Consider the following 57,134-nt stretch of genomic DNA (forward strand, 5'->3'; position numbering starts at 1 on the left):
CCCTCCCCCCACTCCAGATCCTCCCGTCGTCCCCGACCACGCTCATGGAGGCCCTGTGTCACTCGCCGATCCCGCCGCAGCCACCGGCACGCCGGCATTCGTCCCCGATCCCAGGCTCACCAACGAAGACCTCGCCCCCGCGGGCAAGCGCAACTGGAAGGTGTTCGACCTCTTCGCCATGTGGATGTCCGACGTCCACAACCTCGGCAACTACACGTTCGCGGCCGGGCTGCTGGTCCTCGGCATGAACGTGTGGCAGATCTTCACGTCCCTGCTCGTCGGCTTCGTGCTCATCTACATCGGCATGAACTGGATGGGGAAGATCGGGCAGGCCCACGGCGTGCCCTTCCCGGTCATCAGCCGCATCAGTTTCGGCGTCTGGGGCGCCAACATACCGGCGCTGATCAGGGCCGTCATCGCCATCATGTGGTACGGCATCCAGACCTATCTGGCCTCCGTCGCCGTCAACATCATGCTGCTCGCGGCCTGGCCGGGGCTGGAATCCTGGACGCACAACTCGTTCCTCGGCCTCGACGCGCTCGGCTGGCTGTCCTTCGTCTCGCTGTGGCTGGTCCAGGCGCTCATCATCAGCCAGGGCATGGAATCCGTACGGAAGTTCCAGGACTTCTGCGGTCCCGCGATCTGGCTCGTGATGATCGCGCTCGCCATCTGGATCCTCGCGAAGGCCGGCTGGACCATCTCGCTCACCTCGACCCCGAACCCGGTCTCCGTGGGTGAGCAGTGGCGGCAGTGGTTCGGCGCGATCGGCCTGATCCTCGCCACGTACGGCACGCTGATGCTCAACTTCTGCGACTTCTCGCGGTTCGCACCCAGCTACCGGACGGTCAAGCGCGGCAACTTCTGGGGTCTGCCGATCAACTCGACCGCCTTCGTGATCGTGTCGGTCATCGTCACGGCCGGTTCCATCGAGGTGTTCGGCAAGGCCATCACCGACCCCGCCCACCTCGTCGCCGAGATCGGCAACAAGTGGGTGCTCATCCTGGGCGCGCTGACCTTCGCCATCGCCACCATGGGCGTCAACATCGTCGCCAACTTCGTCTCACCCGCGTACGACCTGGCCAACGTCTGGCCGCAGAAGATCACCTTCAAGATCGGCGGCATGATCAGCACGGTCGCCGCGCTGGTCGTGACCCCGTGGAACCTCTTCTCCAACCCCACCGTCGTCAACTACTTCCTCGGCGGCCTCGGCGCCTTCCTCGGCCCGCTGTTCGGCGTGATCATGCTCGACTACTTCTGGGTCAAGCACGGCCGCATCGACGTGAACGAACTGTTCAACGCCCGGCCCGGGTCGCGCTACTACTACCGCAAGGGCGTCAACCCCAAGGCCCTGTGGGCGTTCCTGCCCGCGGCCGCGGTCTCGGCGGTCCTCGCGCTGGTGAAGACCTTCAGCGACGTGGCCCCGTACTCCTGGTTCATCGGTACGGCGCTGGCCGCCGGTCTGTACGCGCTGCTGTGCCGCTCCGAGCGCGCCGCCGCCGACACCGTCGTGTCCGAGTCGGTCACCACTCCGGCCGCTGCTCCGGCCGTCACTCCCCAGGAGGGCTGAGCGTGCGGATCGTCGTCACCAACTGCAATACGACGCAGGGGATGACCGAGGAGATCGTGCGAGGTGCCCGGGCCGCCGCAGGCCCGGGCACCACCGTGCTCGGACTCACCCCCGCCTGGGGGCCCGAGTCCGCGGAGGGCTGGCTCGACAGCTACCTGTCGGCCGCCGCCGTCCTCGACACCCTGCGCACGTACGAGGGCCCGTACGACGCCGTCGTCATGGCCGGCTTCGGGGAGCACGGGCGCGAGGGCGTACGGGAACTCGTGGACGTACCCGTCGTCGACATCACCGAGGCCGCCGCCCACCTCGCCTGCCTGCTCGGACGGCGGTACGGAGTCGTCACCACGCTGGAGCGCTCGGCCGGGCAGATCGAGGACAGCCTGTACACGGCGGGGGTCGCCCGGAACTGCGCCGTGGTCGTGGGTACCGGGCTCGGTGTGCTCGACCTCGGCGACCAGGAACGTACGGAAGCGGCCTTCGTCGCCGCGGCCGAACGGGCCAGGGACGCCGGCGCCGAGGTCCTGGTCCTCGGGTGCGCCGGGATGACCGGCCTGCAGCGGGCCGTGGGGGAGAAGCTGGGACTGCCTGTCGTCGACGGCGTGGGCGCCGCGGTGAAGCTCGCCGAGTCGCTCGTCTCCCTGGGCCTCACGACGAGCCGCGCGGGCGGTTACGCGAAGCCGCTGCCGAAGCGGCGGATCTGGACGCCGCCGTCGGAGTGATTCCCCGTGCCGCGGATGCGGCGGGCGTGGCGGTGTGCCGAGGGTGACCGCAGACTCCCTGTGAGAGCGGCCGGCGCCCGGTCCGGCGCCTCGCGGACGAGCCGCCGCCCATGCCGACGGCGGTGGGAACGGAGTCGGTCGTGGCCCCAGCTGTCGGAACCGGTACCTGTTTCCGCGACCGGGTCCGGGCCGGTCTCCGGGCGCCGGCCCGGACCTGTTCCCGTGTGCGGATGCGGCTTCGGATGCGGACGCGGGTTCGGGTTCGGGTTCGGACGGTCGCCGTCGGGCTCGTCGCGACGGGGGCGGCCGTGTGGACCGTCCTGTGGGGAGGCGGTGGGGTGTCAGGGGCGGACGCCGAAGCCGCCCTCTGGGTGAACCCCGAGTCCAGCGCCGCCCGGCAGGCAGTCGAGTGGCGTCGTACGGGACGGACCGCGGACGCCCTGCTGATGGAACGTATCTCCACCCGTCCCCAGGCCGAGTGGCTCGTCGGCTCGGAGCCCCGGGCCGTCGTGGAGGCCCGCACCACCGCCGCCGCACGGGAAGGGCGTACGGCGGTACTCGTCGCCTACTACATCCCGTACCGCGACTGCGGTTCCTACTCGGGCGGCGGAGCCTGGAGCGCGACGGGCTACCGGCGGTGGGTCGACGAGTTCGCGGCGGGGCTCGGGGAGCGGGGCGCCTACGTGATCGTCGAACCGGACGCGGTGGCGCACAGCGTGGACGGCTGCGGCCGGGTCGTCCCGGAGGAGCGGTACGCACTGCTCGCGTACGCCGTCGACCGGTTCAAGCGGCAGCCGAACACCCGTGTCTATCTCGACGCGGGCAACCCCGCCTGGCACCCGGACACGTCGAGGCTGATCGCGCCGCTGAAGCAGTCGGGCATCGCCCGCGCCGACGGCTTCGCGCTGAACGTCTCCAACTTCCGTACGGACGCCGACAGTTCGGCGTACGGCGACAAGCTGTCCGCGGCCCTCGGCGGCAAGCACTTCGTGATCGACAGCAGCCGCAACGGCAACGGACCCTGGACCGGTACGGATTCCTGGTGCAACCCGCCGGGCCGGGCGCTGGGCGTGGCACCCACCACGGTCACGGGCGCTCCGCTGATCGACGCCTATCTGTGGGTCAAGCGGCCCGGCGAGTCGGACGGCACCTGCGGGGGCGGCCCGGCGGCCGGCCAGTGGTGGCCGTCGTACGCGCTGGGCCTCGCGCGAAATGCCCGGGACTGAGCGGGCCGGGTCCTCAGCCGGTCCCGGGGTCCTCCTGGATGACGCGGTCGTCGAGGTGGGCGCCGAAGTGATCGGACTGGCGGGCCATGACGTCCCGCATCGAGGTGCCGCGGGGGACGCCGTAGACCGTGCCCGGGAAGTCCAGTTCCCTCTGTACTTCCCACAGTTCGTCGTGCTGGTCGGGTGAGAAGAGCCGCGCCTGCGGGGCACCGGCCGCGATCCAGCCGATGGGGACGACCGTGCCGGGCGCCAGCACCGAGTTCGCGTGCAGCACGCTGTTGATCCGCAGCTCCGAACCGGCGCCCACGACGGCTCCGGGGAAGACGGAGGCGCCGGTGGCCACGAAGACCTCGTCCTCGACGCGGGCGCCGTTCACGTGGGCGTGCGGGCCGATGAGCACGGCGTTCCCGATGATCGCGGGGTGCCGGTGGCGGCCCCGTACCAGGGCGTTCTCCATGATGACGACGTCCGCGCCGGTCCGTACCTCTCCGTCCTCCGCCGTGAGCACGGCCCCGTGCAGGACGCGGGCGCCCTCGCCGAGGGTGACGGCGCCGCAGAGGACGGCCGACGGGGCGACATAGGCGGAGGCCGGGACGACCGGGCGCTGCCCGCGGTGCTCGATCAACATGGGACGACCTTAGGCGCGTTCGCCATCGGAGCCCTGGGCCGGATTCGGACTCGGACTCGGATTCGGATTCGGACTCAGGCTCTGGCTCTGGTCGGGGGCGGCGCCCGGGACCACGGCTGTCGCGGTGATCTCCACGAGCTGGCCCGGATAGCCGAGACAGGCGACGCCGAGGAGGGTGGAGGCGTGCGGGCCGACGCTGAGCCGGGAGGCCTCCACGACCTCCCAGACCGCGGAGAGCACGGCGGGGTCGGCGCTCACCACGTACACGTCGGTGTACGCGACATGCTCGAACTCGCTGCCGACCGCGCGCAGCTGCTCACCCAGGTTCGCGATCACCTGCTCGGCCTGGCGTACGGGGTCGCCGGAGCCGACGAGTTCACCGTCCGCGTCGAGGGGCACGGACCCGGCGAGCAGCGCGAGGCGCGTGCCGGCCTCGACCACGGAGGCGTGGGCGTAGGTGGGTGGCGCGAAAAGACTGGGGACGGTGACGCGCTTCAGCACGGTGGACGCCTTTCGGGGCGGGGCAGGAGCAGGGGCGGGACAGCGGGCGGTGGGCAGGTGGACAGCTGGGCCGATGATGCGGTCTCGGCGCACGGCGCCGCATCCGAATATCTGCCCGGTCGCCGACCTATGATCCTTTGCGTCTTTGCACCTTCAAACGTGGCAGGAACGACCGGCAAGACCAAAGGAACCCCATGACTGTTCCCTCCCTTCCTCCCGGCTCCCACCGCGCCGGGTCACGCGTCACGCGGCGCGGGCTGATCGGCGCCGCGGGCGCGGTCGCGGCGGGCGCCGCGATCACTCCCGCCGTGCTGGCCGACACAGCTGCGGAAGCGGCTGCCGCGGACACCGCCGCTCCGGAACCCGGTACGACCTCCGAGTCGTTCCCCAGGACCCGCGCCGAGACGGCCACGGGTGAAGCACCCGTCGAGGCCGCCTTCCCCATCGGCTACGTGGGGGTGCGCTGGACCGGCCCCCGCGAGGCGACCGGCGGCGGCATCCGGCTGACCGACGCCGACGGAGGAAAGGGGGACTGGCAGGCCCTGAGCGACGACGGCTGTTCGGACAGCGACGGTGGCGCACTGCTCATCCCCGTGGACCGGGCGTCGGGTTACGAGCTGAAGGCCCCGGACGGCGCGACGGATCTGCGGTCGACGGCCCTCGACACCACCCGGGGCCCGGCGCGCAAGGTCGCCGTGCCCCGGGACCGCACCCGGCTGCGCGGCGTCGCCTACCTCTCGCGCGCGGCCTGGGGCGCGGACGAGAGGCTCCGCTTCAAGGCGGACGGCACGGAGAACTCGCCGCGGACGTACTACACGTTCCAGACCCTCACGGTGCACCACACCGCCACGGCCAACGGTGACGCGAACCCTGCCGCCACGGTGCGCGCGATGTACCACCTGCACGCGGTCACCAACGACTGGGGCGACATCGGCTACCACTTCCTCGTCGACGAGAAGGGCGAGATCTACGAAGGCCGTTACTCGGGCGAGGGCGGTACGCCCGCCCATGACGCGAACGGCAAACTCGTGACCGCCTTCCACACCGGCGGCTACAACGCGGGCAACCTCGGCATCGCCCTGATCGGCAACCTGGTGAAACAGGGCCCGACCGCCGCCGCCCGCGACGCCCTCACCGGCCTGGTCCGGTCCCTGGTCCGCTTCCACGGGGTCGACCCGCAGGCGAAGGTCACGTACACCAACCCGATCAGCGGCGCGAAGAAGGAGGTCGACGAGATCAGCGGCCACCGCGACTGGCTGGCGACGGAGTGCCCGGGGGCGGTGATGTACGGAGAGCTGGCGGCTTTGCGGAAGGCGGCGGCGGCCAGCTGAGTCCGGGGAGGGCGCGTCCCCGGCGGGCGCGCCCTGCCGGTACGGGGTTGCCGTCCGTGCCGCTCCCGCTACCGTGGGTCCCCGGACGCGCGACGAAGGGGGCCCCATGGACGCGGAGTTGGCGGCGCTGGCGGCTGCGGGGGCCACGGCTCTCGTGCAGCAGATGGTGACCGACGGGTGGGGGAACGTACGGGACCGGGTCGTCGCCCTCTGCTCGCGGGGGCGCGACGAGGAGGTGGTCCAGGGGGAGTTGGAGGAGTCGCGCGCGGATCTGGTCGCGGCGCGGGACGCCGACGACGAGGACGCGGCGGCCGACGTCCAGGCGTCCTGGCGCGTCAGACTGCGGCGGACCCTCCGCGACGATCCGGCGGCGGCGGCCGAACTGCGAGCGATCCTCGATGAGTTGAGCCCGCAGTCCACGACCCCCACGACACTCAATGTCCACAACACGTTCAGTGGCGGGGTGTCCCACGGTGTCGTGGTGCAGGGAGGCACGTTCGGCGGAGGGCAGACGATCGGGGAGTCCTGGCGCCGTACGTGACGCGGTTCGTCGAATAACCCTTCGATCAGGCCCCGTCCGCACTGCTACCGTCACCGACGTGGCGAAACTCAATCAGATCATCGCAGTGGAGAAGGGCGTCAAGTCCAAGTCGCATCAGGACCTGACGGCCGCGCATCACGGGCTGCAGAAGCCCGCCCTGCTGGCCGGCATCTCGCGTACGTACCAGCCCAAGGACGAAGAGGGCGAGCAGTTGCCGCCCGAGTCGACCCGCGTGCAGGTGCAGGCCGAGAACGTGCTGCGGGACACCGCGGCCACGCTGACCCGGCTGTTCGACGTGACCGCCACCAAGGACTGGGCCAACTGCACGGCCCGCGCGGACGTCAAGGTCGACGGACGGGTGCTCGTCGCCGACGTTCCGGTGTCGTACCTGCTCTTCCTCGAGAAGCAGCTCACCGATCTCAACACCTTCGTACGGAAGCTGCCCGTGCTCGACGCCTCCGAGTCGTGGGTCCAGGACCCGTCGACCGACGCGTGGAAGACCGAGCCGGTGCGGACCCTCCGTACGAAGAAGGTCCCGCGGAACCACGTCAAGGCCGAGGCCACCGACAAGCACCCCGCCCAGGTCGAGGTGTACTACGAGGACATCCCCGTCGGGTACTGGACGACCGTGAAGTTCTCCGGCGCCCTGCCCGCGCGGCGCGTCAACGAGCTGCTCGACCGGGTGGAGAAGCTGCAGCAGGCCGTCAAGTTCGCCCGGGAAGAGGCGAACGGCGCGGAGGTCACCGACGAGCGCGTCGGAGACGCCGTGTTCGGCTACCTGTTCGGGTAGCCTCAACAACTCCCCGGCCATCGCCTATGAAGGTCGACGGCCGGGGTGCGCGAGGAGCGCAAGCTGAACCTGAAGCTTGTCGTGACTGCGCGGTTTCAGTGGAGGTTCAAGTCCTCCCCGCGGCACTTACGCGCCGCGGTAGCCCAATCGGCAGAGGCAGACCGCGCTCAATCTCAGACTATTGCTCCAGACTCAGCATTCGCCGCCGATCGCCGGATCGACCGGACCCAGGCTCCGGGCGTCGAAATGCCGGTTCAAGTCCGGCCCGCACAGCTCGATGTGCGGTGGTCCAAAGGCAGGACGCGGCGACATGAAACTGACCTGGGTCCTCAAGCGTGCCGGCGTGCCGCATGGGTGGCATCACAGGGCTCGGGGGCCGGCTACGCCCCCGGGCCCGCTCCTCTTTCCGGGCCGGCGCACTCGCGCCCGTACTCGTGCTCGAACTCGTACTCGCGCTTGAGATTGCACTCGCGCCCGAGATTGCGTTCATAAAGAACCCGGCTTTCGCCGAAATCGTCACACCGTGGAAACGCTCATGTCCGGTTTCGCCGCCGAACGCGATCTACCGTGGAGAACCGGCCCTCCGCAGAGGGCCCGCTCCACCGCAGAGAACCGATCCACCGTAAAGAAGCAAGCAAGGACCGCACCCACCGCCCGGCCGACGTCGCCCGAAGGCATGCCACCCGCAACCGCCCTCGTCCCGACAGGAGCCCCGTGCCCGTGCCGCGACCGTTGCTCAACGTCCTCCCCGTCGTCTTCCCGCCCTGGCTCACGCACGCGCTGCGCGCGCAGCGGGGGCCCGTGCCGTGGAACGCCGTGCTGCGTGGGGTGCTGGCCGCCGGGCCCCTGCTCGTCGTGGCCGTTCTCGTGGGGCGGGAGCCCCTCGGTGTCATGGCCGCCCTCGGAGCCATGTTCGCCGGGATCAACGACCGGCCGGGGAGCCGGCGCACCGCCGTGCCCCGGATCGGCGTACCCGGGCTGGCCGGAGCGGCCGGGATCGCCGTCGGCACGTACGCCGGTGAGGGACTCGGCGCCGCCCCGCTGACCCTGACGCTCACCGCGCTCGGGCTGCTCGCCGGGGCCGTCAGCGCGGTGGGGCCCGTGGCGTCCGGGGCCGGGACCCAGCTGCTCGTCGCCGCGGCCATCGGCGCAGGGATGCCGCTGCCCGAACCCGGCTGGCAGCGGGCCCTGTTCTTCCTCGCCGGTACCGGCTGGCTGATCGTGCTGCGGCTCGCGCTGCCCACGCCCGGGGCGCTGGCCAACGACTTCCGCTTCGACGGGGAGCGCGCCGGGGTCGCCGGTGTGTACGACGCGATCGCCGAACTGCTCGCGGCCGTGGGCGGGGAGCAGGCGGGTGGCCGGCGGGCCGCGCTGACCGCCGCGCTCGACCACGCCCAGGACGCGCTGGCGGGGCCACGGCTGCGGCGGTACGCCAGTTCCGCGGCCGAGCGGCGGCTGCGGGCGCAGTACGCCGCCGCGTTGCCGCTCGCCGAGGCCGCGACCGCGCTGGCCTGGGCCGGAGAGGCGCTGCCCGCCCGCACGGCCCAGGGGCCGCGGCGGCTCGCCGTCGCCGTGCGGACCGGCGAGCCCTGCGGGCCGCTGCCCGCGCCCGCCCGGACCGTCCCCGGGCTGCGGGCCCTCGACGACGCCCTGCTGCACGCCGCCGAGACCTTCGACCGCGGCGGCCCGCGCCCCCGGAGGACGAGCGGGAGTCATCCCCTCGGGCTCGGCGCCGAGCGGACCGCCCACAAGGGCCTGCATCTGCGGCCCCTGCGCGCCGGGGTGCTCCTGCGGGCCGTCACCGGGACCGGAGGGCGGGAGTACGGCCTCCGCGTGGCCCTCTGCTACGGCGCCGCCGTCGCCGTCGCGCAGGCACTGCACCACGTCCACTGGTACTGGCTGCCCGCGACCGCCGTGTTCCTCGTGAAGCCGGATCTCGGTCCGCTCGTCTCGCGCGTACTGAACCGGGCGGCCGGTACCGTCCTGGGCGCCCTCGTCTTCGCGGGCTTCGCGGCCGTGCTGCCCCGGCCGGAGGGGCTGGTCGCGCTCGTGGCGGTCAGTGGGGCCCTCATCCCCGTCGCCACCCGGCACTTCGCCGCGCAGACGGCCGTCGTCACCGTCCTCGTGCTCGCCCTCGTCATGGTCGGCGGCGAGCCGGAGGCCTCCTGGAGCCGCATCGGCGAGACGCTGCTGGCCTGCGCGATCGTGCTCGTCGTCGGGCATCTCCCGGCGCCGGGGCAGCGCGGCGGGAACGTACGGGCCCGGCTGGCGTCCGCCACCGACGCGGCGCACGCCTACCTCACGCATGTCCTGAGCGGCGTCGACGGTGTCGCCGACGGGGGCGCCGACCGCGGAGGTGCCGACCGTGGCGGTGCCGACGACCGGGCCACCCGCTGGGCGTTGCGCCGCGAGGCCTACCGGACGCTGGCGGAGGCCCGCGCGGCGATCGACCGTTCCGCCGCCGAGCTTCCGACCCTGGCCCGGCACACGGCGGGCACCGACGAGGTCGCGGCCACGCTCGAACGTCTCGTGGACACCACCACCGCGTGCGCAGTGCATCTCGACGACACGGGACGGCTCACCCCGCGGCACACCGAGCGGCTCGCCGCCCTTCTCGACGAACTCGTGGATCGGCGGGAGTACGCGGGGCTTGCTGCGGCCGTCCCCGCGGGGTTGCGCAGCGCCTGAGCCGGCACCTGAGCCTGGGGACGTTGTCTGCGGGTGCGTCGTGGCTGGGCGCGCAGTTCCCCGCGCCCCTTTGGGGCGCCGCTCAGGGTGCTGTCCGTGCCCACACCGGTGCGTGGTCCGAGCCGCCGGCGTCCCGGCGGTCGCCCGGATCGTCGTCGACCGACGGCAGCGGTGTCTCCTGGAGCGGCACCCCCGTCCCCGCCCCGGTCACCCGGTCGAGGAGCCGATGGCTGACCAGGATGTGGTCGATCAGTTCGGGGCGCCCGGCGTGGATACGGGAGAAACGCTGCTTCTCCGGGATGAGCGGAGCGATGTTCCAGAGCCGGACCGCGTCACCCCGGTCGGGCCGGTCGAACCCGGGGGTGCCGATCTCGGAGCCGGGCGGGCCCTGCAGGATCTGTGTCGTCGCGGCGGTGACCTCGTCGTTGAGGTCGCCGAGCACGGCCACGTCCCGCTCCTTGCCCCTGCCGTCCAGGAGACGGTCGGCGACGGCACGCAGCGTCGTCGCCTCGGCGGCCCTCCGGTACAGGGCGTACGCGCCGTAGCGGGCCCGTTCGCCCTCGTTCCGTGGCTGGAACCGCCCGCCCGGGTACGTCAGCAGCTTCGACTTCAGATGGCAGACCGCCACCGACAGGGTCACGTCCGTGCCCGGAACCACCACCTCCACCGCCAGGAACCCGCGGCCCGTCCGGGGCACCGGTTCGCCGTCGTCGTCGCCCTGGACGGGCCGCAGCGGCGCGGGGAACTCATTGGTGTCGATGACCGTCCGCGCCGCCGGCCGGCTGAGGAAGCCGACGCGGATGCCCCGGCCGTCCGGATGCGCCGAGAGCACGATGTGCCAGTCGCCGTCCAGCATCCCGGCCAGGTCCTCCAGCGCGGCCGGGTCGCCGACCTCCTGCACCCCGAGCAGCGTGGGATCGAGTTCCCTGACGACCCCGGCCAGCCTGGTGAGCTTCGCCTCGTACGCGGCCTCGGTACGCGGGCCGAACGCCCCGCCGGGCCGGTACAGGTTCTCCAGGTTCCAGGTGCCGAGGAGCATGCCGGGCTCCTTCCCGGACGGGCCTCCCCAAGGGCGCCGCCCGTCGAATGGTGAGGCCGAGGGACGGTCCTCGGGCTCAGAGTGCGCGCGAAACCGGCCCCGGGACAGGGCGGGGACAGGATGCGCGGTTCACGTCACCCGGCGGCACGATCCCGCCGTACCGTGGCGTGATGACCTCGCCCGAGCCCACGCCCGACGCGAAGACCGGCCCACCGGATTCCCCGGCCGCCCGCGCACCCGGGGCCGCCGATCTCGTCATCACCGGATGCACCGCCCTCGTCCACGACGAACGCGAACAGATCGGCTTCGTCGAGGACGCCACCATCGTCGTACGCGGCGGCCGTATCGAGACGATCACCGGCGACCCGGCCGACCTCCTCCCAGCCGGCCCCGCCGGCGCCGAGCACCTCGACGCCCGTGGCCAGGTCGCGATGCCCGGCCTGGTCAACTGCCATACGCACACCCCGATGGTGACCCTGCGCGGCATCGCGGAGGACCTGCCCATCGACGAGTGGTTCAACGACATCGTCTGGCCCATCGAGTCCAACCTCCAGGAGCGGGACATCGAGTTGGGGGCGCGGCTGGCCTGCGCCGAGATGATCCGCGGCGGGGTCACCTGCTTCGCGGACCACTACTTCTCGATGGACACCGTCGCCGCCGTGACCGCCGAGAGCGGGCTGCGCGCCAACCTCGGGCAGGCCTTCTTCTCCTCCCAGGGCGCCGAGGGCCGTGAGCGGTCGCTCGACTTCGCCCTGAGGCACCGCGACACCGCCGACGGCCGGATCACCACCTCGCTCGCCCCGCACGCGCCCTACACCGTGGACGACGCCGACCTCGCCGCGACCGCCCGGCTCGCCCGCGAACACGGCCTGCCCGTGCACATCCACGCCGCCGAGAACCGCGACCAGACCGACGCGAGCCTCGCCCGCCACGGCCGTACCCCGATCGAGATCCTGGCCGGGGCCGGTCTCCTCGACACCGATCTGCTTCTCGCGCACGGCACCGGCATCGTGGAGCGCGACCTCCCCGTCCTCGCCCGCGCGACCGGCCGTATCGGCGTGGCCAGCGCACCCCGCGGCTATCTCAAGTTCGGCTGGCCCACGACCACTCCGGTACGCGCCCTGCGCGAACTGGGCATCCCCGTGGGGCTCGCCACGGACGGGGCCGCCTCCAACAACTCCCTGGACGTATGGGAGTCCATGGCGCTCACCGCGCTGGCGCAGAAGTTCACCGAGGCCGACCCGCGCCGGCTCACGTCCCGTCAGGCGCTGCACCACGCGACGCTGCAGAGCGCCCGGGCGGTCGGGCTCGGTGAGCGGATCGGCAGCCTCGCACCGGGCCGCAGGGCCGACATCGTCCTGGTGGACCTGAGCGGCCCGCACACCCAGCCCGTGCACGATCTCGCCGCCACCCTCGTGCACAGCGCCCGCTCCGGTGACGTACGCACGACGATCGTCGACGGGCGGATCCTCATGCGGGACCGGGAACTCCTGACCCTCGATGTCCCGTCGGTGGTACGGGAGATGAACGAACGCATGCCCGCCCTGATCAACCGCGCCCACGGCAGGCGGATCCAGGAGTACGAGACCTGAGACGCACCCCGGCCTCCGCCGGCGGGCCCGGAAAAGAATCTCCGAAAAGAATGTCCGGCCCACCGATGAGTTCCGGCGCTTCCTCCGGTCCACCCCTGACAAGGCACCGCACCGAAGGAGTAGCGATGACGCTTCCGCGGATCGTGTCGCGCGACCAATGGCAGGCCGCGCGCGAGGAACTGCTGGTCAGGGAGAAGGCCGCGACCCGGGCCAGGGACGCGCTCAACGCCGACCGGCGGCGGCTGCCCATGGTCGAGATCGACAAGGAGTACGTCTTCGAGGGCGGCGACGGCAAGGCGACGCTGCTGGAGCTCTTCGAAGGGCGGCAGCAACTCGTCGTCTACCACTTCATGTTCGCGCCCGAGTGGGACGCGGGCTGCCGCAGCTGCTCGGCGTTCGTCGACCAGCTCGGGCACCTGGCGCATCTGCGCGCGCGGGGCACCGAGTTCGCGGTGATCTCCAGGGCGCCGTACACGAAGATCCTGCCCTTCAAGGCGCGGATGGGATGGACGCTGCCCTGGTACTCGTCGTACGACAACGACTTCAACCACGATTTCCGGGCCTCGTTCACGACGGGCGCGGGCGACGACGGCCAGGAGCCCTACGAGCGGCCGGGAGTGAGCTGTTTCCTGCGGGAGCGGGAGCGGATCTTCCACACGTACTCGACGTACGCGCGCGGACTCGACGGGCTGGGCTCCACCACGAGTCTCCTGGACCTCACCGCGCTCGGCCGGCAGGAGGAGTGGGAGAAGCCCGAGGGGCGCGCGTCGGCACTGGGGGCGCCCGCGGGCAGCGAGCGCATCCGGTATCACGACGAGTACGAGGACTGAGCGCGGTCGCCCGGAAGTTCCCCCATCCGTTGTGACCGTGTGTCGACTACGTCTCAGTAACGTCACTTCGCGAGACCTTCACCCCATGATGAGCGTTTAACTCTTCAAGGGCTCTCACGAGAGCAGCGCTACATGGAGGTACAGGATGTTGAACGGTCGAACGGTGCTGGAGCGCTTTCCGGCCGGTGGGCCGCGTGGTTCCTGGCCCGCGGAGGAGTTCGCGCAGGCGCGCCGCCTTGAGGGGCAGCACGTGGACGTCGTGATGGACCTGTCGACGGACACCTTCCTGGTCGTCGTGCGGGAACTCGTCGAGTAGGGCGGTCGAGCGTGCGCCGCCATGCCGGCCGCCGGGGGTCTCACCCCGCTTTCGGCGCCGGTACCTGCACCGAGAACTGCTCCGCCTGCAGTCCGTACAGCTCGGCGTAGACGCCACCCGTGGAGAGGAGCTCGTCCGGAGTGCCGGATTCCACGAGACGGCCCTGGTCGAGGACGTGCACCAGATCGGCATGGCGCACCGACGCCAGCCGGTGCGTGATGAGAATGACCGTCTGACCGGTACCCGCCAGGGCCCGGATCTTCTCGAAGACCTCCAGTTCGGCACGCGCGTCGAGGGCCGCCGTCGGCTCGTCCACGACCAGGATCGCGCCCCGCCGGTACGCCGCCCGCGCGATACCGAGCCGCTGCCACTGGCCGCCCGACAGCTCGTGCCCGCCGCTGAACATCCGGGCCAGCAGTGTGTCGAGGCCCCGCGGCAGATCCGCCACCACGTCCTCCGCGCCCGCCTCCGCGACCGACGTGCCCAGCCGCTCGTCGGTGAGCGGCGCCGAGGCCCGGCCGATCGCGACGTTCACCCGGGCCGTGAACGGCCACCGTTTGAAGTCCTGCGCCACCATCGCGATCCGCTCCGCGAGCTGATGCCGGTCGGCGGTCGCCGCGTCCACGTCGTCCCACAGGATCCGGCCGCGCTGTGGGGCGTACAGGCCGGACAGCAGTTTGACCAGGGTGGTCTTCCCCGAACCGTTCTCACCGACGAGTGCCACGATCTTGCCGAGCGGCACGCTGAGCGTCAGGTCCGACAGCGCGGGCCGGGCCGCGCTGCCCGGATAGGTGAACGTGACGTTCTCGAAGCGGATCTCGCGCGGCCGCTCGGGCAGGAGTGCGCCGCCGACCGGGATCGTGCGCTCGGCCGCCTCCACGTACAGGCGCTGCAGATCCCCGACGAACAGGGCCTCCTCGTGGAGGGTGTTGACCTCCAGGACGAGCGTGTCGAGGTTCGCGGAACCGGTCCGGATCGCGATGACCGCCGTACCCGCCACGGACAGCGCCATCGCCCCGGCCAGCAGCAGCCCGCCGAGGGTCGCGTACGTCGCCACGGTGGCGAGGCCGGTCCAGGCGGCCGCGATCAGGCCCGTCCGGGCCTCCAGACGGGCGAGCCGGGCCTGCTCGGCCTCGGCGGCCTCCGACATCGCGCGGAAGTGCCGCAGCAGGAACGGGCCGACACCGTGGACGCGGATCTCCGGCGCGGCGGCGGGCTCGGTGAGCAGATTGCCGATCAGCCGGCCGGCCCGGGCGTGCTGCACCCAGGCGTGCCAGGACGCGTACCGGCGCCGGGCGATGGTCAGCGCGCTCCAGGCGCTCGGCAGCGTCATCGTCATCAGCAGGGGCAGCAGCGCCGGATGCAGCACGGTGAGGACGCCGGCCGCCGCGATCAGCGAGATCATCGCGTTCACCACGCGCGTGGCGATCCCGATCATGCGCCGGGCGGACGAGGCGCCGTACTGCGCGGTGTCGAGCAGCTTGTGGAACGCCTCGTCCTCGATCGCCGACAGTTCGACCGTCGCCGCCCGCTCCAGGTACAGCTCCGTCGCGACGCGCTCCACCTTCGGTTCGAGGCGGCCGGTCGCGTACGTGGAGGCGCCCCGCAGCAGTGCGGCGAGGAGCGTCACCACGGCGACCGTGACGAGCGCGGGCGCCGCGTCCCGGAGCCGGTCCGCGACCGGGCCGCTCGCCATCAGCCGGCCCAGGACGCTGTTGACCGCCAGCAGACTCACCGCCTGGGCCAGACCGCGGCCCACCTCCGCGCCCAGGACGGTCCGCGCGGCCCGGCGGTCCGCCTGCCAGGCCAGCCGGAAACTGGCCGCGAGCAGGGCGGGCAGCCGCGTCACCATGGCACGGAAGTTCAGCTCCATGAACGCGTCGGAGTGCTGCGACCAGCCCATGTCGTAGCGGAGCGGACCGCCGAACAGAAGGCGCTCGGACTCGGAGGGCTCGGGCCCGTCCGCCCCGGGTTTCTCGCTGTCGCGCGTGACCCTTTTCGACGATCCCACCGACTCGGCAGACCCCACCGATGACCTCCCCGATCGAGGGCGAACGGCCACTATCGCGGGGCCGGGCGCTCCCGGGCAGGGCGCGTGCCCGCTCCTGAACGGCGTATCCGGAGCACGCCCGGCGCTTGCGGCCGCGTGAGGTGCCATCCCCTGGAACGCGTGCTTCCACGCACCGGGGGGCGGAGGAATGAGCGGGGGACGACCGCGGCGAGCGCACGGTTCGGCTACGGGTCGGCCGGCCGGCCATCGGCCGGGGGCGCCCCGGGGTGCCGGGCGGGGGCTCCGGCCCCGCTCAGACCGCACCCCACCTGCCCGTACGGATCAGCTCGTGCAAGCCCGGCCGCACGGATCACGGATCGAGCCGTACGGATCGGGCCCGAGCACATCCGCTCGTACGGATCGCGGGCCCGAGCACATCCGCTCGTACGGATCAGCTCGTACGGATCAGCTCGTACGGGTCACGCGCTGATCGGGCGGGACCAGGCCGGTGGCGTTCCGGTCACCCGGCACAGGGCCAGGTAGAGGGGGATCGGCGGGGTGTACGGCAGCGTGCCGTCCGGTGTGTGGATCAGCCCGGGGAACGTGGGCGAGGCGGGAACGAGCGCTCCCGTGGCGTAGTGCGCGGGCGAGGGCCACTCCAGTGCGACATCCGAGTCGGAGGGCACGAGCCACCACCAGTGCGTGCTGTCGGCGTACACACAGCCGACGCGCGGCAGCCGGGGCATGAGCAGCGGGCCGAGTCTCGCGGGCATCGCCACCGCGTCGCAGCCCAGCGGGGCCTGCATGCCCTCCGGCACGGCCAGTGGCCGCGAAGCGCCCGGGCCCGACGCGGTCCGGCCGCGCTCGATGCGGACCAGCGTGTTCAGGTTCAGCACCCTTGGCGTACCGGCCGAGGTAGCCCTCACACCCATGCAGCCCCCGCTCGTGTTCCCAATGTCTTCGGTCCCGTCCGGTCGGTCCTGGCTCTTCGGTGTCGCGACGCCTGCGTCCGGCGGCCGGGGATGGAACGATTCGGGTCAGAACCATTCATTCCCGGCCGGGGGTATGTGCACCCCCGTCTGCGAGGAGCCGGCAGGGGCCGGCCGGCTCCTCGCACTCCAGCCCAGGTCCGACCGCGGCTCGACGCCGTTGTTCGCCGTCCGCGGCAGTTCCGCCCAGACCAGAAGTCCGGGACCGGTTTCCTGGGCGCCCCAGGCAGTGCACATCGCCGCCACGAGGAGCAGTCCCCTCCCATGCTCCTCGTCGGGACGCTGTGGCGACGGGTGGGGCTCACCCGGCGCACATCCCTCGTCACGGACGGCTATCCGCACCAGTTCCGCGCCGTCGTGCAGCTCGCACACCACATGGCGGCTCGCCGTGTGCACGATGGCGTTGGTGACCAGTTCGGAGACGACGAGCTCTGCCGTGTCACAGGTGTCCTCGCAGACCGCCCAGCCCGACAGCCGGGCCCGCGTTAGGTGCCGGGCCTGGGCTGCTGAGCCAGGGTGTGCGGCCAGCTCGAAGCGGAACCGGCGCTCGGCCGCCGTGTCGGGGCGTACCCCGGCGGTGGCAGTAAGACGGTCTCGGTTCACGGCTGCGGCTGTTCCTAACGGCGCGGACGGAATCACGTTTGCCACTATCTCCCCGTCGTGAACACTTGGCAAGTGTCACTCTGAAAATTGCAGAGTGCAGTGTTCTGAGCGGTATGGCCATGGCACACTGCTCGCAACAGCACGTGGCGCGGCGTCAGTTGGGTACCCGTACGGGGCCCGAACGGGCGCCGCCCCGGCTGTCTGGACAAAAGTGGAGGTGGACGTGAGCGAGCCGCGGTCCGCGCCGACGGTGGGGCAGGTCGTCCTCGGACGGCGTCTGCTGGACCTGCGGGAACGCGCGGGGCTCAAGCGTGAGGAGGCGGCACGCATTCTGCGTGTCACCGCCGCCACCGTCCGCCGTATGGAGATGGCCGAGGTAACCCTCAAGATCCCGTATCTTCAGCTCCTGCTGAAGTCGTACGGCGTCTCCGACGACGAGGCCGACGCGTTCGTCATGCTCGCCGAGGAGGCGAACCAGCCGGGCTGGTGGCAGCGGTTCCACGACATCCTGCCGGGCTGGTTCTCGATGTACGTGAGCCTGGAGGGCGCCGCCGCCCTCATCCGTTCGTACGAACCCCACTTCGTGCCCGGAGTGCTGCAGACCGAGGAGTACGCGCGTGGCGTCATGCGGTCCGGCGCCGTCGGCCAGACCAGACCCGAGGACATCGAGCGGCACGTGGCGCTGCGCATGCAACGCCAGGAGCTGCTGACGCGCGAGGGCGCGCCCCGGTTCTGGGCCGTGATGGACGAGACCGCCCTGCGCCGCCCGGTCGGCGGCCCGGAGGTCATGCGTGGCCAGATCGACAGACTGCTGGAAGCCACGACACTGCCCAACGTGACGCTGCAGGTCGCCCCGTTCTCCTCGGGGCCGCACGCGGGCACGTACGGGCCGTTCGTGCTCTTCCGCTTTGCCATGCCCGAACTGCCGGACATGGTCTACAGCGAGTACCTGACCGGCGCCGTCTACCTGGACGCGCGTACCGAGGTGGCAACCCACCTCGAGGTCATGGACCGCATGGCGGCTCAGGCCGCCACGGCACATCGCACGAAGGAGATCCTGCTGGATCTCCGCAAGGAGCTGTGAATGGATCGCATCAAGTCCCGGATACGCCTCGCGCGGATCTACAACGGCATGCCCGCCAGGGAACTGGGCAGCGAGGGCTGGCACAAGCCGTGGAGCGGTGGGAACGGCGGCAACTGCCTGGAGGCGATGAAGCTCGCCGACGGACGGATCGCGGTCCGTCAGTCGGCCGACCCGGACGGTCCTGCCCTCATCTACACCCCCGGCGAGATGACCGCGTTCATTCAGGGTGCCAAGGCGGGGGAGGCGGACTTCCTGCTCTCCTGAGGTCGTCGGCGAATCCGCCGGCCGGTTGCTGAAGAACCGATTCTTCAGGCGGTCGCCGCAGGGAAGCCGAAACCGCTTCAGAACCAGGACCACATGCGGCGCGGGGCGTCCACGAGCCTGCTGACCGCCACCACCGACAGCGGAGGCTGCTCGGCCCGGTCCGGACCGAGGCTCAGCGCGTAGTAGATCTGCTCGATGGACGGCGGCCCGACCGCGAGGTTGCGGCGGACCGCGCCCGACGGGGATTCCCGCCCGGCCCGCACGAGGTAGGCCGCGGCCATCGTCCCCGTACGGCCCACTCCCGCCCCGCAGTGCACGAACACCGGCCCCGGGGCCGCACCGACGACGCCCAGAAAGCGCCGGACCTGGTGCGGCGTCGGGGTCTGTCCGTCCCGCACGGGCAGCCGTACGACGTCCAGGCCCGCCCTGCGCGGTCCGGCGAGCCGCTCGGCGGACAGGTCCTCGGCGCGCAGGTCGACCACGGTGGTGAAGCCGAGCCGGGCCAGTTCCCGGTAGCCCTCGGGCGAGGGGGCGCCACCGCGCCAGAGCCCGCCTGCGGCGTCCACCGGCTGGAAGTGGTGGATCCCCCGCACCGGGTGGGTCCCGGCGGGCGGCGGTGTCTGTTCACGCGCCCAGTACGACAGCGCGAGGACGCCCAGGGCGCCGGTGGCCCAGAGGGCGAGATAGCAGAGGCCGAGGGCCGCGAGCGCGCGCGGCAGGGTTCTGCGCAGGGTCCGGCACGGCGTGCGGCGGGAACGGCTCCCGGGCAGCGTGAGGCGGGGTGGTGGCGGGGGCGGGGCGAGGACAGCCATGGGCGACCCGGAGGCTCGGGGACGAGGCGCGCGTCGGCATCGTAACCCCGGGCACCGGCAGCGGGCGGTGCCCGGGAGTCGGCAAGGGGTGGTGCCTGGGGGTCGACAACGGGTGGTGCCCGGGAGTCGGCAACGGGTGGTGCCCTGGCATCGCCCGTCGTCGGTGGCCGGGCGGGCTCAGTCGTCGTCCGCGTCCGCGTCGCCGACACCGACCACCGTGAGGTGCGTACGGTCCAGGCCGGTGTCCTCCAGACAGCCGCGCAGGCGCATACGGTCGTGGTCGCTCAGCGCGGGCCGGACCACTCCGGCGAAGAGCCCGTCGCCCAGTTCGCCGAGGCTGGCGCGGCTCAGCGGTACGGACGTCGAGTCCCGGCAGCGTTCCCAGAGCTGGCGCGCGGCGAGGGACTGCCGTTCGGCGGTCATGCCCGCGCCGCGCATGTCGATCCGCAGGAGCAGGGAGGTCGCCTCGGAGTCCCTCGCCTCCTCCTCGCGGGTCTGCGTGAGGTCGGCGAGCCCGACGACGAGCGCCGCCAGCAGTACGCTTCCGACCACGCCCGCGGCGAGTACGCGCAGGGTACGGCCGCGGTCCCGCCGGGCGCCCGGCGGCGGCAGGTCGTCCAGGTCCGTACCGCCGTCCGGATCGGGGGCGGCCAGGACGGCGAGGCGCCCGGCCAGCCGCCGCTCCGCCGTGGGCCGGGCCGTGGCGGACGCGATCCGCTGCACGAGCCAGGCGAGCCCGGAGAGCAGCACACCGGTGACCATCAGGACCGGTACGAAGACGTAGGTGGGGCTGGTCGGTTCGTCCTCCAGCCAGCGGAACCGGTTCCCGCCCGGACCCGGCGGGGCCTCCTTCTCCCGCAACCGCGCGAGGACGTCCTCCTGCCGCCGGTCGGCGTCGCGCATCCGTTCCTCGATCCGCGCGAGCCGCCCGAGCAGCACGATCCCGAGGAGCAGCACCTCGACGACGAGCAGCAACACCCCGCAGAGGATGGCTCGTTGCCACTGCCACCGGTAGAGATAGACGACGACGTACGTACCGGCGCCCGCGGCTGCCGCGCCGCCGAAGAGGTAGGCGACGCGCCTCATCGCGTACCTCGGCCGGGTGAGGGTGAGGGTGAGGGTGAGGAGGAAGGGGAGGGGGCGGGGACGGATGCGGGGGCGTCCGCGCGTACCTCCTTGTCCGGGGGTGCATCCCCGTCCGGGTGTACGTCGCCGGTGGCGCCGTCGACCGTGAGGCGGGAGCCTGCCGGGAATCGGCGTACGGCGTCCGTGGCCCCGACGACCGTGGGCAGACCGAACTCCCTTGCCAGAACGGCCAGATGGGAGAGAGGGCTGCCGGTCTGCGCGACGAGTCCCGCGAGCCCGGGCAGGAGCGGGGCGAGCGCGGGGTCGAGCGTGCGGACGACGAGCACGGGGTCCGGTGGTCGTGGGCCGGTGCCGTCCCAGGCCGTCCCGGTGGCCCGGCCCCCGGACACGCCCTGTCCCTCGCCCCCGCCGCCCTTGCCCCCGCCTCCTCTGTCCTTCGTGCGCTCGGCGACGACCGTGCCGTTCTCGGCGAGTCGGAACGCGTCGGGCAGCGGTGCCGACGTTGCCCTCGGCAGCCGTTCCCCGAAATCACCGGGCAGGACGCCGTGTTCGAGCGCGTCGACGAGTTCGGGCCAGCGCAGCAGCCCCACTTTGGATCCGACCGGAGCATGGGCCTGATCCCCAGGCACGGTCAGTCGCCGCGCGGCGTCCCGTACCAGCCGGACCTGAAGCTCCTGAACCCAGCGGACGCGCAGCCGCAGGGACTCACGAGGGGGGAGGGGGAGTGCGGCTGCCGTTGGCCTGATGGGCCCGCCGTCCACCTCCGCGGGACCGGCGGGGATGGTGGGGCTGGCGGGGGTGGCAGAGGTGGCGGGGCTGGCGGGGCTCGCCGGGAGTCTCAGGTTCCGGTTCAGGCTGGGAGCCACCAAGGCCAGCACCAGCGGTTGCCGGGCCACCACCTGGTGGTCCGGTACGCCGCGGGCGCGCGCCTCCGCGAGGACGGCGAGGGCCGTACCCGCGGCCGTTCGCGATGCCGGGTTCGATGTCCTGTCCACGGCCGTCGCCAGGGTCTCGGGCAACAGAGCGCCGGCGAGGGCTTCCTGGGCGTGCAGCGAGACCAGGACGGTCCGGCTCCAGCGCAGGGCGGCGACGAGTTCACGACGGGCGAGCCGGTCCGGGGGCGGTGTCTCGGCGAGCCGTCGGTCGACATCGGCGATCAGGTCCGTCGCGAGACCGGGCAGCGCCGCGGTCAGCCGGCCCACCCGCCACGCGGCGGCCAGCCTGCGGGCACCCGGCGCCGGATTGAGCAGCGCCGCCCATCGATGCCGTGGCGGGACGGCGCCCAGCAGCCGCAGATCCGCCGCGGCCCGCCCGCCGACCGTCGTGACGACCGGCACCGCCCGCAGGTGCCGCCGTGGCGCGGTGCCCCCGATGTCGAGCGCGGCGGCCAGCCCCCGTGCCATCGGCGCCACCCACAAGTCCTTTTCCAACGGCTCCAGTTGATCCGGCAGGGTCTCCGCGACCGGGCCGGGACCGAGCAGTCGTGCCCCGCGCGCGGGCCGCGCCGCCATCGCCGTGATGGGGCGGCTCTGGAACAGCCACAGCCGCCCCGCCGCGTCGAACCCGAACTCGATGTCCTGCGGCCCGCCGAAGACCCCGCGCGCCTGCCGGGCCAGCCGAGCGAGTCGGCGCAGTTCGGTGGACCCGAGCAGCTGTTCGGCGCCCTCGGGGCCGGTGTGGGACAGGCGGCCCCGCCGGGTCAACCAGTAGGTGGTGCCCGGCTGTTCGCCGCTGACCAGTGCGTCCGGTCCGCCGCGCACCGCGCTCACCAGCATCCGGTCGGACCGCCCCTCCAGGGGATCGGCGCCGAACAGCACCCCTCCCACCCGGGCCGTGAGCATGGGCTGGACCAGCACGGCCATCGGTGCGACCGAGCCGTCCGGCCGGTGGGCCGAGTCGAGCACGGTCCGTACGGCCGCCCGGAAGTCGTGCCAACCCCGCACGTCCAGCACGGACGCGAACTGCCCCGCCAGGGACGACTCCTGCGTGTCCTCCTGCGGAGACGAGGACCGTACGACGAGGGGGAGGGCGCCACCGTCGGAGAGCTGCCGCCAGGCGCGGCGCAGCTGTTCGGAGTCCCCGTCGCCTGATTGCCACGGGCCGCTCTGCCAAGGTTCGCCCTGCCGCGGTTCGCCCTGCCATGGTTCGCTCTGCCGTGGGTCGTCGTCGGCGCCGTCCGGCTCGGTGGACCGTGGCCCGTTGCTCCACGGCAGGACGAACCCCGGCAGCACAGGCAGCCCGGCCCTCGCCGCACGGGCGAGATGCGCGGCCTTGGAACCGGCGAGCACGATGCGCGTGGCCTGCGGATCGCTCAAGGGGACGGCGTACGCGGGACGGCGTGCGCCCCGTTCCTCCCCGTCGCACGCACCGTCTTCGTGACGTTCGTCAACCGTCGTCATCGAGCACCCTCCAGGACCGGCCGCCAACAGGGGGGACGCGCGGGGGTGGCCCTGCGCCTGACGACGGAACGAAGGATGGGGGCGGGTTCCTGCCGGACCGGCCGAAGAAACCGACCGATGAAACGGCCGCGTCAACAACGCGCCTCCTGAAGCGATGATCCCACCGCGTGTTCTCTCGCAGGCCGGCACAGGGTCGTCTTCCGGCCACCTGCCTGATGGCCCCTCCACAGGAAGCGGCCCTGCCGAGGGGCCAGGGCGCCAGAAAGCCAGAAGGCCAGAATGCAGAATGCAGGGGGCAGGGGGCCCAAGGGACCCGGGGGCTCGGGGGCTTACGGAGGTGGCAGCGCGGCGCACAGCGCGTTCAGCGCGGCTCCGTAGGCGTGCTCCGAGGGCGTGGCATAGCCCACGACGAGGCCGTCCGGCGCGCTCATGGCCGCCTCCGGGTGCCGGAACTCCGCGAGCCCGTCCAGCGAGAGCCCCTGCCACACGGCGGCCTTCACCGCGGACCGCTCAGTGCCTGGCGGCAACCGCAGCACCGCGTGCAGCCCGGCCGCGATCCCGGTGACCTCGACATGCGGCGCCTGCGCGGCGAGCGCCTCGACCAGCCGGTCCCGCCGCCTCCGGTACCGCTGCCGCATCCGCCGTACATGACGGTCGTACGAGCCCGACCCGACGAAGTCCGCGAGCGTCAACTGGTCCAGGACGCTCGCCCACGCCTCCCGCTCGCCCTTGACTGCCAGCACGGCGTCGACGTACCGCTCGGGAAGGACCATCCAGCCCAGCCGCAACGCGGGCGACAGGCTCTTGCTGACCGAACCGATGTGGACGACCCGCTCCGGGTCCAGGCCCTGGAGGGCTCCGACGGGCTTGCGGTCGTAACGGAACTCCCCGTCGTAGTCGTCCTCCAGAATCACCCCTCCACGCGCGCGTGCCCAGTCGACGGCGGCGGCACGCCGTGCGGGATGCAACGGCCCGCCGGTCGGGAACTGGTGCGCCGGCGTGAGCAGCACCGCCCGCTCCCTGCCGAGGCCGTCGACCCGGGCGCCGTCCTCGTCGAGGGCCAGCGGGACGGTCCGTACCCCTGCCGCCGTCAACAGCTCCCGATGGAAGGGGAGGCCGTACGCCTCGACGGCCAACGGGCCCCGCAGCACCGCGGGGAAGAGCAGTCGCAGAGCGTGCGCGAACCCCGAACAGATCACGATCCGCCCCGGCTCGGTACGGACCCCACGCGCGCGTGCCAGGTACTCCGCGAGCGCCTCCCGCAGTTCGGGCCGCCCCGCGGGATCACCGGGCCCGAACGCCTCTGCGGGGGCCCGCTGAAGGGCCCGCCGATAGGAGGCGAGCCAGGCGGTACGCGGGAACGCCGACGCGTCCGGGGTGCCCTGCCGCAGATCGTGCCGCGGCCCACGCGCGCGTGGAGGAGCTTTCCTGGGTACGCGCTTCTCGGCGCCCAGCGGTTCGGCCCGCTCGGCGACCTGGGTGCCCGACCCCTGGCGCGCCGTCAGCCAGCCCTCCGCGACCAGTTCGGCGTAGGCGTCGGCCACCGTGTTGCGCACGACTCCGAGGTCGGCGGCGAGCGAACGGTACGGAGGAAGACGGGTACCCGGAGCGAGCCGCCCGCTGCGGATCGCCTCGCGCAGCGCATGGATCAGGGCGGCACGACGACCACCCGGACCGGACAGTTCCAGATGCAGGTCGGCGCCGATGCGCTCCGCCGAATTGACCCATGAATCCGCCATGGAAGTGCACCCTACCGGGGGTCGCCGACACCCATAGATTCATCTGCATGACGACGAACAGCACGCACACGACGAACGCGAGCGTTACTGAGACCGCTGAGACCGCTGGGACGACTGAGATGGCTGGGGCGATCGCGGTTCCTGGGGTGGCCGAAAATGGTCGCTTCGCCCGACCCGTCCGCCTCGACTTCGCGAAGTCCGCCCCCAAGGTCTTCCGCGCCCTCGTCGGCTTCGACGCCGCGGCCCGTGAAGGGCTCGACCCCGCCCTCGTCGAGCTGATCCAGATACGCGCTTCGCATCTCAACCACTGCGCGTACTGCCTCCACATGCACACCAACGACGCCCGCAAGGCAGGCGAGAGCGAGGACCGGCTGCACATGGTCGCGGTGTGGCGCGAGGCCCCGCACTTCTTCTCCGCGCGGGAGCGGGCGGCCCTCGCACTGACGGAGGCGGTCACCCTGGTCGCGGCCGACGGCGTACCGGACGACGTCTACGCCGAGGCCGCCACGCACTTCGACGACGAGGAACTGGCCCGGATCCTGGCCCTGACCTTCGCGATCAACACCTGGAACCGCGTCGCCCTGTCGACGGCGAAGAGGGCGGGCACGGACCAACGCTGAGCGCTGCCGGCTGAGTGCTGCCGGGGGAGGGGAGGGGCTTGCTGCGCGTGGAGGGCTGGGGCTGAGGGCTGCGGTCTCGGGGCTTGGGGCTTGGGGCTTGGGGGCGCAGGCTAGGCCGTCATGGGGCGGTCGTGCGGCCCGATCGGTGCGGGCAGCCGCGAGTCGCCCGTCAGTCGGCGGTCCACCGTTGCCGCCACCGCCCGGCCCTCGGCGATCGCCCACACGATGAGCGACTGGCCGCGCGCCGCGTCCCCGGCGGCGTACACCCCCGGCACATTGGTCGCGAAGTCCGCGTCCCGGGTGATCGTGCCGCGCGGGCCGAGGTCTAGGCCGAGCTGGTCGACGAGCCCGTCGGAGCGATCGGGGCCCGAGAACCCGAGCGCCAGCAGCACGAGGTCGGCGGGGAGCGCCCGCTCGCTGCCGGGACGCGGCCGGCGGTCGGCGTCGACCTCGACGAGATGCAGCGAAGACACCCGGCCGGACGCGTCCCCCGTGAAGCGGAGCGTGGACGCCGCGAAGAGCCGGGCGTCCGCGTCGGCCGCGGGCGAGGTCTCCAGGGCCCCGGCCTCCTCGTGCGCGGCCGACAACCGGTAGATCTTCGGGTACACCGGCCACGGCTCGGAGTCCTCGTCGCGCTCCGCACCGGGCTGTGCGTAGATGTCCAGCTGGGTCACGGACTTCGCGCCCTCGCGCACCGCCGTACCCAGACAGTCGGCCCCGGTGTCACCTCCGCCGACGATCACGACGTCCCTGCCCGCCGCGGACAGCGGAGACGCCTCCAGGTCCCCCTCACACACCCGGTTGGCCAGCGGCAGATACTCCATCGCCTGATGGATACCGCTCAACTCCCTCCCCTCTAAGGTCAGTTCACGCCACGCCGTGGCGCCCACGGCGAGGACGACCGCGTCATGGCGCGCTCGCAGCTCGGCCGCCCCGATGTCCCGGCCGACGGCGGTCGACGTACGGAACTTCGTACCCTCCGCCCGCATCTGCTTGATCCGACGCTCCAGATGCCGCTTCTCCATCTTGAACTCGGGGATGCCGTACCGCATCAGCCCCCCGATCCGGTCGTCGCGCTCGTACACGACGACGGTGTGCCCGGCCCGGGTCAGCTGCTGCGCCGCCGCCAGTCCCGTCGGACCCGAGCCGATCACCGCGACGCTCCGCCCCGACAACCGGTCCGGCGGCTGCGGCGGCGCGAACCCGTCCGCCCAGGCCCGGTCGGCGATGGCGACCTCGACGTTCTTGATGGTGACCGCGGGCTGGTTGATCGCCAGCACACAGCCCGCCTCGCACGGCGCGGGGCACAGCCGCCCGGTGAACTCGGGGAAATTGTTCGTCGCGTGCAACCGGTCGCTCGCCCCGCGCCAGTCGTCGCGCGCCACCAGGTCGTTCCACTCGGGGATCAGATTGCCCAGCGGGCAGGCGTCGTGACAGAAGGGGATGCCGCAGTCCATGCACCGGTCGGCCTGTGTCCGGACGATCGGCAGCAGGGCCCCGGGGACGTACACCTCGTCCCAGTCACGGACCCGGTCCTCGACGGGCCGACGCGGCCATTCCTCGCGGGAGGAGTTCAGGAAACCCTTGGGATCGGCCATGGCCGTCTCCCTCACGTACACGCACGGGGCCCCGTACGGCGCTCACCACCGTCTCGGCTCCACCCTGTCCGACGCCGTCGTCGGGGCGGTGGGCCGCGAGGCCTGTTGGCAGACTCTTCCCGCCACGATACGACGCCACGGCCGCGTCCGCCCCAGGTGGACGCCGCCCCCGTGTCCTCAGGTCAGCGCCAGCAGGTACAGGGCCGCTCCGACCGCCGCGGCGACCATCCGTATGTGGTTCCACATCGACCACTCGCTCACATACGTGGGCCAGTACGCGATGGCCTCCGGTGTGCCGGGGTCCATCTCGGCCAGTTTGTTGTTGCGCGGGACGTTCGCCGCGATCGTGACCCCGAAGCAGCCGAACAGATACAGCGCGCTGCCCAGCAGCAGTTCCACCCTGCCCTCGTCGGGCCACAGCACGAAGGTGACCACCGCGATCACCGCGCACAGCGCGGCCGACCCGAGGAACACGAGCATGAACGCGGGCATCAGCGCGGTCACATTGATCGCCTGCATCGCCGCGACACCCTGCGCCGGCGGCAGCGAGGCCAGTCCCTTCATCACGAACGTCGAGAACGCGCAGAACACCCCGGCCACCAGCCCGGTGCCGAGCACGCCCACCACGGTGAGCACGAAGTACGGTCCCTCGATCATGGCAACTCCCGCGTAAGCAGAACCACTGGTCAACAACTCGCGCACCGTTCCCGGAACCGTGAGGGCCGGACCACCCCGAACCTCAAGATCCTGCCCGGCACCCCCTGTCACCACAAGTGAAATGCCGGCCGGTGAAGGCGGCCATGGCCGAGGTGCTCGACACCATGTCCAGGCGTCTCGGACCCGCCGCCGTCAGTCGTCCTCCCCCTCCCCGATCTGCCCGCCCTCCCGCCAGCCCGCCAGCGTCACCTCGACCGCGGCGGCGATCAGACGACGGGCCTCATGGCGCGCTACACCGTCCATCAACAACTGGTCGTACGGAGTCTCCGTGTGCCGAACCGCCGCGCGTACGGCCGAGACCACCGCGGCTTCGGACAGCGCCCGCCCGGCGGCGCTGCGCCCCACCCGCCCGCTGCCCCGCACCGAGGCGTGTGCGGCGATCGCGTGCGCCCGGTCGGCCGGACAGCCGGGAAACAGCCGCCGGATGTTCCGCGCGAACGCGTCCGTGAACCGCACATCCTCCGCAGCTCGCCGTCGCGCGTCCCGCAGCCTGCGCCGCCGTCTCGCCTCCGCGTCCGCCAGGCACCGCTGCTCCGCCCGCGCGAGCGCCGCCTCCTCGACCAGCACCCCCTGTCGCTCGTACCGGCTCCGCCGCCGGTTGAACCGCACCACGACCGCCGACAGCCCGCTCTCCTCCCGCGACCTGCGCGTCAACGCCGTGTCACCCCGGGGCAGGAACACCAGATGCCCGAGGTCGGCGCAGTCAAGGCATCTCGGCGCCCCCTCCTCCATGACCAGCAACGGGAGCGGCCCACGCCCGCACTCGCCGCAGTGCCGCCTCTTCAACGGCTGGACGACAAGAGGCCCGGTGCGGGGCGGGGGAGCAGCCATGGTCGCCATAAGCGGTTCCTTCCCGAACGGCACCCGCCCGCACGCCGACTCGCGCACCCCTTCTCCTCCCGCCGCCGCACTGTCCGTCACGCCCAACCGATGCCGCCGAACAGCTCCGCACGGGCACGCGGTCGCCGCACGGGTGTGCTCGCCCGGCATCATGGGCCGTGTGCGACTCGAAGCGATCACCTGGGACCGGCTCGGCGACCTCATCGCCGAGCGCCTGCTCGAACTGAAGCCGGCCGACGGCAGCCCCTGGCCGCGCATCGCCTTCGACGGGGCCCCGGCGGCCCGCCCCGGTGACCTCGCCGAACGCGTCGCCGAGGCCCTTCGTCCACGCGGTCGCTCCGCCCTGGTCGTCGGCACGGAAGGCTATCTGCGGCCTGCCTCGCTCCGGTTCGAGTACGGCCGCCAGGACGTGGACACCTACTACGACGGCTGGTTCGACACCGGCGCCCTGTGGCGAGAGGTCTTCGGCCATCTGGAACCCGACGGTGACGGGCGTGTCCTGCCCGACCTCCTGGATCCGGTGACCGACCGAGCCACCCGCACCCCCTACGTCCAACTCCCGCCCGGCGCACTGCTGTTGCTGCACGGACCGCTGCTCCTCCACCATTGGTTCCCCTTCGACTTCACTGTCCATGTACGTCTCTCACCGGCCGCACTGCGCCGCCGCACCCCGGAGGACGAGCACTGGACGCTCCCCGCGTACGAGCGGTACGAGACCGAGACGGCCCCGGGCGACACGGTCGATGTCCTGGTGCGGGCGGACGACCCACGCCATCCGGCGTGGAACGGCGGAAGAGAGGCGTGAGGCGTGAGCCGAGGAGCGGGACGGGGGCGTCAGGCCGAAGCCGTGGCCGTCCGGGTGCGTATCTCTCCGTACCCGGCGAGAATGTAGGGCGCCGGGACTAGCGGTGCGTGTCCGCGCCGCGCCGGCCGTCCGGCACCGGGAGGTACTACATGACCACCGCCGGAGACATCATGCACCGCGGCGCCCAGTGGATCCCCGCTCACGAGACCCTGGACCGGGCGGCACAGCTGATGCGTGAACTCAAGGTGGGTGCCCTGCCCATCAGTGACGAGAACGAACGGCTCTGCGGCATCCTCACGGACCGCGACATCGTGATCGGCTGTGTGGCCATGGGCCACGACCCGGCCCGCGTCACCGCGGGCGAGATGGCCAAGGGAACCCCGCGCTGGATCGATGCGAACGCCGACGTCAGCGACGTACTCGGTGAAATGCAGGAACATCAGATCCGTCGCCTCCCTGTGATCGAGAACAAGCGCCTGGTCGGAATGATCAGCGAGGCCGACCTGGCCTCGCACCTGACGGACGGACAACTCGCGAGCTGGGTCGAGAGCGTCTACGCGAAGAGCGACTCGCGCTGAGGGGCCGAGCACTCCGACAGCGGACGCCGATGCCTCCGTGCACTACAGGCACAACGTGCACTACGGGCACCATGGGCCACCGTGAACTCCCGCTCGTCCGGCGAGCCGTGCCGGACGAGCGCGGTCACAGCCAGCCGTTCCGCTTGAACCCCCGGTACAGGGTGAAGCACGCGACAGCGATCACGCCGACCGCCAAGGGATACCCGAACTTCCAGTGCAGCTCCGGCATGTGCTCGAAGTTCATGCCGTAGACACCGCAGACCATCGTCGGCACGGCGATCAGCGCGGCCCACGCCGTGATCTTCCGCATGTCCTCGTTCTGCGCCACGCTCACCTGCGCGAGATGCGCCTGCAGGATCGAGTTGAGCAGTTCGTCGAACGCGGCTATCTGCTCGGCGGCCCGCAGCTGGTGGTCGGAGACGTCCCGGAAGTAGGCCTGTATCTCCGGGTCGATCACCCGGATCGGCCGCGTGGCGAGATCCATGATCGGTCGGCCCAACGGGACCACCGCCCGCTTCAGCTCAAGGAGTTCACGCTTGAGCTGATAGATGTGCCCGGGGTCGGCCCGCGCGCCGTCCGCCGCGAACACGGCCGTCTCGACCTCGTCGATGTCCTCCTGCACGGAGGCCGTGACATTCAGATAGTCGTCCACCACGTGGTCCGCGATCGCGTGCAGTACGGCGGCCGGCCCCTTGGTGAGCTGCTGGGGATTGGCCTCCAGTTCCTCGCGCAGCGGGCCCAGCGAACCGTGCCGTCCGTGACGGACCGTCACCACGAAGTCCCGGCCCACGAACACCATGATCTCGCCGGTGTTCACCACCTCGCTGGTCGCGGTCAGTTCGGTGTGCTCGACGTAGCAGACCGTCTTGAACACCGCGAACAGCGTGTCGCCGTACCGTTCCAGCTTCGGGCGCTGGTGGGCGTCCACCGCGTCCTCGACCGCCAGCGGGTGCAGGTCGAAGAGCTCGGCGATACCCGCGAACTCCACCTCGGTCGGCTCGTGCAGCCCCAGCCAGACGAAACCGCCGTCGGCCTTGCGGACCCGCTCCACCGTCTCGACCAGATCGCGGCCGGCGGGGACCCTGGCCCCTTCCTCGTACGCCACGCAGTTCACCACCGCGGAGCCCAGCGGTGACCGGGCGGGGTGACTCAGGTCGACACGGGCACGCCGTCGTGTCAGCCGTGCCACTTTGCGGAGGCCGCCGACCCTGCTCAGGCTCGTGACCTTCCGCAGATTCCCTGCCATGGACATCTGGATCTCCCTGCGTGGATCTCCTCGCGCCGTGCTCTGCGCCTTGCCGCGGCCAGTCTGCCAGGATGTTTCGACGGCCGGTTCGGCCTGTGGGAACGGAACATTCCGCTCCGGAAAATCGCGGTCGTGGCGGAGCGAAGTCGTCTCCGGTGGCACCGCCCCCTCGCGTGCGACGCGCCCATATCGGGAGCGTCGACCCTCCGGAGAAAGCCTGACAAATGGGATGATCGGGGCATGATGCGAACCGACGGACATCTCCTCGACAACCGCCAGCCCGGGGCGGGGCAGCGATTCGACGCCCTCGCCGCTCTCTTCGACCCCACGACGTTCCGGCACATGGAACGGTTCGGCATCGGATCCGGCTGGCGCTGCTGGGAGGTGGGAGCGGGCGGCATGTCGGTGGTGTCCTGGCTCGCCAAGCGGGTCGGTCCCACCGGCCGGGTCTTCGCGACCGACCTCGACACCTCATGGGCACCCCCGGCCGTGCGGCCGCCGATTCAGCTGCGCGTCCACGACGTGGGCGTCGACGAGCCGCCGGCCGAGGGTTTCGACCTCGTGCACGCCCGGCTCGTTCTCGCGCATGTGCCGGACAGGGAGCGGGCGTTGCGCACGATGATCAGGGCGCTGCGGCCCGGCGGCCGGCTCCTGGTCGAGGACGCCGATCCCACCCTGCAGCCGCTGGCCTGCCCGGACGAGCGGGGCCCCGAGCAGCAGCTGGCCAACCGGGTGCGCCGAGCGATGCGCGACGTGCTCGCCGAGCGGGGTGCCGAACTCTCGTACGGGCGGCGGCTTCCCCGGCTGCTCCGCGAGGCCGGACTGCGGCAGGTCGAGGCGGACGCGTACTTCTCGCTCACCTCGCCCGCCTGCGGGGCCCTGGAGTCCGCGACGGTCGGCGAGGTCCGCGATCAGCTCGTCACGGCGGGCCTCGCCACCGACCAGGACATCGACCAGCACCTGGCGAACGTGGCCGCGGGCGGCATGGACCTGGCCACGGCACCGCTGATCTCGGCATGGGGGCGCAAGGTGTAGTGCCGTGTGAGGGGATGTCGCGCAGCGGTGGTCGGGCTATGCCTCCGCGCCCGGCGTGCCCGGCGCTTCCGCCTCCCGCCTGTCCGGCCTGCCGCCGACCTGCTCCACCGCCCTGGCTCCGGCCCGGCATCCCTCGGCGGTCGCCTCCTCCGGTCGGCGGCCCGCGAGCAGGGCGGCCAGGAAGGCTCCGGTGAACGCGTCGCCGGCGCCCGTGGTGTCGACGGGCGTCGCCGCTCGTGCCGGAACCCGGGCCCGGACCGTCCCCGACCGGGCGACAAGGGCTCCGGCATCGCCCTGTTTGACCACCACCAGCGGAAAGTGGCGGCTCAACTTGGCCGCCGCGTCCGCCGTATCGGGCAGGCCCGTCAGCAGACGGGCCTCGTCCCGGCTCGGCAGCAGGACGTCGACCCCCTCGGCGAGCGAGAGGAACCGGTCCACCCCCAGTTCGGCGAGGAACCCCGCCGACGCGGGATCCACGCTCACCGGTACTCCACGCGCGCGTGCCGACTCCACCGCCACCGACACCAGCGCCCGGCACGGCTCGGAGAAGAACAGATAGCCCGACAGATGCAGCCGTGCGACACCGTCGAGCAGTGCGGGAGACCAGTCGTCGGCGTTCAGGCGCAGGGAAGCACCGCTGTCCGTGAGGAAGGTGCGTTCCGCCGAGGCACCCGTGTCCACCAGGCAGATCACCGTCCCGGTCGTTGCCCGCGGGTCGACGACGAGGAGGGGACGCACACCGGACGCCACCAGTTCCCGCTCGTGCCACGCTGCCGAGTCGGCGCCCACCCGGCCGAGGAACCGCACCTCCGTACCGGGCCGACGGGCCGCCCAGCACGCGACGTTCGCGCCCGCACCGCCCGGCACGGTTCGTACGGCCGCGGCCGTGTCGGTGCCCGGAGCGAGCGGCCCGCGATGCCGGGCGACGACATCGGTGATGACATCACCGACGACAAGGAGAGCCCCGCCGTACCCATCGGCCCCGCCTGTCCCATGGGCTCCCGTCACACCTGTGCCCAGGCCGCAGCGATCCGCCCCGCGAGCCGTACGTTGCCGCGTACCGCCGCCAGATTGGCCTCAAGTGACGCCCCGTCGGTGTGGCGCACCAGATGGTCGAGCAGGAACGGTGTGACCGTCTGGCCGCTCACGCCTTCCGCCTCGCACGTGTGCAGGGCGTCGGCGAGCACGCGCGCGTGCAGTGCGGGATCCAGCTGCTGCGCCTCGGGCACGGGATTGGCGACGATCAGTGCCGACCTGGGTCCGTCCAGTGTGTCCTGTGCGCGCATGACGGCCGCGACCTCGCCCGGCGACTCCAGCGTCCACTCCACCGGGTGTCCGGAGTCCGACAGGTAGAAGCCGGGAAAGCGGTCGGTGCCGTATCCGGCGACCGCGACGCCCAGGGTCTCCAGGCGCTGCAGGGTCGCGGGCACGTCCAGGATCGACTTCACTCCCGCGCACACCACGGTGATGCGGGTACGCGCGAGGAGCCCCAGGTCGGCGGACTCGTCCTGCGTCTGCGTCCACTCCCGGTGTACGCCTCCGAGGCCGCCCGTGGCGAACACCCGTACCCCGGCCTGCGCGGCCAGCAGCGCCGTCGCCGAGACCGTGGTCGCCCCGCTGGCCCCGGTGGCGATCGCCAGGGGCAGATCGCGATGGCCCAGCTTGCGGATGCCGTCCTCGTTGGCGATCCGCTCCACCTGCTCCTTGTCGAGGCCCACACGGGGCTGCCCGTCGAGCACGGCGATCGTCGCCGGAACGGCGCCCTCCTGGCGTACGGCGTCCTCCAGCTCCAGCGCCACCTGCAGATTGCGCGGACGCGGCAGCCCGTGCGCGATGATCGTGGACTCCAGCGCCACCACGGGCCGACCCGTGGCGAGCGCCTCCCGAACCTCTTCGGACACCATCAGCACGCGTGTGCCTCCTGTCTGTCGGTTCTCCTCTCATCCCTGGCGGGCGGCGCGCCCGGCCAAACCCCTGCGCACACCCGAGGTACGAAAAGGGGGGCCCACGCGCGCGCGGGCCCCCCTTTTCGTCCTGCGGCAGCGCTCAGACAGGCCGTACGCCGGTCAGCGCGCCATGCGGGTCGAGGACGTACTTACGGCTGGCGCCCTGGTCGAACTCGGCGTAGCCGCGCGGCGCGTCCTCCAGACCGATCACCGTCGCGTTGACGGCCTTGGCGATGTGCACCCGCTCATGGAGGATCGCCTTCATCAGCCCCCGGTGGTACTGCATCACCGGGCACTGACCTGTGGTGAAGCGGTGGCTCTTCGCCCACCCCAGGCCGAGCCGCACCTTGAGCGTGCCGGTCCGCGCGTCCTGGTCGACCCCACCGGGATCGTCCGTGACGTACAGGCCAGGGATGCCCAGCGAGCCGCCCGCGCGCGTGAGGCCCATCAGCGAGTTGAGGACCGTGGCGGGCGCCTCCGGGGCGTCGGGGCCGTGGGCCCGCGCCTCGAAGCCGACCGCGTCGACGGCCACGTCCACCTCCGGCTCGCCCAGGATCTGGTCGATCTGCTCGCCCACGTCGCCCTGGCTGACGTCGACCGTCTCGCAACCGAAGCTCCGGGCCTGCGCGAGGCGTTCGGCGTTGAGGTCGCCGACGATGACCACGGCGGCGCCGAGCAGTTGCGCCGAGGCCGCGGCGGCGAGACCGACCGGCCCCGCACCGGCCACGTACACCGTCGAGCCGACCCCGGCGCCCGCGCTCACCGCGCCGTGGAAGCCCGTCGGGAAGATGTCCGACAGCATGGTCAGGTCGAGCAGCTTCTCCCGCGCCTGGTCCCGGTCCGGGAACCGCAGCAGATTGAAGTCCGCGTACGGGATCATCGCGTACTCCGCCTGACCGCCGACCCAGCCGCCCATGTCGACGTAGCCGTAAGCGGCACCGGGGCGGGCCGGGTTGACGTTCAGACAGATGCCGGTCTTGCGCTCCTTGCAGTTGCGGCACCGCCCGCAGGCGATGTTGAAGGGCACCGAGACGATGTCCCCGACTTCGAGGAACTCGACGTCCGGGCCCCGCTCGATGACCTCTCCGGTGATTTCGTGCCCGAGGACGAGCCCCTCGGGCGCGGTCGTACGGCCGCGCACCATGTGCTGGTCACTGCCGCAGATGTTGCTGGCGAGTACTTTCAGGATGACTCCGTGCCGGCACTTGCGGCCGATGTTCGCGGAGGCCACCCCTGGTCCGTCCTGCAGTTCGAGCGTCGGATGGTCGATGGTCCTGACTTCCACCGCGCCCGGCTTGAGATACGCGACTGCCCTGTTCCCGCTCATACGTGATCGCCGTCCCTTCGGCCCCCGTGCCTTCGGATGCCAATGGCTGTGCGCAGGGCGGAGTCTGCTACCGGCGAACCGTTCCGGCCAGCCTTCGCGCGGGCCCCATCGGGCACATCACGGACGGGACCTTCTGTGCCGGGTGAACAGCGCCAGCGCGCCGAGCGGCAGCAACAGGCACGCCGCGACGGCGTTCAGCCAGCCGTAACTCGCCTGGGCGACGACGAGCCCCGCGGCGGCCCCGCCGAGTCCCGCCGAGGTGTTCATCGTCAGGTCGGAGAGTCCCTGCGCGGCGGCGCGCGCGGGCTGGGGCACGGAGTCGGTCAGGAGCGCGGAGCCGGAGACGAGACCGGCGGACCAGCCGAGCCCCAGCAGGAACAGCCCGGCGGCGGTCTGCCGGTGATCGGCGCCCGCGGTACCCGCGAGGAGGGCCGCACAGGCCAGCAGGGCCACGGCCAGGCCTATCCCCGAGAGCCGCCCGAACCGGTCGGACAGCCGCCCCATCAGGGGCGAGAACGCGTACATCCCCGCGATGTGCACGCTGATGACCAGCCCGATCAGATCGATACCCGCCCCGTGGTGGCCGAGGTCCAGCGGTGTCATCGACATGACCGAAACCATCGCCGTGTGCGACACGGCCACCGTCACCAGAGCAAGCCGCGCACGCGGGGACGCCCGGACGGCGGCCGCCCCCGCCCTGATGGACCGCGCCGCGGGGGACCGCTCCTCGACCGGCGCCAGCGCGCGGGCGGTGAGCAGCGGATCGGGCCGCAGCAGCACCGCGACCAGCAGCGCCGATATGAGGAACACGCCGGCCGCCCACACGAAGGGGCCAGCTGCCTCCGGTATGCCGAGCCCGGAGACGCTGCGGCCCGCGGGCGCGGCGATGTTGGGGCCGAGGACCGCGCCGATCGTCGTGGCCCACACGACGTTCGAGATGGCCCGTGCCCGTCGCTCCGGCTCGGCCAGATCGGCGGCCGCGAACCGCGCCTGCAGATTCGCCGACGAGGCCGCGCCGAAACCCGCCATGCCGACCAACAGCAGCGGGAAGCTGTCCATGACCGCGCCCGCCACCACTATCCCGGCTCCCAACGCGCCGATGAGGTAGGCCAGCACGAGCCCCGGCCGGCGACCGCGCGCGGTCATCAGGGCGGCCAGCGGCACCGAGAGCACCGCCGTGCCGGTGACGGTCGCGGTGGGTGCGAGCCCGGCGAGCGACTCCGTACCGGCGACTTCCTGGGCCAGGACCACGGCGAGCGCGATGCCCGTGGCCACACCGAGCCCGCCGAGGATCTGACTGGCGATGAGCACGGCGGAGGTCCGGCGCCGCAGCGCGGGCAGTCCGGCCGCGTCGACGGGTACGTCGACCGGCCGCTCGACGGCGGTCACCGCGAACACGCCCCGGCGAGCGGAGCGAGGGCGCGGACACCGCCCGGATCCGCGAACCGCACCGGGTCGGACGCGTACACACGAGTGAAGTCGGGCGTGGTCATCGGCGCAGTCTCCCCCTTCGTCCTGAGCCCAGGACACCCCCACGACGACAGCGGCGGCCTCGGAACCGAGCCCTTCGTGGTGCCCTCTGCCCTAGAACAACGGCTCCGGCAGCACCCCTTCCAGTGCCAGCAGCTTCCGCTTGGTCTCCACGCCGCCCCCGAACCCGCCGATGCCGCCGTCCCTCTCCACGACCCGGTGACAGGGCACGACGACCGGCAGCGGATTGGCTCCCATGGCCATCCCCACCGCCTGGGCCGCCCCCGGCTGACCGACGCGCCGCGCCAGGTCGCCGTAGCCCACCACCGCCCCGTACGGAACGCCGGACGCCAGCTCACGCAGCACCTGGCGGTTGAAGCCGGAGATCAGGGACCAGTCCAGGGGCAGTTCGAAGTCGCGGCGCTCGCCAGCGAAGTACGCCGCGAACTGACGTATCGCCTCGGCCAGCAGCGGGGACTCCGGCGCTTCGACGGGCTCGGCCGCGAACCGCGCTCCGAGCCGCTCCAGGGTCTTGTCGCGCACCTCGTCCGTGGCGTGGAAGACCACGCTGACCAGGCCCTCGCCGGTCGCCGCCAGCAGCAGCGGGCCGATGCCGCTGTCGACGACGGCCCACACCACCCGCTGCTCGTTCTGCCCATGGCTGTTCATGCGTTCCACGGTACGGCGCACCACTGACAACGCCTGTGGCGCGGACGCGTACGGACGCCGGTGGCGCGGACACGTACAGGCGTCCGTGCCACCGGCGACGGGTGGTCGGAGACGGTCGGCCGGCGACGCGCGGTCGGCCCGTGGACTCAGCTCTCGCGAAGCGCCTTCCGCACCACGTCGGGCTTGTTCGTGATGATGCCGTTCACGCCGAGACCCGTGACACGCCGTGTGTCCGCGGCGGTGTCGACGGTCCAGGTGAAGATCTCCAGCGGCTTGCCGTGCGGCCCTTCGAGCGCGTGGATCGACGCGACGTACCCGCGGGAGATCGTCGTGTGCGACGAGTTGATCTGGTCGGCGAACCGCGCGTACGCGGGCAGCTCCGCGACCGACGGGGTGCCCAGGAAGCCCGTCTTGATGTCGGGCCGCAGGGCGTGCACCTTGCGCACACTGTCCGCACTGAAGCTCTGGATCACGAGCTTGCGCCGTACATGGGCCGGGCCCAGCCAGCCCTCGTTGCTGAGGGTCTTGAGGGTCTCCCGCTCGATGCCCGGGTACAGCTCGGGGTTCTTGATCTCCAGAACGAGCTTCTGGTGGTTGTGCGAGACCCGGTTCATGTACTGCTTCAGCGTCGGGACGCGCGCACCCTTGTAGCGGGCGCTGAACCAGCTGCCCGCGTCCAGGCGGGCGATCTCCGCGGCGGTGAAGTCCTTCACCTTCCAGGGGGCCCTCTTGGGGAAGACCTCCTCCACATCGGTCGTGCGGGCCAGGCTGTCGTCGTGGATCACGACGAGCTTGCCGTCCTTGGTGCGCTGGACGTCGTTCTCGACCCAGGTGAAGCCGAGACGGGCCGCCCGGTCGATGGCGGCGAGGGTGTTCTCGGGGGCTTGGGCCGAGGCTCCGCGGTGTGCGATGACCAGAGGCTGGTCGGTGCTCCCGGCCGCGTGAGCGATGGGGGCGGGGAGAACGACGGCGGCTCCCAGGAGCGCGGTGGTCGTGGCGGCGGCAGCGCGCGCGTGCATGCGTACTCCTAGCGTCTGCGATCACGGACGGTCTCAGAGTGACAGCAGACGGTCAACTTTAGGGGGGTACAGGATGGCCATAAATTGAATGGAGTTGCCCAAGCCCGATCACGTGTGCCGCACAACTGGGGCAAGGTCGTGATTCTTTGCCGGAAAATCGTTCGACCGTTCAGGTGCGAGTCATACTCTCTGCGACAACCCTGGTCGCTGCGGCGCTCCTGGGGCGGGGGCGTTTCACGGAATTCCGGGATGTAACAGGGCGGAAAGGCAACCGCGCATGCAGGGCACGGTCGACGGATTCAGCTACGGACTCGTCACGCCTCTCGTGGCGTACCTGATGGCGTGTCTCGGCGGAGCGCTCGGTCTGCGCTGCACCACGAGGTCGATGCTCGTCACCCGTTCCTGGCGGCCAGGCTGGCTCGCTCTCGGCTCCGCGGCGATCGGCTCCGGCATCTGGACCATGCACTTCATCGCGATGATGGGGTTCTCCGTCCGGGAGACCCCGGTGAACTACGACATGCTGATGACCTTCGCGAGTCTCGGCGTCGCGATCGTCATGGTCGGCATCGGGATCTTCATCGTCGGATACCGGGGAGCCTCCGGAACGGCCCTGTTCACCGGGGGCACCATCACCGGACTCGGCGTCGCCTCCATGCACTACCTGGGCATGGCCGGAATGCGCCTCAACGGCAAGCTGGAGTACAACACCCTCACCGTCGCCGCCTCGGTCGTCATAGCCGTCGCCGCCGCGACAGCGGCCCTGTGGGCGGCGGGCCAGGTCCGCGGCTTCCTGTGGAGCGTGGGCGCGAGCCTCGTCATGGGTCTCGCCGTCAGCGGCATGCACTACACGGGAATGGCCGCCCTCAGCGTCCATCTGCACGGTGCCACCAGCGCCCCCGCCGGAGACTCGCCCGCCTCCCTGCTGGCGCCCCTGATGATCGGCCCGCTGGCCTTCCTGCTGCTCGCCGGCGTCGTCGTGATGTTCGACCCGCTGATGGTCATGGGCAAGCCCGACTGGAGCGCCGCCGAGCAGAAGCCCGGCATCCCGGCCCACACGGTCCACCCCACCCGACGCGGGCACGTGCCCGGCCCCCGCTCCCGCCACCACGACGATTCACGGACCCCGCAGAACTGGTGAGAGGACCCCGTTGTCAGTGCGGGGTCGTACGGTTGATTCCATGCGGCCCGTATCCAAGATCGAACGCACGGTGGCGCCTTTCGAGGTCGTCAGTCCCTTCCAGCCCAGCGGCGACCAGCCCGCTGCCATCGCTGACCTTGAGCGGCGGATCCTCGCAGGTGAGAAGGATGTCGTCCTCCTCGGTGCCACCGGCACCGGAAAGTCCGCGACCACCGCGTGGATGATCGAGAAACTCCAGCGCCCCACCCTGGTGATGGCGCCGAACAAGACGCTGGCCGCCCAGCTCGCCAACGAGTTCCGAGAGCTCCTGCCGAACAACGCGGTCGAGTACTTCGTCTCGTACTACGACTACTACCAGCCCGAGGCCTACGTCCCGCAGTCGGACACCTACATCGAGAAGGACTCCTCGATCAACGAGGAGGTGGAGCGGCTGCGTCACTCCGCCACCAACTCGCTGCTCACCCGACGTGACGTCGTCGTGGTCGCCTCGGTCTCCTGCATCTACGGCCTGGGCACGCCGCAGGAGTACGTGGACCGCATGGTCAACCTCAAGGTCGGCGACGAGATCGACCGCGACGACCTGCTCCGCCGCTTCGTCGACATCCAGTACACGCGCAACGACCTGGCCTTCACCCGCGGCACCTTCCGCGTCCGCGGCGACACCATCGAGATCTTCCCGGTCTACGAGGAGCTGGCCGTCCGCATCGAGATGTTCGGTGACGAGATCGAGGCCCTGTCCACGCTGCACCCGCTCACCGGCGAGATCATCACCGACGACCAGCAGCTCTACATCTTCCCGGCGACCCACTACGTAGCGGGGCCCGAGCGCCTCGAGCGCGCCGCCAACGACATCGAGAAGGAACTGGGCGAGCGCCTGTCCGAGCTGGAGAAGCAGGGCAAGCTCCTGGAGGCCCAGCGGCTGCGCATGCGCACGACGTACGACCTGGAGATGCTCCGCCAGATCGGCTCCTGCTCCGGCGTCGAGAACTACTCGATGCACTTCGACGGCCGCGAGCCCGGCTCCCCGCCGAACACGCTGCTCGACTACTTCCCGGACGACTTCCTGCTCGTCATCGACGAGTCGCACGTCACGGTGCCCCAGATCGGCGCGATGTACGAGGGCGACGCCTCCCGCAAGCGGACCCTCGTCGACCACGGCTTCCGGCTGCCCTCCGCCCTGGACAACCGCCCCCTGAAGTGGGAGGAGTTCCAGCAGCGCATCGGACAGGCCGTCTACCTGTCGGCGACACCCGGCAAGTACGAGCTCTCGCGCGGGGACGGCTTCGTCGAACAGATCATCCGCCCCACCGGCCTCATCGACCCCGAGGTCGTGGTCAAGCCCACCGAGGGCCAGATCGACGACCTGGTACACGAGATCCGCAAGCGCACCGAGAAGGACGAGCGCGTCCTGGTCACCACGCTCACCAAGAAGATGGCCGAGGACCTGACCGACTACTTCCTGGAAATGGGCATCCAGGTCCGGTACCTGCACAGTGACGTCGACACTCTGCGCCGCGTCGAACTGCTGCGTGAGCTGCGTGCCGGTGAGTACGACGTCCTGGTCGGCATCAACCTCCTCAGGGAGGGCCTCGACCTGCCCGAGGTCTCCCTGGTGTCGATCCTCGACGCCGACAAGGAGGGCTTCCTGCGCTCCGGCACCTCGCTGATCCAGACCATCGGCCGCGCGGCACGCAACGTGTCCGGTCAGGTCCACATGTACGCCGACAAGATCACCCCGGCGATGGAGAAGGCCATCGACGAGACCAATCGCCGCCGGGAGAAGCAGGTCGCGTACAACACGGAGCGGGGCATCGACCCCCAGCCCCTCCGCAAGAAGATCAACGACATCGTGGCGCAGATCGCCCGCGAGGACGTCGACACGGAGCAGCTGCTCGGCTCGGGCTACCGCAAGTCGAAGGACGGCAAGAACGCCAAGGCCCCCGTGCCCGCGCTGGGGTCCAAGGCGGCCAAGGGAGCCAGGTCCGGCAAGGACAAGGCGACCGTGCCGACCGATCGCCCCGCGGCGGAACTGACGGGGCAGATCGAGGAGATGACGGAGCGGATGCGCGCCGCCGCCGCGGACCTGCAGTTCGAGATCGCCGCGCGGCTGCGTGACGAGGTCTCGGAGATGAAGAAGGAGCTGCGGCAGATGAAGGAGGCCGGTATCGCCTGACGCCCGGCCACCGCGCAGTGTTGCAAGACCGACACAAAGTGTGCACCGGGCTTCGAGGCTGTCAGTGGCTCTGCGTAGGCTTGCTGGTCAACCGCAGGATTCTGCGGCAACAGGGGAGACAGTCCGAGAAGGGAACAGCGCGTGACGGTCAACATGACCAAGGGTCAGGCCATCAGTCTGCAGAAGAACGACGGAGGCACGCTGACCGCGGTGCGCATGGGGCTCGGCTGGCAGGCCGCCCCGCGACGTGGCCTGTTCGGTTCCCGCACCCGCGAGATCGACCTCGACGCGTCCGCCGTGCTGTTCGCCGACAAGCAGCCGGTCGACGTGGTGTTCTTCCGTCACCTCGTCAGCGACGACGGCTCCGTGCGGCACACCGGTGACAACCTCGTCGGCGGTGTGGGCCAGGGCGGCGACGACGAGGCGATCCTCGTCGACCTCGCGCGCATCCCGGTCCACATCGACCAGATCGTCTTCACCGTGAACTCGTTCACGGGCCAGACGTTCCAGGAGGTGCAGGACGCGTTCTGCCGTCTGGTCGACGAGACCAACGGCCAGGAGCTGGCCCGCTACACCCTGGCCGGCGGCGGGCAGTACACCGCGCAGATCATGGCGAAGGTGCACCGCGCGGGCGCGGGCTGGCAGATGACGGCCCTCGGTACGCCTGCCAACGGCCGTACCTTCCAGGACCTGATGCCGGCGATCCTGCCGCACCTGTAGTCACGTCCGGCCAGTCGGCCCGGCGCCGGCGCACGAGTACACAGGGGGAACGAAGGCGATGACGGCTGAGCTGGTCCGGGGGCAGAACCACCCGCTCTCCCAGGCCCGACTTGAGATCCGGGTGTCGGCCGGCAAGCCGGTCGTGGCCGGGGCCACGCTCAGCGACGAGCGGGGCAAGGTGCACGGAGTCGAGTGGGTGGCCCATCCGGGCTCACCCACTCTGCCGGGCATAGAGGTGTCCAAGCAGGCGGCTGCCGATCACCGGCTCGCGTGCGACCTCGACGCCCTGCCGGAGACTGTGCACCGGGTCAGCGTGCTCCTGGCCCTGCCGTCCGGAGTGGGCGGTCCGGTCCGGTTCGGGGCCGTCGCCGCCCCCTTCGTCGCGGTCACCGGACTCGACGGTTCCGAGGTCGTCAGCTACACGGTCACGGGTCTCGACGCCGAGTCGGCCGTCGTCGCACTGGAGCTCTACCGCAGGCAGGGCGCCTGGAAGGTACGCGCGGTGGGCCAGGGATACGCGGGCGGCCTCGCCGAGCTCCTCACCGACCAGGGCCTTCCCCAGGCCCGGCAACTCGCGGGCAGCATCAACGAAGCGGTCGTCCAGGGCCTCGCGCGCTCGGTGGCCGCGCCACCGCCGCGTGCGGCCGACGGCGACCGCTCCCGGCACGCCGCGACACCCGCGCTGGGGCAGGACCAGGGCGGCTCGACGTCCCCGGGCACGCCCGGCCAGGTGTCACCGCAGCACGGACACCCCGGCGGGCAGGCATCCACGACGCCCGGCGCCGGGTCCGGGGCGCCGCAGCCCGCCTACCCGTCTGCTTCCGCACCGGCGGACCCCTCCGCCGTCACACAGCCCGCCGGTCCCGGAACCGGCGGCCCCGTCAACTACAGCCACCCCGGCCGGCAGGCCGCCGCACCCCCTCCTCCGCCGCCGACCGCGCCCCCGGCCCAGCCGGGGCAGCCCGCACAGCCCGTGGCGGGCGACGCGACCGGCTGGTCCATGGAGGAGCGCCTGTACAACCAGGTGTGGGGCATGTTCGAGGACCTGGCCCGCACCACCGCCGCGTACCGCAGTGCCGTCGACTTCGCCGAGTCCCGCATGGAGCAGGAGCTCGACAAGGTGCTGTCCGACCCGCGCGCCCGGATCGGCGGACAGGGCGATGCCGCCCGCGAGGCGGCCCGCGCCAAGCAGGCCGAGCTGGTCGACCGGGCCAGGGAGGCGCTCGACCGCGACCTCGCCCAGCTCACCGCGGAGGCCGAGGTCGTCGAACCGGCACTGCCGCCCGCGTTCGCCCGCTGGGACAACCCCGCCTGGCACGGCTACCGCGTCCCGATGGAGATCCCCATGGCCGTGCGCCTGGGAGATCTGCACCTGCCCGAGAGCGCCGGCCTCAGCATTCCGATGCTGGTGCGGCTGCCGCTGGAGCGCGGACTGTGGATCGACAGCGGCCGTACGGGGTCCTTCGAGGGTTCGATCGCGGACTCCGACGACCTGCGCCGCCTCGCCATGGACACGGCCGTGGCGCACGCGGCCAGGCTGCTCGCCGTCTATCCGGCGGGCGAATACACCGTGCACGTCATCGACGCGGCGGGCTCGGCGGCCTCGTCCCTCGCGCCGTTGGTGAGCACCGGCGTGCTCGGTGCGCCGCCCGCCGTGGGCGCCGCCGGGGTGAACGAGGTACTGGCCCGGCTGACCCAGCGGGTGGACCTGGTGCAGATGGCCATCCGGGGCGGGGCGGCCGACTCACTGCCGTCCGATCTCGACCCGGCCGAGCAACTGCTGATCGTCAACGACTTCCCGCACGGCTTCGACGACCGCGCAGTGACCCAGCTGCGCTACCTCGCGGACGAGGGGCCGGCCGTCGGGGTCCACCTCATGCTGGTCGCCGACCGGGAGGACGCCGCCGCCTACGGGCCGCTGCTCGACCCGCTCTGGCGGTCTTTGCTCCGGCTCACACCGGTGCCCGACGACCACCTCGCCGACCCCTGGGTCGGACACACATGGACCTACGACCCCTCGCGGGTTCCTCCGGGCAGCCAGGTGCTCCATCACGTCCTCACCCAGGTCGCGACCGCCCGCCGCTCCTGGAACCGCTGAGGTCCGCCGGGGTTCACTCGCTGAGCCCCGCCGGGTCCTCCCAAGCTTTCCCAAGGATTCGTCAAGCCCCCTGACCAGCGCACTTGGCACTTCTTTTACCAATCTCTTTACCTTTCCTTGGTGGTTGGGGTACTGTCATGAGTGCGGAGGGGAGTACTCCCTACCTACTGCGACGTACCCGTCAATACGGATCCGGCCGGATCCCGGGGCGTCGGCCCGGATAACCCCGGGCGCATCACGCGCCCCGGACACATCGGGTGGAAGAGACCTCCAGCAGCGACGACGCTGACATTTGCCGTTACGAACTGCCGGAGGCGCAGTGGATGTTTCCGTGACCCTTTGGGTCCTGACGATCGTGGGCCTAGCGGCCCTCATCGCGGTCGATTTCTTCATCGGCCGCAAACCGCACGACGTTTCCATCAAGGAAGCCGGGATCTGGACGGTCGTCTGGATCGTCCTGGCCGCGCTGTTCGGACTCGGACTGCTGCTCTTCTCCGGCGGCCAGCCCGCCGGTGAGTTCTTCGCCGGGTTCATCACCGAGAAGTCGCTGAGCGTCGACAACCTCTTCGTCTTCGTTCTGATCATGGCGAAGTTCGCGGTGCCCACGCAGTACCAGCAGCGTGTGCTGCTGATCGGTGTGCTCATCGCCCTCGTCCTGCGCGCGATCTTCATCGCCGCGGGTGCCGCGATCCTGGCGAGCTTCGCCTGGGTCTTCTACATCTTCGGCGCGTTCCTCATCTACACCGCGTGGAAGCTGATCCAGGAAGCCCGCGCCGACGACGAGGACGAGGAGTTCGAGGAGAACCGCCTGCTCAAGGCAGTCGAGCGCCGCTTCGGTGTCGCCGACCGCTACCACGGCACCAAGCTGTGGATCCAGCAGAACGGCAAGCGGGTCATGACCCCGATGCTGGTCGTGATGCTCGCCATCGGCACCACCGACGTGCTCTTCGCACTCGACTCGATCCCCGCGATCTTCGGCCTGACACAGGACCCGTACATCGTGTTCACGGCCAACGCGTTCGCGCTCATGGGTCTGCGACAGCTGTACTTCCTCATCGGCGGACTGCTCAGGAAGCTGGTCCACCTCAGCTACGGTCTGTCGGTCATCCTCGGATTCATCGGCGTCAAGCTGGTGCTGCACGCGCTGCACGAGTCCGGCGTCCATGTCCCGGAGATCTCCATCCCCGTCTCCCTCGGCGTGATCTGCGGTGTCCTCGTGATCACCACGATCACCAGCCTCATGGCCTCCAAGAAGCAGGAGGCCGCGGAGGCGCAGCAGGCCGAAGGGCCCCAGAAGGGCGAAGGGACTCAGAAGGACAGCATCGACGTCTGACCGCGTCGGACGTAGAAACAACCAGCACCGGGAGCGACGCTCGGCGAATTGCCGACGACCGTTCCCGGTGCTTGCTTGTGTGCTGAGCGGTCCCCGGCCCGGGGGCGCCCGGCCGAGTGGAGGTACCCATGAAGTTCGCGCAGATCATCGACTTCGAGACCGAGCGCATCGACGAGATGCGGGAGCTGATCCGGGAGGCCGAGAAGGGCTCGGCCGGGCGCAGCGGCGGCCCCACGCACCGCATGGTCCTGCAGGACCGGAACACCCCGAACCGCTACCTCGTGGTCCTTGAGTTCGAGTCGTTCGACGAGGCGATGCGCAACAGCGAGGACCGCGGGACGACCAGGATGGCGGAGCGCATGGCGGAGCTGTGCAGCCGGCCGCCCCGGTTCACCGACTGCGACGTACGCGAGTCGTCCGAGATGAAGTAGCGACTGAACCAGCAACTGGGGCAGCAGGGGCGCCCGCGGCGGCGAGGGTCACGGGCACGGCTCCGACGCCCGGCCGCAACCGCGGGTGCGGACGCGACTGCGGCCGGGGCCGCCTGCCGTCGGAGTGCGGGGCTCGCGTGAGGCTGCGACGATCGCTGCATGATCGCTCGGCTTCGGTCACTCGTGACGCAGTGGACGGCCGTCGTGCCCGTGATCGCGATCGTCCTGCTGGCCCTCACCTGGGGACGTGGCCTGCCCGGCGCGGTCGTGGCCCTGGTGACGCTGGTGCTGGCCGGCGCCGTGCTGGCCGCGGTCCACCACGCCGAGGTGGTCGCTCACCGGGTCGGGGAGCCCTTCGGCTCACTGGTCCTCGCCGTCGCCGTCACCATCATCGAGGTGGCGCTGATCGTCACCCTCATGGCGGACGGCGGGGACAAGAGCGCCACACTGGCCCGGGACACCGTTTTCGCGGCCGTCATGATCACCTGCAACGGCATCTTCGGCCTGAGCCTCCTCGTCGCCTCCCTGCGGCACGGTCTGGCCGTCTTCAACGCCGAAGGCACCGGCGCCGCCCTGGCGACCGTCGCGACCCTGGCGACGCTCAGCCTGGTGCTGCCGACCTTCACCACCAGCAAGCCGGGACCGGAGTTCTCCACGGCCCAGCTCACCTTCGCCGCCCTCTCCTCGCTCGTCCTGTACGGCATGTTCGTGGCCACGCAGACGGTGCGGCACCGCGACTACTTCCTGCCGATCACCCGGCAGGGAGAGGTCATCGACGCGGACGACCACGCCGAGACCCCGCCCTCCAGGACCGCCCTGATCAGCCTGGGCTTCCTCGGTCTGGCGCTCGTCGGCGTGGTCGGCCTCGCCAAGGGCGTCTCGCCCACCATCGAGTCCGGGGTGGAGGCGGCCGGGATGCCGCACTCCGTGGTCGGCGTGATCATCGCTCTGCTCGTCCTGCTCCCCGAGACGATCGCCGCACTGCGTTCCGCCCGACGCGACCGGGTGCAGACCAGTCTGAACCTCGCCCTCGGCTCGGCGATGGCGAGCATCGGCCTGACCATCCCGGCCGTGGCGATCGCGTCCATCTGGCTCTCCGGTCCCCTCGTCCTCGGCCTGGGCTCGACCCATATGGTGCTGCTCGCGCTGACCGTGGTGGTCAGTTCGCTCACGGTGGTCCCCGGCCGGGCGACCCCGCTTCAGGGCGGAGTCCACCTGGTGCTGTTCGCGGCGTACCTGGAACTCGCGATCAATCCGTAGGAGCCGGGAGCCGGGAGCCGGGAGCCGGGAGCCCGGAGGGCGGAGGTCGGTCGGAGCCCGGAGCCCGCAGGCGGGGCCGGGAGCGGCGTACGCGCTCCGGCGGCAGGGTCCGCGAAACCAGCCCGCGTAAACGCTTGCGCAAGCGTTTACGTTCCCACGTCGACGCCGCTCAGGTGGTCGCCGGTTCCACCGCCGCCACCTTCACGAACCGTGTCTCCGGGAGCAGCGCGAAGCAGCCGAGGCTGAGCAGCGCGATGCCCGTCAGATAGGCGGCCACGCCCCACGGGACCCGCCCGCTCTGGTCGGCGATCGCGGTCGCCACGATCGGGGTGAGCGCGCCCCCGAGCACCCCGCCCAGGTTGTAGCCCACCGCCGCGCCCGTGCAGCGCACCCGTGGCTCGTACAACTCCGGCAGGTACGCGGCGATCACGGCGAACATCGTCACGAACGCGATCAGGGCCACCAGGAAGCCGAGGAACATCAGCAGCGGTTCGCCCGTCGACAGCAGCGCGATCATCGGGAACATCCACACGGCGGCGCCCGCGCAGCCGGCCAGGCACAGGGGCCGCCGCCCGTAGCGGTCGCTCAGAACGGCCACCAGGGGAGTGAGCGCACCCTTCACCACGACGGCCGCCATGATGATGGCCAGCATGACGGTACGGCTCACCCCGAGCCGTTCGGTCGCGTAGGCGAGGGACCAGGTCGTCACCGCGTAGAACAGCGCGTATCCCACGGAGAGCGCCCCGGCCGTCAGCAGTACGAGGCGCCAGTGGCCGCGGACCACCTCGACGAGCGGCACGCGCGCGTGGTCCTGCATTTCGAGGAACCTGGGGCTCTCGGCGAGCGAGGAGCGCAGCCACAGTCCGGCCGCCGCGAGCACGCCCGCCGCCCAGAACGGCACCCGCCAGCCCCAGGCCGCGAACTGCGCGTCGGAGAGCGTCGCCGACAAGGCCAGCACCACACCGTTGGCGAGGACGAACCCCAGTGCCGGTCCGATCTGGGGGAAGCTCGACCACAGTCCGCGACGGTCGGGGGGCGCGTGCTCGGCGGTCAGCAGCACCGCCCCGCCCCACTCCCCGCCGAGCCCGAGTCCCTGCAGGAAACGCAGCACAAGGAGCAGCACGGGAGCGGCCGTACCGATGGAGGCGTACGTCGGAACGCAGCCGACCGCGACGGTGGAGGCGCCGGTCAGCAGCAGCGAGGCGACGAGCACGGGCCGTCGGCCGTGCCGGTCCCCGATGTGCCCGAACAGGACCGAGCCGAGAGGCCGAGCCACGAACCCGACACCGAAGGTTCCGAAAGCCGCCAGGGTCCCCGCCAGCGGCGAGAACGTCGGGAAGAACAGCGGGCCGAGGACGAGCGCCGCCGCCGTCCCGTAGATGAAGAAGTCGTAGAACTCGATGGCCGTCCCGGCGAGTGCCGCGGCCGCGAGGCGCAGCATGGAAGGGGGGTTTACTGTGCGTGCACGGTGCATGCCGCGTCAACTACCCACGGTCACCATGAGTTACGGGGGCGCGCGGGGGCCCGGGCGGCCTCGGCGCGCCACCGTCACGCGCCGGGCACCCCAGGGGGCCGGTTCCGGTGTCCACCCACCGTGATAGACCGGGTCCGAGCAGCGGTCCTGAACGGGCCGACCCACCCGATCGGACCGGAGGAACCGTGCCCCGCACCCTGGCCAGCGCCCCCATCATGATTCTCAACGGCCCCAACCTGAACCTCCTGGGCCAGCGGCAGCCGGAGATCTACGGTTCCGACACCCTCGCCGACGTCGAGGCGCTGTGCGCCAAGGCGGCGGCCGGCCACGGCGGGACGGTCGACTTCCGGCAGTCCAACCACGAGGGCGAACTGGTCGACTGGATCCACGAGGCACGCCTCGGCCACTGCGGCATCGTGATCAATCCGGGCGCCTACTCGCACACCTCCGTGGCGATCCTGGACGCCCTCAACACCTGTGACGGCCTGCCCGTGTTGGAGGTCCACATCTCCAACATCCATCAGCGCGAGGCATTCCGGCATCACTCGTACGTCTCCCTCCGCGCCGACGGTGTCATCGCGGGCTGCGGAGTGCAGGGGTACGTGTTCGGGGTGGAGCGGGTCGCGGCGCTGGCGGGAACGGGGCGGGCGGAGGCCTGACGGCCGCGCACGGGCGGTCGCCGGGCGTCGGCCGCCGCGACGGACACCGGCCGATGTCAGTGGCGGGTGCCACCATCGGGACATGACCGTTCAGAGCCGTCCCGCCTCCACGATCCGGCGCAGAAAGCGCCGGGTGCGCTCCTCCCGTGGCTCGCCGAAGACCTCCTCGGCCGTGCCGCGCTCCAGCACGACCCCGCCGTCGAGGAAACAGACCTGGTCTGCGACATCCCGGGCGAAGCCCATCTCGTGCGTGGCCAGCACCATGGTCATGCCGTCCTCCTTCAAGTCCCGGACGACGTTCAGGACTTCACCCACCAGCTCCGGGTCCAGTGCGGCCGTGACCTCGTCGAGGAGCAGCAGCCGGGGGCGTACGGCCAGGGCGCGGACGATCGCGGCCCGCTGCTGCTGGCCGCCGCTCAGCCGGTCCGGGTACTCGCCGGCCTTGGCGCCCAGCCCCAGCCGGTCGAGCAGCTCACGGGCGCGCGCCTCGGCCTCCGCCCGCCCCGTGCCGTGCACGCGCCGAGGGGCGAGCGTGATGTTCTCCAGGACGGTCATGTGCGGGAACAGGTTGTACGCCTGGAAGACCACGCCGATACGGCGGCGCACGGCGTCCTGGTCGGCCCGTGGGTCGGTGATCTCCTCGTCGTCCAGCCAGATGGCGCCGTCGTCGATCTCCTCCAGGAGGTTCGCGCAGCGCAGCAGCGTGGACTTGCCGGAGCCGGAGGCCCCGATCAGCGCCGTCACCGTGTGCGGAGCGACCTCCAGGTCGACGTCACGCAGCACGACCGAACCGCCGAAGGTCTTGCGGACGGCCTCCATACGCAGCACGGGACGCGGCACCGGTGCGGCGGGTTCCGTGGCCGTCCCGCCGATCTCCCCGCCGGTCGTCCCGCTCATATCGTTCCTCCCTGTGCGCGCCGGCGGTCCATCCGCGCCGTGACCCAGTCCGTGAAACGGGTCATCGGAATGGTCAGCGCGACGAAGACGAGTCCCGCGACGATGTACGGCGTGTAGTTGAGACTGCGGCCCACGATGATGTCCGCGGCACGCACGGCGTCGACCGCGCCGCCGATCGAGACGAGCCCGGTGTCCTTCTGCAGGGACACCAGGTCGTTGAGGAGCGGCGGCACCTGACGGCGTACGGCCTGGGGGAGGACCACGTACCGCAGTGCCTGACGGTTGCTCAGCCCGAGCGAGCGTGCCGCGGCCCGCTGCGAGGGGTGGACCGACTCGATGCCCGCGCGGAACACCTCGGCGACATACGCGGAGTACGTCAGGGTGAGCGCCGTGCCGCCCAGCAGCACCGGATCCACCGTGATGCCCTGCAACCGCAGCGCGGGCACGCCCAGGACCACGATCATCAGATTGATGATCAGCGGAAGACCACGGAAGAAGTCGGTGTACGCGGCGGCCAGCGCCCGCAGCGGGAAGAACACCGGGCCGCGCAGGGTGCGGGCGACGGCGATCAGCATGCCGAGGACGGGGACCGCCACGCCGCACACCAGGAGCAGCCGGACGTTCAGCCACAGCCCTTCGAGGACCTTGGGGAACGCCTCGCGCGCGTACCGCGCGCTGAAGAACGTCTCCTTGGTGCGCGGCCAGCCGGGCGCGTTGACGACGACGAGGTAGAGGACGACGCCGGTCACCAGGGTGGAGAGCGCGGCGATCGCGGTCGCGCGCCGGGCACGGGAGCGCTTGTGGCGTTCCCGCTCGATCCGCCGCCGCGAGGGGACGTACGGATCGTGCGTGTCCCCCTCGGCAGGATCCCCGCCGGTATCCCCGCCCGACTCCTCCTCCACGAAGGTCACTTGAGCACCGGCGCGTCCACCGCGTCGGACAGCCACTGCTTCTCGATGGCGGCGAGGGAACCGTCCTCGCGCAGGGCGTCCACGGCGTCGGTCACGCACGACGTGAGCGCACTGCCCTTGTCCAGCACGAGCCCGAACTGCTCCGGCGCGCCACCCTGGTTCTCGAACTGCCCGACGATCCTCGCGTCCGTGACCTCGGCCGCGGTGATGTAGAACGCGGTCGGCAGGTCGACCACGATGGCGTCCACCTGCCCGTTCTTCAGCGCGGACTTGGCCTGGTCGTTCTTCGCGTACGCGGCCGGATCCTCCGTCGGCTTCACCACGCCGTCGATGTAGTCGAGGCTGGTGGTGCCGACCTGAGCGCCCAGTTTGACGTCCTTCAGGTCGGCGACGCTCTTCGCGCCGGCGGCCTTGGAGCCCTTCAGTGCGACGACCGCCTGGCGTACGTCGTAGTAGCCGGACGAGAAATCTACGGCCTTCTTGCGTTCGTCGCTGATCGACACCTGGTTGATGTCGAAGTCGAAGGTCTTCTCACCGGGCGCGAAGGCCTTGTTGAAGGGCACGCTCTGCCAGACGACGTCGCCCTTGTCGTAGCCGAGCTGCTTCGCGACGGCGTACGCGGCGGCCGACTCGAAGCCCTTGCCGCTCGCCGGCCTGCCGTCCTTGAACCACGGCTCGTACGCGGGCTCGTCCGTCGCGATCGTCAGCTTCCCGGAGACCTCGGTGGCCAGGTCGCCCTCGGCGCACGACGCGGGGGAGGACGTGTCGGCGGCCCTGTCCTCGGACTGCGGCGTACAGCCGACGGCGACGGCGAACAGAGCGACGGCGGTGGTGGTGAGAGCCCCGCGCAGGGTGCTTCGAGCAGGATGCATGGCGGGAGAGTGGCAGGGCGCGGGCCCGGCTGTCGAGGTCACGGCGGCAACCGTCCGCATAGTGGGAACGGGTGTTGCAATGCTGTGAACTGGGGTGACATCGGAGGCGTTTCGCGTGTTCGGCGCCCGGGGCGGTGGCCGCCGGACGTCGGCCACCGCTGCCGGGCGGGGCCCCCGGCCGAGGGCGGGGAACGAAGGGCCGGCGACCCGTCCGACGCAGGAGCCGTCGTCCTGTGCGGAACTGCTCCCAGTGGACAGCGCGCTCTCGTGTGCGGGGAGCGCGCGCAGGGCGCCGGTGTGAGCGCTCGGTTCACACGGGGCGCGTGAGCCGCTGCCGCGAGCCCCACTGTCGCGCTGGGGTCGCGTGGTGATCTGACCGTCGGCCCGGGCCGACGCGCAGTTCCCCGCGCCCCTTCGGGGCTCGTGGTGCGGGTCGTCTACCAGCCCCGTGCGCGCCACTCCGGCAGGTGGGGCCGCTCAGCACCCAGTGACGTGTCGCTGCCGTGGCCCGGGTACACCCAGGTCTCGTCCGGCAGCGTGCCGAAGATCTTCGTCTCGACATCGTGGATCAGACTGGCGAAGGCCTTCGGATCCTTACGTGTGTTGCCCACACCACCCGGGAAGAGACAGTCCCCCGTGAACACATGAGGGTGGCCGTGCGGGTCGTCGTAGACCAGGGCGATCGAGCCGGGGGTGTGGCCCACCAGGTGACGGGCGGTCAGCTCCACGTGTCCGAATCGGATCGTGTCGCCGTCCCCGACCGGTACGTCCGTCGGGACGGGGATGCCGTCGACGTCGTCCCGTCCCGCGTACGTACGCGCGCCCGTGGCCTCCACGACCTCGGCGAGGGCCTGCCAGTGGTCGCCGTGCTGATGCGTGGTCACCACGGAGGCGATTCCGTCGGCGCCGATCAGGGTGAGCAGGGTGCCTGCGTCGTTCGCCGCATCGATCAGCAACTGCTCGTCAGTGGCCCGACAGCGCAGCACATAGGCGTTGTTGTCCATCGGGCCGACCGCGACCTTGGAGATCATCAGGCCTTGCAGCTCGTGCACATCCGCAGGGCCGCCGACCCTCACCGCTCCGCTGTACGTCATGCCGCTCAGCCTATAGCGGGGGCAGTACGGGAAGAGGTCCGCCCTCCGTGCGCAGAGCCGACCCCTCGCGGCGTCCCGCGAGCCAGCCGAGCAGGGCGGGTGCGGGACCGGTCACGGTGACCTCGGGGGCATCCCCTGCGTCCTTGGAGTCGCGCCCCGTGCTCCACGCGCGCGTGCCGTCGGTGACACGCGTGGAGGGGACCTCGGGATGCCCGGCGAAGCGGTCCGCGAGGAAGGCGATCTCCCGCTCCGTGAACTCGTCCGGCAGGTCCTCCAGCTCGTATCCGATGCCCAGGTCCACGTGGTGCAGTTCGACCTCGACCCACCGCCGGAACGGCACCCGGGCCGCCGAGTCGGTGACCCCGTTGCGCAGCTCCACGGTCCGTGACCAGTCGGCGGGCGCGGCCCCGGTCTCCTGGAAGCGGGCCGAGCTGTCGCGCAGGTCGACGAGCTGCGCCTTCAGGGGGCGAGGGGCGTCCCGCTCGATGTCGGCGTCCCGTGCCTGCCCGGAGGAATACATCGGCCGGCCCTCAAGGACGTTCACCAGGGCGTCCGCGTTGCGGGCGAGATGGGCCAGGACATGTCCACGGCTCCAGCCGGGCAGCCGTGACGGTTCGGTCACATCGGCGTTGTCCAGGGCGGCGACTGCGGTGTGCAGCCGTTCGGACGCGTCACGTACAGACGCCAGGTCGCGCACATGATCGTTCATGGGTCCGACGATAGCTCCGCCACACGTTCGGGTGAAGGTGGTGGACGACGTCCGCAAATCGAATGTGCGTGCTATAAGGTCGGGAGCGGCGCCGGGCATTCTTGGAAGTCCGGGATCGTTCTCATCGAGGCGAACCGAACCGGCGTTGTCAGTGGCTCCCCCTAGTCTGAGAAAAGACGTGGGGCCTCGGCCCTGTCACTTCTCTCTAGAAAGGTGCGGACCCGGCGTGGCCGACCGTCTCATCGTCCGTGGAGCGCGCGAGCACAACCTGAAGAATGTCTCGCTCGACCTTCCGCGCGACTCGCTCATCGTCTTCACGGGCCTGTCGGGGTCGGGCAAGTCCTCGCTGGCCTTCGACACGATCTTCGCCGAGGGACAGCGGCGCTACGTGGAGTCCCTGTCCTCGTACGCCCGGCAGTTCCTCGGTCAGATGGACAAGCCGGACGTGGACTTCATCGAGGGTCTCTCCCCGGCCGTCTCCATCGACCAGAAGTCGACCTCGCGCAATCCGCGCTCGACGGTCGGCACCATCACCGAGGTCTACGACTACCTGCGTCTGCTCTTCGCGCGCATCGGCAAGCCGCACTGTCCCGAGTGCGGCCGTCCCATCTCGCGCCAGTCGCCGCAGGCCATCGTCGACAAGGTCCTGGAGCTTCCGCAGGGCAGCCGTTTCCAGGTGCTCTCGCCGCTGGTGCGCGAGCGCAAGGGTGAGTTCGTCGACCTCTTCGCCGACCTCCAGACCAAGGGATACAGCAGGGCCCGGGTCGACGGCGAGACGATCCAGCTCACCGAGCCGCCCACGCTGAAGAAGCAGGAGAAGCACACCATCGAGGTGGTCGTCGACCGCCTCACCGTCAAGGAGGGCGCCAAGCGCCGCCTGACCGACTCCGTGGAGACCGCGCTCGGCCTCTCCGGCGGCATGGTCGTGCTCGACTTCGTCGACCTCCCGGCCGACGACCCCGAGCGCGAGCGCATGTACTCGGAGCACCTGTACTGCGCGTACGACGACCTGTCCTTCGAGGAGATGGAGCCCCGCTCCTTCTCCTTCAACTCGCCCTTCGGCGCCTGCCCGGAGTGCTCGGGCATCGGCACGCGCATGGAGGTCGACGCCGAGCTGATCGTCCCGGACGAGGACAAGTCGCTCGACGAAGGCGCCATCCACCCCTGGTCGCACGGACACACCAAGGACTACTTCGCCCGCCTGATCGGAGCCCTCGCGGACGCGCTGGGATTCCGGACCGACATCCCCTTCGCCGGTCTCCCGCAGCGCGCCAAGAAGGCCCTCCTGTACGGGCACAAGACGCAGATCGAAGTCCGCTACCGCAACCGGTACGGCAGGGAGCGCGTGTACACCACGCCCTTCGAAGGTGCCGTCCCCTTCGTGAAGCGCCGGCACAGCGAGGCCGAGAGCGACACGAGCCGCGAGCGCTTCGAGGGCTACATGCGCGAGGTGCCCTGTCCCACCTGTGAGGGCACGCGCCTCAAGCCGGTCGTCCTCGCGGTCACGGTCATGGAGAAGTCCATCGCCGAGGTCTCCGCCATGTCCATCAGCGACTGCGCGGACTTCCTGGGCAAGCTGAGGCTCGACGCACGCGACAAGAAGATCGCCGAGCGCGTGCTGAAGGAGGTCAACGAACGGCTGCGGTTCCTGGTCGACGTCGGCCTCGACTACCTGTCGCTGAACCGCGCCGCGGGCACCCTCTCGGGCGGTGAGGCCCAGCGCATCCGGCTGGCCACCCAGATCGGCTCCGGCCTCGTGGGCGTCCTGTACGTCCTCGACGAGCCCTCCATCGGACTGCACCAGCGGGACAACCACCGCCTCATCGAGACGCTGGTCCGGCTGCGCGACATGGGCAACACCCTCATCGTCGTCGAGCACGACGAGGACACCATCAAGGTCGCCGACTGGATCGTCGACATCGGCCCCGGCGCGGGCGAGCACGGCGGCCACGTCGTGCACAGCGGTTCCCTGAAGGAACTCCTCGCCAACGAGGAGTCCCAGACCGGTCAGTACCTGTCCGGCAAGAAGGCCATCCCGCTGCCCGACGTCCGGCGCCCGCGCGACCCCTCCCGGCAGCTCACGGTGCACGGAGCCCGCGAGAACAACCTCCGGGACATCGACGTGTCGTTCCCGCTGGGCATCCTCACGGCCGTCACCGGTGTCTCCGGCTCCGGCAAGTCGACGCTGGTCAACGACATCCTGTACACGCACCTGGCCCGCGAGCTGAACGGCGCGAGGAGCGTTCCCGGCCGCCACACGCGCGTGGAGGGCGACGACCTCGTCGACAAGGTCGTGCACGTCGACCAGTCGCCCATCGGCCGTACCCCCCGGTCGAACCCGGCGACGTACACCGGTGTCTTCGACCACGTCCGCAAGCTGTTCGCCGAGACCACCGAGGCGAAGGTCCGCGGTTATCTGCCCGGCCGCTTCTCCTTCAACGTCAAGGGCGGCCGCTGCGAGAACTGCTCGGGCGACGGCACGATCAAGATCGAGATGAACTTCCTGCCGGACGTGTACGTCCCGTGCGAGGTCTGCCACGGTGCGCGCTACAACCGGGAGACCCTGGACGTCCACTACAAGGGCAAGTCCATCGCCGACGTCCTGAACATGCCGATCGAGGAAGCCATGAACTTCTTCGAGGCGGTGCCGGGGATCTCCCGCCACCTCAGGACGCTCAACGACGTCGGCCTCGGCTATGTCCGGCTCGGCCAGTCCGCGACGACCCTGTCCGGCGGCGAGGCGCAGCGCGTGAAGCTCGCC

At 71.2% G+C, this 57,134-nt stretch carries 50 protein-coding genes and 1 pseudogene (1 of these 51 running past the window's edge); 25 read left to right on the forward strand and 26 right to left on the reverse strand.

The annotated features are described in order from the left end of the window. Positions 1–55: 55 nt before the first annotated feature. The 3 genes from ACFVH5_RS04245 (at position 56) to ACFVH5_RS04255 (ending at position 3,512) form a co-directional block, all read left to right on the forward strand. Positions 56–1,567, forward strand: a complete 1,512-nt coding sequence (locus ACFVH5_RS04245; protein ID WP_385831933.1) for an NCS1 family nucleobase:cation symporter-1 — start codon at positions 56–58, stop codon at positions 1,565–1,567. 2 nt (positions 1,568–1,569) lie between these two features. Continuing rightward, complete coding sequence (locus tag ACFVH5_RS04250; RefSeq protein ID WP_385831934.1) at positions 1,570–2,286, forward strand: aspartate/glutamate racemase family protein; 717 nt, start codon at positions 1,570–1,572, stop codon at positions 2,284–2,286. Between the two features lie 230 nt (positions 2,287–2,516). Then, positions 2,517–3,512 (forward strand): glycoside hydrolase family 6 protein, encoded by a 996-nt coding sequence (locus ACFVH5_RS04255; protein WP_385831936.1) that lies wholly within the window; start codon positions 2,517–2,519, stop codon positions 3,510–3,512. Between the two features lie 13 nt (positions 3,513–3,525). On the opposite strand, the gene ACFVH5_RS04260 is transcribed toward ACFVH5_RS04255, so the two are convergent. Both ACFVH5_RS04260 and ACFVH5_RS04265 read right to left on the reverse strand, forming a co-directional pair. Then, positions 3,526–4,140 carry a gamma carbonic anhydrase family protein gene (locus ACFVH5_RS04260; protein WP_385831937.1) on the reverse strand — a complete coding sequence of 205 codons (615 nt, stop codon included), beginning with the start codon at positions 4,138–4,140 and terminating at the stop codon, positions 3,526–3,528. Between the two features lie 105 nt (positions 4,141–4,245). After that, positions 4,246–4,641 (reverse strand): annotated as a pseudogene (locus ACFVH5_RS04265) (RidA family protein); the annotation flags it as partial. Between the two features lie 194 nt (positions 4,642–4,835). Here ACFVH5_RS04265 and ACFVH5_RS04270 point away from each other — a divergent pair. The 4 genes from ACFVH5_RS04270 to ACFVH5_RS04285 all read left to right on the forward strand — a co-directional run bounded on the left by ACFVH5_RS04270 (position 4,836) and on the right by ACFVH5_RS04285 (position 9,991). Further along, positions 4,836–5,972, forward strand: a complete 1,137-nt coding sequence (locus tag ACFVH5_RS04270) for a peptidoglycan recognition family protein (RefSeq protein ID WP_385831939.1) — start codon at positions 4,836–4,838, stop codon at positions 5,970–5,972. A 106-nt stretch (positions 5,973–6,078) separates the two neighbouring features. Further along, positions 6,079–6,513: a hypothetical protein gene (locus tag ACFVH5_RS04275; RefSeq protein ID WP_385831940.1), complete on the forward strand. Its 435-nt coding sequence runs from the start codon at positions 6,079–6,081 to the stop codon at positions 6,511–6,513. 58 nt (positions 6,514–6,571) lie between these two features. Then, the gene (locus ACFVH5_RS04280; protein ID WP_189770126.1) at positions 6,572–7,303 is read left to right on the forward strand and encodes a hypothetical protein; all 732 of its coding nucleotides are present in this window, start codon (positions 6,572–6,574) and stop codon (positions 7,301–7,303) included. 720 nt (positions 7,304–8,023) lie between these two features. Further along, on the forward strand, positions 8,024–9,991 hold the full coding sequence (locus ACFVH5_RS04285) for an FUSC family protein (RefSeq protein WP_385831942.1): 1,968 nt from the start codon (positions 8,024–8,026) through the stop codon (positions 9,989–9,991). 82 nt (positions 9,992–10,073) lie between these two features. On the opposite strand, the gene ACFVH5_RS04290 is transcribed toward ACFVH5_RS04285, so the two are convergent. After that, positions 10,074–11,030 (reverse strand): endonuclease/exonuclease/phosphatase family protein, encoded by a 957-nt coding sequence (locus ACFVH5_RS04290; protein WP_385831943.1) that lies wholly within the window; start codon positions 11,028–11,030, stop codon positions 10,074–10,076. 170 nt (positions 11,031–11,200) lie between these two features. On the opposite strand from ACFVH5_RS04290, the gene ACFVH5_RS04295 reads away from it, so the two are divergent. The 3 genes from ACFVH5_RS04295 to ACFVH5_RS04305 all read left to right on the forward strand — a co-directional run bounded on the left by ACFVH5_RS04295 (position 11,201) and on the right by ACFVH5_RS04305 (position 13,768). Beyond that, positions 11,201–12,622, forward strand: a complete 1,422-nt coding sequence (locus tag ACFVH5_RS04295) for an amidohydrolase (RefSeq protein WP_385831945.1) — start codon at positions 11,201–11,203, stop codon at positions 12,620–12,622. A gap of 125 nt (positions 12,623–12,747) precedes the next feature. Continuing rightward, on the forward strand, positions 12,748–13,452 hold the full coding sequence (locus tag ACFVH5_RS04300) for a DUF899 domain-containing protein (RefSeq protein WP_385831946.1): 705 nt from the start codon (positions 12,748–12,750) through the stop codon (positions 13,450–13,452). 145 nt (positions 13,453–13,597) lie between these two features. Then, positions 13,598–13,768 (forward strand): hypothetical protein, encoded by a 171-nt coding sequence (locus ACFVH5_RS04305; RefSeq protein ID WP_189770135.1) that lies wholly within the window; start codon positions 13,598–13,600, stop codon positions 13,766–13,768. 40 nt (positions 13,769–13,808) lie between these two features. Here the strand turns inward: ACFVH5_RS04305 and ACFVH5_RS04310 are convergent, their stop codons facing one another. From ACFVH5_RS04310 to ACFVH5_RS04320, 3 genes are all read right to left on the reverse strand, one after another. After that, positions 13,809–15,671, reverse strand: a complete 1,863-nt coding sequence (locus tag ACFVH5_RS04310; RefSeq protein WP_385832001.1) for an ABC transporter ATP-binding protein — start codon at positions 15,669–15,671, stop codon at positions 13,809–13,811. Positions 15,672–16,237: 566 nt separating this feature from the next. Then, complete coding sequence (locus ACFVH5_RS04315; RefSeq protein ID WP_210883637.1) at positions 16,238–16,690, reverse strand: hypothetical protein; 453 nt, start codon at positions 16,688–16,690, stop codon at positions 16,238–16,240. 105 nt (positions 16,691–16,795) lie between these two features. Beyond that, on the reverse strand, positions 16,796–17,395 hold the full coding sequence (locus tag ACFVH5_RS04320) for an ATP-binding protein (RefSeq protein WP_385831948.1): 600 nt from the start codon (positions 17,393–17,395) through the stop codon (positions 16,796–16,798). 178 nt (positions 17,396–17,573) lie between these two features. Between ACFVH5_RS04320 and ACFVH5_RS04325 the strand changes: the two genes are divergently transcribed. Together ACFVH5_RS04325 and ACFVH5_RS04330 are read left to right on the forward strand one after the other, a co-directional pair. Beyond that, positions 17,574–18,434, forward strand: coding sequence for a helix-turn-helix transcriptional regulator (locus ACFVH5_RS04325; protein WP_384809651.1), 861 nt, complete (start codon positions 17,574–17,576; stop codon positions 18,432–18,434). Beyond that, positions 18,435–18,698 (forward strand): DUF397 domain-containing protein, encoded by a 264-nt coding sequence (locus ACFVH5_RS04330; protein WP_107017598.1) that lies wholly within the window; start codon positions 18,435–18,437, stop codon positions 18,696–18,698. It begins immediately after the preceding gene. Between the two features lie 77 nt (positions 18,699–18,775). Here the strand turns inward: ACFVH5_RS04330 and ACFVH5_RS04335 are convergent, their stop codons facing one another. The 4 genes from ACFVH5_RS04335 to ACFVH5_RS04350 form a co-directional block, all read right to left on the reverse strand. Beyond that, a complete protein-coding gene (locus ACFVH5_RS04335; RefSeq protein ID WP_385831949.1) occupies positions 18,776–19,510 on the reverse strand; it encodes a beta-lactamase hydrolase domain-containing protein in 735 nt (244 codons plus the stop codon). A gap of 177 nt (positions 19,511–19,687) precedes the next feature. Next, complete coding sequence (locus ACFVH5_RS04340) at positions 19,688–20,596, reverse strand: hypothetical protein (RefSeq protein WP_385831951.1); 909 nt, start codon at positions 20,594–20,596, stop codon at positions 19,688–19,690. After that, the gene (locus ACFVH5_RS04345; protein WP_385831952.1) at positions 20,593–22,911 is read right to left on the reverse strand and encodes a PEP/pyruvate-binding domain-containing protein; all 2,319 of its coding nucleotides are present in this window, start codon (positions 22,909–22,911) and stop codon (positions 20,593–20,595) included. The genes ACFVH5_RS04340 and ACFVH5_RS04345 overlap by 4 nt, the downstream gene beginning before the upstream one ends. Before the next feature lie 413 nt (positions 22,912–23,324). After that, positions 23,325–24,734 (reverse strand): PLP-dependent aminotransferase family protein, encoded by a 1,410-nt coding sequence (locus tag ACFVH5_RS04350; protein WP_385831954.1) that lies wholly within the window; start codon positions 24,732–24,734, stop codon positions 23,325–23,327. Positions 24,735–24,853: 119 nt separating this feature from the next. Here ACFVH5_RS04350 and ACFVH5_RS04355 point away from each other — a divergent pair, with 119 nt between their 5' ends. After that, positions 24,854–25,354 carry a carboxymuconolactone decarboxylase family protein gene (locus ACFVH5_RS04355; protein WP_385831956.1) on the forward strand — a complete coding sequence of 167 codons (501 nt, stop codon included), beginning with the start codon at positions 24,854–24,856 and terminating at the stop codon, positions 25,352–25,354. 110 nt (positions 25,355–25,464) lie between these two features. Here ACFVH5_RS04355 and ACFVH5_RS04360 read toward each other — a convergent pair whose 3' ends face one another. The 3 genes from ACFVH5_RS04360 to ACFVH5_RS04370 form a co-directional block, all read right to left on the reverse strand. After that, positions 25,465–26,952, reverse strand: a complete 1,488-nt coding sequence (locus tag ACFVH5_RS04360) for a glutamate synthase subunit beta (RefSeq protein ID WP_385831957.1) — start codon at positions 26,950–26,952, stop codon at positions 25,465–25,467. 177 nt (positions 26,953–27,129) lie between these two features. Next, positions 27,130–27,609, reverse strand: a complete 480-nt coding sequence (locus tag ACFVH5_RS04365; RefSeq protein WP_385831959.1) for a DUF1772 domain-containing protein — start codon at positions 27,607–27,609, stop codon at positions 27,130–27,132. 192 nt (positions 27,610–27,801) lie between these two features. Continuing rightward, positions 27,802–28,509, reverse strand: a complete 708-nt coding sequence (locus tag ACFVH5_RS04370; RefSeq protein WP_385831960.1) for a DUF2293 domain-containing protein — start codon at positions 28,507–28,509, stop codon at positions 27,802–27,804. A 151-nt stretch (positions 28,510–28,660) separates the two neighbouring features. On the opposite strand from ACFVH5_RS04370, the gene ACFVH5_RS04375 reads away from it, so the two are divergent. Together ACFVH5_RS04375 and ACFVH5_RS04380 are read left to right on the forward strand one after the other, a co-directional pair. Continuing rightward, positions 28,661–29,314: a uridine kinase gene (locus ACFVH5_RS04375; protein WP_385832003.1), complete on the forward strand. Its 654-nt coding sequence runs from the start codon at positions 28,661–28,663 to the stop codon at positions 29,312–29,314. Positions 29,315–29,463: 149 nt separating this feature from the next. Further along, positions 29,464–29,892, forward strand: coding sequence for a CBS domain-containing protein (locus tag ACFVH5_RS04380; RefSeq protein WP_384809633.1), 429 nt, complete (start codon positions 29,464–29,466; stop codon positions 29,890–29,892). Between the two features lie 124 nt (positions 29,893–30,016). Here the strand turns inward: ACFVH5_RS04380 and ACFVH5_RS04385 are convergent, their stop codons facing one another. Beyond that, positions 30,017–31,144, reverse strand: a complete 1,128-nt coding sequence (locus ACFVH5_RS04385; RefSeq protein ID WP_384809631.1) for a magnesium and cobalt transport protein CorA — start codon at positions 31,142–31,144, stop codon at positions 30,017–30,019. Between the two features lie 234 nt (positions 31,145–31,378). On the opposite strand from ACFVH5_RS04385, the gene ACFVH5_RS04390 reads away from it, so the two are divergent. Continuing rightward, complete coding sequence (locus ACFVH5_RS04390; protein WP_385831961.1) at positions 31,379–32,173, forward strand: methyltransferase domain-containing protein; 795 nt, start codon at positions 31,379–31,381, stop codon at positions 32,171–32,173. Between the two features lie 36 nt (positions 32,174–32,209). Here the strand turns inward: ACFVH5_RS04390 and ACFVH5_RS04395 are convergent, their stop codons facing one another. The 6 genes from ACFVH5_RS04395 to ACFVH5_RS04420 form a co-directional block, all read right to left on the reverse strand. Beyond that, positions 32,210–33,181 (reverse strand): carbohydrate kinase family protein, encoded by a 972-nt coding sequence (locus tag ACFVH5_RS04395; RefSeq protein WP_385831962.1) that lies wholly within the window; start codon positions 33,179–33,181, stop codon positions 32,210–32,212. After that, positions 33,178–34,077: a pseudouridine-5'-phosphate glycosidase gene (locus ACFVH5_RS04400; RefSeq protein WP_385832004.1), complete on the reverse strand. Its 900-nt coding sequence runs from the start codon at positions 34,075–34,077 to the stop codon at positions 33,178–33,180. Before ACFVH5_RS04400 ends, ACFVH5_RS04395 begins: the two co-directional genes overlap by 4 nt. Before the next feature lie 142 nt (positions 34,078–34,219). Then, entirely contained in the window at positions 34,220–35,446 is a 1,227-nt protein-coding gene (gene fdhA / locus ACFVH5_RS04405) for a formaldehyde dehydrogenase, glutathione-independent (RefSeq protein ID WP_210883655.1), read from the reverse strand. A gap of 117 nt (positions 35,447–35,563) precedes the next feature. Continuing rightward, positions 35,564–36,835 carry an MFS transporter gene (locus ACFVH5_RS04410; RefSeq protein WP_384809623.1) on the reverse strand — a complete coding sequence of 424 codons (1,272 nt, stop codon included), beginning with the start codon at positions 36,833–36,835 and terminating at the stop codon, positions 35,564–35,566. 195 nt (positions 36,836–37,030) lie between these two features. Then, positions 37,031–37,585, reverse strand: coding sequence for a methylated-DNA--[protein]-cysteine S-methyltransferase (locus tag ACFVH5_RS04415; protein WP_385831964.1), 555 nt, complete (start codon positions 37,583–37,585; stop codon positions 37,031–37,033). 146 nt (positions 37,586–37,731) lie between these two features. After that, positions 37,732–38,604, reverse strand: coding sequence for a glycerophosphodiester phosphodiesterase (locus tag ACFVH5_RS04420; RefSeq protein ID WP_385831966.1), 873 nt, complete (start codon positions 38,602–38,604; stop codon positions 37,732–37,734). A gap of 277 nt (positions 38,605–38,881) precedes the next feature. On the opposite strand from ACFVH5_RS04420, the gene ACFVH5_RS04425 reads away from it, so the two are divergent. From ACFVH5_RS04425 to ACFVH5_RS04455, 7 genes are all read left to right on the forward strand, one after another. Then, positions 38,882–39,742: an MHYT domain-containing protein gene (locus ACFVH5_RS04425; RefSeq protein ID WP_385831967.1), complete on the forward strand. Its 861-nt coding sequence runs from the start codon at positions 38,882–38,884 to the stop codon at positions 39,740–39,742. A 40-nt stretch (positions 39,743–39,782) separates the two neighbouring features. Beyond that, a complete protein-coding gene (gene uvrB / locus ACFVH5_RS04430) occupies positions 39,783–41,915 on the forward strand; it encodes an excinuclease ABC subunit UvrB (RefSeq protein WP_385831969.1) in 2,133 nt (710 codons plus the stop codon). A gap of 141 nt (positions 41,916–42,056) precedes the next feature. Further along, positions 42,057–42,635 carry a TerD family protein gene (locus tag ACFVH5_RS04435; RefSeq protein WP_055615261.1) on the forward strand — a complete coding sequence of 193 codons (579 nt, stop codon included), beginning with the start codon at positions 42,057–42,059 and terminating at the stop codon, positions 42,633–42,635. 58 nt (positions 42,636–42,693) lie between these two features. Continuing rightward, complete coding sequence (locus tag ACFVH5_RS04440) at positions 42,694–44,733, forward strand: TerD family protein (RefSeq protein ID WP_385831971.1); 2,040 nt, start codon at positions 42,694–42,696, stop codon at positions 44,731–44,733. Between the two features lie 319 nt (positions 44,734–45,052). Continuing rightward, entirely contained in the window at positions 45,053–46,066 is a 1,014-nt protein-coding gene (locus ACFVH5_RS04445; RefSeq protein ID WP_385831973.1) for a TerC family protein, read from the forward strand. A 128-nt stretch (positions 46,067–46,194) separates the two neighbouring features. Further along, a complete protein-coding gene (locus ACFVH5_RS04450; RefSeq protein ID WP_385831975.1) occupies positions 46,195–46,497 on the forward strand; it encodes a hypothetical protein in 303 nt (100 codons plus the stop codon). A 159-nt stretch (positions 46,498–46,656) separates the two neighbouring features. Beyond that, positions 46,657–47,757, forward strand: a complete 1,101-nt coding sequence (locus ACFVH5_RS04455) for a calcium:proton antiporter (protein WP_384809607.1) — start codon at positions 46,657–46,659, stop codon at positions 47,755–47,757. A gap of 169 nt (positions 47,758–47,926) precedes the next feature. Here the strand turns inward: ACFVH5_RS04455 and ACFVH5_RS04460 are convergent, their stop codons facing one another. After that, positions 47,927–49,198: an MFS transporter gene (locus ACFVH5_RS04460; RefSeq protein ID WP_384809605.1), complete on the reverse strand. Its 1,272-nt coding sequence runs from the start codon at positions 49,196–49,198 to the stop codon at positions 47,927–47,929. A gap of 218 nt (positions 49,199–49,416) precedes the next feature. On the opposite strand from ACFVH5_RS04460, the gene aroQ reads away from it, so the two are divergent. Further along, positions 49,417–49,890: a type II 3-dehydroquinate dehydratase gene (aroQ, locus tag ACFVH5_RS04465; protein ID WP_385831976.1), complete on the forward strand. Its 474-nt coding sequence runs from the start codon at positions 49,417–49,419 to the stop codon at positions 49,888–49,890. A gap of 90 nt (positions 49,891–49,980) precedes the next feature. On the opposite strand, the gene ACFVH5_RS04470 is transcribed toward aroQ, so the two are convergent. The 5 genes from ACFVH5_RS04470 to ACFVH5_RS04490 form a co-directional block, all read right to left on the reverse strand. Continuing rightward, positions 49,981–50,709, reverse strand: a complete 729-nt coding sequence (locus tag ACFVH5_RS04470) for an amino acid ABC transporter ATP-binding protein (protein ID WP_385832005.1) — start codon at positions 50,707–50,709, stop codon at positions 49,981–49,983. Between the two features lie 74 nt (positions 50,710–50,783). Next, positions 50,784–51,698: an amino acid ABC transporter permease gene (locus tag ACFVH5_RS04475; protein WP_385831977.1), complete on the reverse strand. Its 915-nt coding sequence runs from the start codon at positions 51,696–51,698 to the stop codon at positions 50,784–50,786. After that, the gene (locus ACFVH5_RS04480; RefSeq protein ID WP_385831978.1) at positions 51,695–52,570 is read right to left on the reverse strand and encodes an ABC transporter substrate-binding protein; all 876 of its coding nucleotides are present in this window, start codon (positions 52,568–52,570) and stop codon (positions 51,695–51,697) included. The genes ACFVH5_RS04475 and ACFVH5_RS04480 overlap by 4 nt, the downstream gene beginning before the upstream one ends. A gap of 437 nt (positions 52,571–53,007) precedes the next feature. Beyond that, positions 53,008–53,664 (reverse strand): MBL fold metallo-hydrolase, encoded by a 657-nt coding sequence (locus ACFVH5_RS04485; RefSeq protein ID WP_384809597.1) that lies wholly within the window; start codon positions 53,662–53,664, stop codon positions 53,008–53,010. A gap of 10 nt (positions 53,665–53,674) precedes the next feature. Next, positions 53,675–54,373: a maleylpyruvate isomerase family mycothiol-dependent enzyme gene (locus ACFVH5_RS04490; protein ID WP_385831979.1), complete on the reverse strand. Its 699-nt coding sequence runs from the start codon at positions 54,371–54,373 to the stop codon at positions 53,675–53,677. A gap of 226 nt (positions 54,374–54,599) precedes the next feature. Here ACFVH5_RS04490 and uvrA point away from each other — a divergent pair, with 226 nt between their 5' ends. Beyond that, positions 54,600–57,134: the 5' portion of an excinuclease ABC subunit UvrA gene (gene uvrA / locus ACFVH5_RS04495; protein WP_385831981.1), read on the forward strand. 537 nt of this gene lie beyond the right edge of the window; only the first 2,535 of its 3,072 coding nucleotides appear in the window; the start codon lies at positions 54,600–54,602; its stop codon lies beyond the right edge, outside the window.

Origin of the sequence: Streptomyces sp. NPDC127119 (assembly GCF_042677425.1) — a bacterium.
GTDB lineage: Bacteria > Actinomycetota > Actinomycetes > Streptomycetales > Streptomycetaceae > Streptomyces.

Coding starts and splice junctions, on each gene's coding strand:
- ACFVH5_RS04255 (WP_385831936.1), top strand. CDS start 2,517: ATGCGGCTTCGGATGCGGACGCGGGTTCGGGTTCGGGTTCGGACGGTC.
- ACFVH5_RS04260 (WP_385831937.1), bottom strand. CDS start 4,140: ATGTTGATCGAGCACCGCGGGCAGCGCCCGGTCGTCCCGGCCTCCGCC.
- ACFVH5_RS04270 (WP_385831939.1), top strand. CDS start 4,836: ATGACTGTTCCCTCCCTTCCTCCCGGCTCCCACCGCGCCGGGTCACGC.
- ACFVH5_RS04275 (WP_385831940.1), top strand. CDS start 6,079: ATGGACGCGGAGTTGGCGGCGCTGGCGGCTGCGGGGGCCACGGCTCTC.
- ACFVH5_RS04290 (WP_385831943.1), bottom strand. CDS start 11,030: ATGCTCCTCGGCACCTGGAACCTGGAGAACCTGTACCGGCCCGGCGGG.
- ACFVH5_RS04295 (WP_385831945.1), top strand. CDS start 11,201: ATGACCTCGCCCGAGCCCACGCCCGACGCGAAGACCGGCCCACCGGAT.
- ACFVH5_RS04300 (WP_385831946.1), top strand. CDS start 12,748: ATGACGCTTCCGCGGATCGTGTCGCGCGACCAATGGCAGGCCGCGCGC.
- ACFVH5_RS04305 (WP_189770135.1), top strand. CDS start 13,598: ATGTTGAACGGTCGAACGGTGCTGGAGCGCTTTCCGGCCGGTGGGCCG.
- ACFVH5_RS04310 (WP_385832001.1), bottom strand. CDS start 15,671: ATGGGCTGGTCGCAGCACTCCGACGCGTTCATGGAGCTGAACTTCCGT.
- ACFVH5_RS04315 (WP_210883637.1), bottom strand. CDS start 16,690: ATGGGTGTGAGGGCTACCTCGGCCGGTACGCCAAGGGTGCTGAACCTG.
- ACFVH5_RS04330 (WP_107017598.1), top strand. CDS start 18,435: ATGGATCGCATCAAGTCCCGGATACGCCTCGCGCGGATCTACAACGGC.
- ACFVH5_RS04335 (WP_385831949.1), bottom strand. CDS start 19,510: ATGGCTGTCCTCGCCCCGCCCCCGCCACCACCCCGCCTCACGCTGCCC.
- ACFVH5_RS04340 (WP_385831951.1), bottom strand. CDS start 20,596: ATGAGGCGCGTCGCCTACCTCTTCGGCGGCGCGGCAGCCGCGGGCGCC.
- ACFVH5_RS04350 (WP_385831954.1), bottom strand. CDS start 24,734: ATGGCGGATTCATGGGTCAATTCGGCGGAGCGCATCGGCGCCGACCTG.
- ACFVH5_RS04355 (WP_385831956.1), top strand. CDS start 24,854: ATGGCTGGGGCGATCGCGGTTCCTGGGGTGGCCGAAAATGGTCGCTTC.
- ACFVH5_RS04360 (WP_385831957.1), bottom strand. CDS start 26,952: ATGGCCGATCCCAAGGGTTTCCTGAACTCCTCCCGCGAGGAATGGCCG.
- ACFVH5_RS04365 (WP_385831959.1), bottom strand. CDS start 27,609: ATGATCGAGGGACCGTACTTCGTGCTCACCGTGGTGGGCGTGCTCGGC.
- ACFVH5_RS04370 (WP_385831960.1), bottom strand. CDS start 28,509: ATGGCGACCATGGCTGCTCCCCCGCCCCGCACCGGGCCTCTTGTCGTC.
- ACFVH5_RS04375 (WP_385832003.1), top strand. CDS start 28,661: ATGGGCCGTGTGCGACTCGAAGCGATCACCTGGGACCGGCTCGGCGAC.
- ACFVH5_RS04380 (WP_384809633.1), top strand. CDS start 29,464: ATGACCACCGCCGGAGACATCATGCACCGCGGCGCCCAGTGGATCCCC.
- ACFVH5_RS04385 (WP_384809631.1), bottom strand. CDS start 31,144: ATGTCCATGGCAGGGAATCTGCGGAAGGTCACGAGCCTGAGCAGGGTC.
- ACFVH5_RS04390 (WP_385831961.1), top strand. CDS start 31,379: ATGATGCGAACCGACGGACATCTCCTCGACAACCGCCAGCCCGGGGCG.
- ACFVH5_RS04400 (WP_385832004.1), bottom strand. CDS start 34,077: ATGGTGTCCGAAGAGGTTCGGGAGGCGCTCGCCACGGGTCGGCCCGTG.
- fdhA (WP_210883655.1), bottom strand. CDS start 35,446: ATGAGCGGGAACAGGGCAGTCGCGTATCTCAAGCCGGGCGCGGTGGAA.
- ACFVH5_RS04415 (WP_385831964.1), bottom strand. CDS start 37,585: ATGAACAGCCATGGGCAGAACGAGCAGCGGGTGGTGTGGGCCGTCGTC.
- ACFVH5_RS04420 (WP_385831966.1), bottom strand. CDS start 38,604: ATGCACGCGCGCGCTGCCGCCGCCACGACCACCGCGCTCCTGGGAGCC.
- ACFVH5_RS04425 (WP_385831967.1), top strand. CDS start 38,882: ATGCAGGGCACGGTCGACGGATTCAGCTACGGACTCGTCACGCCTCTC.
- uvrB (WP_385831969.1), top strand. CDS start 39,783: ATGCGGCCCGTATCCAAGATCGAACGCACGGTGGCGCCTTTCGAGGTC.
- ACFVH5_RS04440 (WP_385831971.1), top strand. CDS start 42,694: ATGACGGCTGAGCTGGTCCGGGGGCAGAACCACCCGCTCTCCCAGGCC.
- ACFVH5_RS04450 (WP_385831975.1), top strand. CDS start 46,195: ATGAAGTTCGCGCAGATCATCGACTTCGAGACCGAGCGCATCGACGAG.
- ACFVH5_RS04455 (WP_384809607.1), top strand. CDS start 46,657: ATGATCGCTCGGCTTCGGTCACTCGTGACGCAGTGGACGGCCGTCGTG.
- ACFVH5_RS04460 (WP_384809605.1), bottom strand. CDS start 49,198: ATGCTGCGCCTCGCGGCCGCGGCACTCGCCGGGACGGCCATCGAGTTC.
- ACFVH5_RS04470 (WP_385832005.1), bottom strand. CDS start 50,709: ATGGAGGCCGTCCGCAAGACCTTCGGCGGTTCGGTCGTGCTGCGTGAC.
- ACFVH5_RS04480 (WP_385831978.1), bottom strand. CDS start 52,570: ATGCATCCTGCTCGAAGCACCCTGCGCGGGGCTCTCACCACCACCGCC.
- ACFVH5_RS04485 (WP_384809597.1), bottom strand. CDS start 53,664: ATGACGTACAGCGGAGCGGTGAGGGTCGGCGGCCCTGCGGATGTGCAC.
- ACFVH5_RS04490 (WP_385831979.1), bottom strand. CDS start 54,373: ATGAACGATCATGTGCGCGACCTGGCGTCTGTACGTGACGCGTCCGAA.